Here is a 56538-nt window from a genome sequence, read left to right on the forward strand (position 1 = left end):
CCGCCATCGTTTGGCGAATGAGCTGTGGTTATAATGCTAATGGTGTGCCTGACGCGATCTCCCTCGGAAGAGGCAGCGGAAACCAACGTGGAGCCCGAGACGCCTCCACCAAAGCCCACTACAAGGTCGCAGAGGCTGTTCTGAGAAACGCGGCTCACTCGAATCCTGTTTGTACTAGTCGTGTCTTTCATCTCAGTGCCAGACGCCGCTCCAGGCAAGGGGGTTCCCCCTCACGAAGAAGAGAGCTCCCAGGATCTTCGCGCCCGGATTGATGCCTGTCATGCCAGCAAGGGCGGTGCAATCAACACTTGTCTGGCTGTGGCCAGGCAGTCCGGCATTCGAACCCAGCGTTCCGACCCCGCCGTCAAACTGTTGAAAGATGCATGCGGTCAGCTGGACGTCCTCGCTGCCATCGTTCGACAGGGAGATGCTGCAGCTCCGGGTCGAGACGTCGCAACTCACCGAGGTCACGTTCACCCGAGCGTAGGGGGCCTGGAGCGAAACCACGGTGGACGTCACGACCACTGTCGTAGTCCTGAAGTCTAGGGTTATGTCCCCGTGGTCCACGACTTGAACGTAGACTATCGCGCCCGCCAACACAAGGTCCAGGAGAAACAGGACAGTCACGCCCCTCACTCTCAATCGCTATCTCTACCAGCCTGTGGCCGTCACATCTACGGTTCAAAGCGGGGTTTCCTACGCAACTTGAATCGACGAAGTAAGGTGGTCGCCGAGACCAGCTCTACACATAGAGCCGAAAGAAGGCGGCGTTTTGAACTCGACTCAGCACGTAACGCTGAGGGTGGGACTGGGATCGAGCGTGCACTAATAAAACCCAGACACTACGCATCGCACATTGAACGATAGATGGAAAGGAGTCATAATCTCCGAAAGTCTAGCGGAACCAAGCACAATCAACAATTTCGAGGTCTTCAAAGCTAGAATATCCAAGAAGGACTTGGACCTCGGGGAGGGCAAACGAGGAAGATGGCACCTTTACTACGTGTGTGCGAGGGAACAACAGATCAATGGTTTGCTCAGCCAAGTCAAACATGGATGGTATTGTCACTTCTGGCGGAGAAACTACCTCGTGGTTGTCTTTCGTGGCAAGAAATTCGAAATGCTGGCCAATGACAAATCTACTTGGAAGGATGCTGTTGAGTATGGCCGGTCAATTGGAATCCCCGAGAAAGAATTGGATTTTCCGACAAGATAAGAGGGAAGTGCGGTCGCCGGGATTTAAACCCGGTTCAGTTCCATTGCTTACAGCCACGCAGTGGTGCGGGACGAACATGCTGCATACTTGTGTTCGGCTGGCGTTCAGGTCGAATATTCCCTCGCGCGTTCGCAACTATCGTCCGCGCTACTGGCGTAGAAGCCGACGGCAACTTCGCAACTATTGACTTGGCAGGCTCTGTCACCTAGAATGCTGTCCAGCCGGCATCAGCGACCACGCTCGAGCCGTTCATATAGCTGGAATCGTCAGAAACAAGGAAAACTGCGAGTCTTGCAACCTCTGCTGGGTCCGCGACTCTGGGTAAGGTGGCCATAGTCTTGTTCAGATTCTCCATCCCGAGAGGGTTCGGTGTTGTACTTCCTATGCCAATTGCGGTCTGTACCGCGCCCAAGACCAATGCATTGCATCTGATTCCCTTTGCACCGTACGATGTCGCTATGCTTTTCGTTAGACCAATTAGCCCATGCTTCGAGACAGTGTAGGCAACGCCAGCCCTTGCACCAAAGATACCAGCGATCGAAGCCGTGTTCAGGATTGCACCGCCACCATGTTCAATCATGATGGGAATCACCTTTCTGCTCGCTCTGAAGGGCGCGTTCAAGTTAATTGCCAAGACCCGTTCCCAAACCTCATCTGGCGTATCGGCGACTGGCCTTGCGCCATCCATTATGCCGGCATTGTTGCACAATATGTCAATCTTGCCAAACGAACTCAGCGTGCTCTCAATCATCCTATCGACCTCAGTTCCAATTGAAAGATCGATTACCAAACCTGACGCATTCTTCCCAGCCGCCCGAATTTCGCCCACAACTTGGTCCACTCTCTCTGGGATTACATCGACCACCATCACTGTGCATCCTTTGTCGGCGAGAAGCTGCGCGATGGCTCTACCAATTCCAGACCCGGCGCCGGTCACAACTGCCACCTTTCCCTGCAGAATCGCGGGACGAACCTTCTCTTGCGCACGAGAAATACCCATCTTTCCTTCGGGGTTCAGACACTTCTTGGTATTTAAGGTGGGAAGCGATTCTCAGGTCTGATAAGGAAGTGCGGTCGCCGGGAATTGAACCAGGGCTACTGGGGTCGCAGAAGGCCTCCAATCTTTGGACAGGTAATCATGAACTTGTAATAGCATTCCAAAAGTGCTAGCAGCCATCCAACCGGTTAGGTCTGATTCCCCATACGCAGGCTCTCAATTGATTTCATCCTAGACATTAGGCCAAAGGCTTATAGTCACCGAATACACATTCATGCTACCCTTGTCATCGAGTGAGACTGATGATCGGGTAAAATACGTACGGTTCGAAAAAGATAAGGGATATCTCGAACTCGACAAGACATTTCCCGAAGAGAAGTATCTTTGGAACGAAGACTTTCATCCAACTCCAGTCAAGCTGAGGAGATGGGGCTCGTGGACATTCTTCGCCGTCTGGTTCGGCATGGCGGTCGAAGTGGAGTCCTGGGCGCTCGTATCTATCGGTTATTCCTTTGGTCTTGACTGGTTCTACTCCCTCCTAGCAGTGATAATCGGCAACGTAATCGTCTTAGTGCCGATGATTATCCAAAGCCACGGTGGCGCCAGGTACGGCGTTCCTGAGACCCCCCTCACTAGGAGCAGGTGGGGAATCTACGGCAACTGGATCCCATCGATAATCCGAGGCGTCATCGGCGCAGGTTGGTGGGGAATCGACACCTGGATCATCGCTGAATGCGTTGGGGCGATCTACCTCATCAACACGAACCAGCTCCAGTCCTTGTTCACTTCCGTCTCCAACGGCACAGCTTCCCCATTCACAATCGCAACAGTGGTTCCTATACTCTTCTGGGCTACCTTCCTTGTAACAATCGCCATCAGGCTGATAATCCTGTTTTACTCTCCCCCGAAGACTGGCCAGAGGACTCTGCAGATAATCTCCTGGACGGTCCCATTCATTGGGTTCTTGGGCTTCGGAATACTCTTCTTCAGCATGATGAACCTCTCGGGCTGGCAGTGGACCGCCATCCTCAACACACCTATGACCGTCAGCGGTTCCGCCTTCTGGTACGCGCTCATCGGTCTCATCAACGCGAACGTCGCGTTCTGGGCCACGATGGCAATAAGCATGCCCGACTTCACGAGATACGCGAAGTCTCAATTCTCCCAGACCGTTGGACAGTTGCCCCTTCCCATCCTGATGGGCGGAATCGGCCTCCTCGGACTCGTTACCACAGGGGCATCTCTGGTCTACTACAAGGTACCGATATGGGACCCGGTGTTGCTATCGGCACTCGCGATCTCGAGTCAGCCCTTGGCCTATCTTACGATAATCTTCCTCCTTCTCGGAGTAATAGTCGTCAACATCTATGCAGATACCATTGGCCCAGGCTACGACTTCTCCAATCTCTATCCGAAGAGAATCACCTGGTTCATGGGGGTTGTGATAGTCGTCATCATCGCAGCCATCTTGCAGTCGTGGAGCTATTACTTCAGCGCCCAAACCTACGTTGAGAACTGGCTTCTGACATACGGCGCCATACTAGGCGGCGTCGAAGGGATCATCACCTTCGACTATGCGGTGATACGTAGGTTCAAATTCGAAATCTACGACCTGTTCTATTCCAAGGGCCGCTTCAGGTACTTCCGAGGCTTCAATCCCGCAGCCATGATCGCATTCGCAATTTCCATGGTGCTCGTGTTCCCTCCAAGTACATACATCAATCCATCCATGGCGTTGCTCTATCCGGGTCAGGACTGGGTCTTCCAGAACGCATGGGTCTCGGCAATCGCGATTGCAGGCCTAGTCTACATCATACTGATGGCCCTATGGGTGATACCGAAGTATCAACCAGAACTAAAGGGGAGCCTGACGAAGGGCTACATCGCTGACGACACGGCCACAACTTTCGGAGTTGCTAAGCACGCAAGCGCAGTAGACAAGGAAAAGACCACTCCCGCCCCGTAGAGGAGCGAGTGACCTATAGTGCCGGAAGAATACGACCTAGTAATTCGCGGCGCTCGAGTGCTCGGCAAGCCGGGCGACAAACTCTTCGACGTGGCAGTCGACGAAGGGAGGATCAGGAAGCTATCTGAGCATATCTCGGCAAAAGGAGAAGAAGAGATAGAAGCCCAGGGCAGACTCATCCTCCCCGGTTTCTTCAACATGCACTTCCATCTCGACTCTGTACTCAAAATGGGTGATCCGAGGTACAACATCAGCGGAACTCTGTGGGAAGGAATCCAGATCTGGGCAGAAATCAAGAACAAACTGACGGAAGCGGAAATACTGTCCAGGGTGGAAAGGGCGGTAAAATGGATGGCCGCTTACGGCACCCTCTGGCTCAGAACCCACGCGGACACCACAACAACCAACCTGAACACAGTCAAAGCTCTCGTAACGGGAAGGAAAGAGTTGCAAGACCTCGTAAACATCCAAGTCACCTCGTTCCCTCAGGACGGAATCAGAACAGACCCGGGCAACCTAGAGCTTCTCGAAAAGTCGCTCGAGCTCGGCGCCGACAACGTCGGCATGATTCCTCACAATGAGTGGACTAGAGAGGACGGGGTGAAATCAATCGAGGACGCATTCCGCCTCGCGACCAAGTTCAACAAGGACATCGACGGCCACATAGACGAAACCGACGACCCATCATCCAGGTTCCTTGAGGTCGTCGCAGCCAACACCATCCGGCAAAAGTGGATCGGACGCGTCACCGCTGGACACGTGACCGCGAGCCACAGCTGGGACTCAGCATACAGGTACAGGATCTCAAGTCTCATCTCAAAGGCTGGCATAACCATCATCGCAAACCCGCTAATCAACATGCACCTACAGGGAAGACTCGACGGCTATCCGAAGAGGCGGGGCATGGCACCAATCAAGTTCTTCCTCGCATCGGGCGTCAACGTGAGCCTCGGACACGATTGCATCATGGACCCCTGGTACCCATTGGGTGTGGGCGACATGCTGCAGGTTCTGTTCATGGCCGTCCATGTGGACCAGATGATGGGCCAGCAGGAACTAGCGGACTCTATCAACCTGATAACATACAACGCATCGAAAGCTTGGAGGAACACGGCGATTTACGGCCTCGAAGAGGGCCGGAACGCGAACTTCGTCCTGGCAAACGCGTTCACCGTCCTCGACGCAATCAGGACCCTCGGTCCTCCGCTTTACGTCATAAAAGACGGGCGAATCATCGCAAAGAACCTTTCAAGGATGAGCAGCGAGATACTCCACAACAAGAAGTGGGAAACGCTCGAATTCGTCAAGGCCGACTGAATATCTCTTATCTTCCATTTTTTTCTGTTCTTGTGAATGAAGTGCGGTCGCCGGTTCGCACACGTAATTGCGTTCAAATTCCCCAGTCCACCATCGACATCTGTAAGAGGCTGGGTTTATTTCTCCCCTTCCGACAATGGTGTTTTAGAGGGCTCGGGAGATTCTTTTGGCTAGCAACGAATTCAACATCCGTAATTCTCCGGAGCCAGTTGCCTTGGAGGAAGAAAGAGAGCGACAAGCCGAAGAAGCGGCTGGCAAAATAGCGAAACCAAGACTTCCAATCTTTTCAATCCTTGATTCAATAGATTTTTCTGACCATTTCGTAATTATCGGCGACGTCGGGACAGGAAAGAGCACCGTAACCCCGATTCACGAATTTGAGTTATGCAACAGGAGCAGACAAATCGTCATTCGTGAGCCATCAAGGGCCTCGTGCAATGCGCTATTCTATTCACTTGAAGCGCTTCATCCAGAAATGAAAACCGAACTAGCCGTCATCACAAAGGACACCAAGATTAATGTCGGTGGCAAGATCAAGATAGTCACAGATGGCGTCCTGCTTAGAATGCTAGCCGAGAACTCAATTTTCGATTCTTCAATCTATTTTGATGAAAGTCATCAGATGTCATCCCAGCTAGAACTGTGTCTGTCAATTGCCAAGAAGCAGGAAGGGAAAGCAAGGAACTTGTTTCGAGTCATGAGCGCCACAATTGATCCAAATGAGTTCCTCTCCTTCTTGAGAGTGTCAAAACTCTATTCGCTGAGCGGGCGTAGATATCCGGTCGCGCTCGAGGTAGAGCTTGCAAGGGACCTCGATGAAATGTTCGAAACCCTGTCCCACTATCTTTATTCGCAGCCCCACAATGAATCGTGGCTGGTCTTCCTCCCCACAAGGCGCTTGGTCGAAAGATATGCCAGCAGCTACGGTGGCGTCTACATTCACGGAGGCCTTGAGGGTTCAGAGGTCAACAAGATTCAGCAAAGAGCTGAGCTCGATAAGAATCTGAGGGTCTTTGCGACAAATGTTATCGCTTCCTCCGTAAACATCTATGTTGACAATGTATTGATACTCAATGAGGTGATTGATAGCAAGGACAAGCTAGGTCATAAGACACTCCAATACAAGAAAATAGACAATAACTCTCTCTTGCAAATGATTGGGAGAATCGGTCGATTCAAGCCCGGTCGGGCCGTCATCATCTCTGATACACCCATCCCAAAGAAGATCCACCCGATACCGGTGCGCAAGGCTCTTGAAACCGAGACTCCGTTTGATTTGGTGCTCCTCATGTCAAAGTATGGCCTCAAGCTTTCAGAGCTAGAGTTCATGTCAAAGGTAGATTATCGTGAAGTTAACTTTGCAGAGGACTGGCTTATTGAGATTGGAGCAATCAATCGCCATCCCCATGAAATCACTTGGAAGGGACTCTTGATGAGCGAGACCCCCTACGAGCCCGACTTTTCACACATGATTTCCAGCGCCCTAATTTCAGGTGATTATAATATGGCTAGATTTCTCCTGGCCAGCGGCGCGTTCGGCGATTCACTCAACCACGCCTACAAGTCGGACATGGAAGGCATTGCTCGCGAATTCTTGTACGCCTTCGACAAGTCAAACGAGCTCAATATCAAAGCGCATCTTCTCAAAGGATATTCGGAGGATAGGGAGGGTTCATTCGCCTCAAGACTGGTCGCAAACGGACTCTTTACCGCATTCGTTGAGGAAGCATGGAAGAACTATGAAGCAGCTAGAGAAGCATTGAATGACTTGCTTCTTTCTTCGAGGAAGGAACCGATACCCAAGGAGGTCTTGATAGACCCTGATGTCTCCAAGCTCAAGCCATATCTCGAAGATTGTCTTTCGTTTGAAGAGTTCGATTTATACGAAAAGAACGAACACGACCTGCACGAAATGATCATCGAAGGTCAGTTCTTTGCAAGAACGTTGACGATAAACTTCAGACGCATACTATTCGATGTAGTTGCGATCAATCCAACGAAGAAGAATCGCCATCAAAGCAGGTGATGAGGAATCCACCAGGCTCCGCTTTCCGCGGAAGCCCGAGTAGAACCCATTGCTCCCTCCGGGGAGGCTAGCCGATTCTCTACGTCCGCATGGCAACAGGTGCGGTCGCCGGGACTACAGCTCTACATGTTTAGCTGAAACACTGCGGACTCCAACGTCAGCCTGTAGGATACCCTGCTTGCTCTCCTTGAAAGTCGATAGGAGCAGCAGCAAGGCGACTAGTGAAATTGTTGCCACGCTTGCGAATCCTACGGCAGGCGTGAACAGTGTCCAGAGAATGCCTATCATTGCGCTTGAAATGAAATCGCCCACTCCGTTGACCGTTTGTAGAACTCCATATCCTGTACCTCTCTGGGAGCTGGCTAGCGTTTCAGAGGCCAACGCCCTCTCCACCGTGTCGACTATCGCAGTTTGAAGCCCAGCGAAAACAAAAATCGTGATCAGAATCGGCAAAGTCGGGGTCTCGAAGATTGATGCAATGCAGGCTAGAGCGAAGACCAAGTACCCCAAAGCTAGAAGGTTTCGCTTCGAAACCCTATCGGCGAGGTATCCTGCCGGGAAAGAACCTAGTGCGTAAATCATGTTCAACAGCAAATACAGAAGCACGGCGAGCTGTGAAGCGCCCGATATCCCGAGTGAGGGTTGAAGGACTTGCTCGGCTCTTAGGGTGAAGATCACGTTGGAGAAGTTGGCAATTCCGAACAGGCCAACGCTGACCAACAGCACCTTGAACCGTCTCGGAAGAGTCCTGATCGACAGAAGGAAGGACATCGGGTCTCCACCAGAGCCCGGTTCTGCCCTCCTGGTCCGTGGCCTATCCTTCACCAGTGTGAAAACAACGGCGACACAGACGACTGCAGGAACGGCAGAAACGAAGAAGATTGCAGAGAAATTGAGATAAGGAATCAAGAGAAGTGCGATGGCCGGGCCTATGACCGCCCCTATCGTGTCGAAGGTTCTCTCGAAGCCGAACGCCTTCCCCACCGCTTCCCTCGGAACAGAATCGACCATCAAAGCGTCTCTAGGAGGACCTCTCGCACCTCTTCCTACCCACGCTCCCACTCGGAGAGCGAGAACCTGAACCCAAGAGACTGCAAAGCCGATTGCCGGGATCAGAATCCCGGTCAAAATGTAGCCGAGGTACATTATCGGCGTCCTCTTGCCCAATTTGTCGGAGTAGTAACCTGAATACGACTTTACGAAGCTTGCAGCTCCGTCAGAGGCGCCTTCCACAAGTCCTACAATTGCTGCGCTTCCGCCTAAGGTAAAGACAATGAAGAAAGGAAGTATCGAGGTCGCCATTTCATGGCTCGTGTCAGAGAACAAACTTGTCAGGCTCATCCCCAGCACGTTTCTGTTCAGCCAGGCTCGGGGACTGGACGCAGGTGGACTCTCCTGAGTCATCGACCGAGGGTCTGATTACCACGTCTAATAGCTAATTTAGTCCAACCCGCTGAGCTTGAAGAAAGCTTGAGCCCGGATTGCTGTGCGGTCGCCGGGATTTGAACCCGGGTTACCAGCTTGGAGGGCTGATGTCCTAGACCAGACTGGACGACAACCGCACGATGGGGCGGACAGAGTGAACCGCTTTTAATCATTAGTTCTTTCGATGCGCTTCTCTACCTCGTACAGCACCCTAGAAGCCACGACGTGTGCGTCGAGCGGCTTCTCGTGAACCCTCACCAACTCGTCCAACGCGTCTGTTGTCCCTAGCGCGAAGTGACCATGGGCGAACCCGCCGACCACCAGGCACGGGTTCCTCGCCACCAAGACCATCGAGCACAGCTCCTCCATCGTCACCGTGCGCCCATTCCTCGATAGCCCGACAACGGAGTCGGAGTCGATTCTGCCCACCAGCCTCTCAAACTTGGCTTGGTAAACCCTCAGCAGACCTGTGCTCGGCTTCTCAGACAGCGCCTGCTCCATCAGCCCCCTGAACCTGAAGTAGCTCTTTGGAATTCTAGTCTTCTCCTCGAGCTCCACCACGAGATCCCCATGCATGTGAACGAAAACCTTCACCAGCCCGTCGGTGTACAACGGGCTACCTGTGGTGCTCAACAGCGTCACGTGGACCAGGTCTGGCCTTCCACGCTTGAACCCGTCCTTGAGCTTAAGCATCGCCCTGTGGTGGAAGCTCCTGTCGAGCAAGATGCGCCCCGGTTCGACCTCCCTCCTTCTAGCGTCGTTCACGACAGACGGGTCGCGCCAGAGTTCCTTCGGCACCAGCTCGAGAGCCGCCTCGGCGATTACGAGGTTGAGCTTCATCTGCGTCTGCAGGCATGCGCATGGTTAATTCGCTTTCCTCTCAACCCACGGCCCGTGAGAGCAAGAAAGGGGGCCAAGGCTGACGCCGCTGTTGCGGCCAAGAGTCTGCTGAACGCGTCGATCAAGACCTCGAAGGAAGACATGGCCCTTGCCCGCAGGCAGGCAGAGCTGGCGAGGAAGGTGATGCTCCGCTTCAACGTCAGGCTCGACTACTCTCTGAGGCGCTTCATCTGCCACGGCTGCAAGAAGCTAATTGTGCCAGGGGTGAACGCTAGAGTAAGGCTTGGCCGAGGGAAGCCGCCCGCGATTCGCATCACGTGCCTCGAGTGCGGCCGCGTAAACCGAAAGGTTCTATCACGCACTTGACTGATGGTGGCTAAATAGCTCATTCAACTCATATGTTGTGCTCGTGCGGAAATCGGTCAAGCAGAGCTACATACCCAGTACAGTCGTTCTCCAACTAATCGAGACATTCCGCCAGATGACTAACGACTGCATCAGAGTCGGACTCCGAGAGAACGTCTCAACACTCAAACGACTTTCGTCTCTTTCCTACGGAGAATTGAGACGATATGACGATGTTCCGAGTTACTACAAGCTGTGTGCCATTTCTAGGGCGGCTGGGATTCTCTCTTCTAGGAAGAAGTCGCTCCGGAGGGGGCATCTGACGAGAAGTCCCTACACGTCGAGACCAGTTCTTGTCTCATGCTACGGTTTCAAGATAGCAGCCAGTCGTCTCCTCATCCCAATCGGAGACCGAGAATACGAATCCATACCCCTTAATGCCCGCACAACGCAGACACTTTCGGACTCCACGCTCAGTGTCCGCTCTTTCACCTTGACCGACAGGTCTCTGTCGTTGTGCGTCTCAAGAGAGGTCAAGGAGGTCGAGGTTAGTGAAACGAGAGGCGCCATGGGGATAGACAGAAATCTCAGGAACATCACAGTCGGAAATGCAAGACAAGTGACCTATTACGACATCTCGAAAGCGGTGAGCATTTTCGAGAACACCAGGAGCATCATTAGTTCCTTCAAGCGGAACGACTCACGGATTAGGAAAGGAATCGCATCCAAATACGGGAGGCGTAGACGCGAGCGAACAAGGCGCATTCTCCATTGGGTGTCGAAGGACATTGTTCAGAATGCCAAATCCAATCGTCAAACGATAATCTTTGAGGAGATACGTGGTATCAGGAAGCTCTACAGGAAAGGCAACTGGCAGGGACGAAAACAGAGGGGACGCATGAATTCGTGGACGTTCCACGAGCTCAAGCGCCAAGTGGAATACAAGGCGACTTGGGAAGGGGTACCAGTAATCACCCTGACAAGAAGCGAGACAAAAGGCACCACTATGGACTGTCCGAGATGCGGGGAGAGACTCCAATCGGCTGCCCGAGGCGACATGAAACACTATCGCCAGATGTGGTGCGGAGAATGCAAGAGATGGGAGGATCGTGACCTATGTGCTGTCCTCAACATCTCGCGCAGGGGCTGGGTGAGGTTCGCCCAGTCGAAAGGCGAGGCAGGTGAAGCTGTGAAGGGGAACGCGGAACACGACAGGGAGCCGCCAATCCTCAGAGTCGATGCCTCGAAGCCAGGCAACCGGTGTCAACCGAAAACCTGACGGAACCAAGAGCGCTTATATACGAAGAACAGACGGCGAAGACCCCGCTTTCGTGATAACCAATGGTAAACGTCTACGACGTTCCGTCAGAGAAGCTGCTTGAAGCCCTAGCAGGGCAGCTAAAGGCCGAGTCCACAGTGCAGCCACCTGAGTGGGCCCAGTTCGCAAAGACCGGCTCCCACGCGGAGAGGCCACCCCACCAATCAGACTGGTGGTTTGCGAGGGCAGCATCAATCCTGAGGAAGCTCTACCTACACGCTCCCCTCGGCTTGGGCGACTTCGAGAGAAGCTACGGCGGTTCGAAGGCAGTCTCGTACTACCCGAAGCACCACAGGGACGCAGGCGGCTCCGCGATCAGGACGATACTCAAGCAGCTCGAGAAGGCTGGCCTTGTCGACAAGACGAAGAGTCAGAAGGGAAGGGTGGTGGGCAGGACGCTCACGCCCAAGGGCACGAAGATGCTCGACAAACTGAGCAAGCAGCTCTTCGCCGACCTGAGCAAGGATAACAAGGAACTAGCGAGGTACGCTTAGACGATGTCCGAGCCGACACAGGGGCAGTCCGGCAACGATGCAGCCGAGAAGAAGGCCCTCAGGGAAGGCGTCCTGAGGATGGCCCTCACCTCCGAGGCGAGACAGCGGCTCGCGAACGTCAGGATGGTAAAACCGGAGCTCGCGAACTCAATCGAGGAGTACATAGTCCAGCTGGCATCCAGCGGCAAGCTCAAGCAGGCCGTGGGCGACGAGCAGGTCAAGCAGATGCTCCAGGCGCTCCAAGGGCAGAAGCGCGAGACGAAGATAAGGAGGCTATGACATGGCCAGGGTCAAGGACAAGTCGAAGAAGAACAGGCTGATGAGCGCCACCAAGACCGCGAGGTCCGTCCCGACCTGGGTGGTCGTGCGGACGAACAGGCACGTCAGGTCGAACCCGAAGCGGAGGAACTGGAGGAAGCGCAAGCTGGGGCTGAAGTGATGAGACATGTCTGAGCAGAAGAAGGAGCCGCTCACGAGGGTCTACAACGTACCGCTCGGGGTGGTCTTCGAAGCGGCCCCGTACCGGAGGGCCAAGGTCGCCATTCGTGTAATCAGGGAGTTCACAGTGAGGCACATGAAAGCGGACGAAATCAAGATCAAGGAGGACGTCAACAGGCGGATTTGGGCCAGGGGCATGAAGCATCCCCCGAGACGCATCAGGCTGGAGATGGAGAGGGACGAAGACGGCTTGGTCACAATAGGCCTGGCTCCAGAAGCATCGAAAGTGTAACAGGCGTGGGTCTCCACCTCATAGACGTCTACCGCAGCCCGAACATAGGCGTCTACATGAAGGCCAACGACAGGTTCCTACTCGTTCCGAAGGGGCTCGCACCGACCAAGGTTGAGAGACTCTCGGAAGCTCTCGGCGTCACGCCCGTCCAGACCTCCGTAGGAGAATCCAGATTGCTCGGGCCGCTCGTGGCCCTGAACGGAAGGGGGGCTCTCGTCTCCCACCTCGCCGAGAGTAATGAGATGGCAGAGATAGCCGAGGGGACAGGCCTGGACGTCGAGAGGCTCGAGTCAAGGTTCACAGCCGCGGGCAACCTCGTGGCAGCCAACGACAAGTTTGCCCTCGTCTCACCTGTGCTGGAACCAAAGGCTGTCGCCCAGGTCCGCGACGTGCTCGGGACCGAGGTGGAGCGAGCGGCGATCAACGAGTACTACCAGGTCGGGGCCCTAGTAGTCGCCACGAATGCGGGCGCAGCCATCTACCCAGACCTCGGCGAGAGCGAGGTGGAGAGGATTGGGCGACTATTCGGAGTCGACGCATATCCGACCTCTGTAAACAGGGGAGTCCCCTACGTCGCATCCGGCATCGTGGCCAACTCGAAGAACGCCGTTGTTGGGAACCAGACGACCGGACCGGAGCTTGTCTTTATAACAAGGGCGCTGAAGGTTTGAAAAGTACGCGAGGGCTGCAATTGTCGAGCAAGCAGAAAGAACCGACCGACGAGGAGAAGATGAACTCGGTCGTGATGGAGATTAGAATCCTAGAAGGCACCCTCAACGAACTCTCGGCGAGGCAGAACATGCTCGAGAGGGCGCTAATCGAGAGTCGCGCAGCCTTGGACGCTATCAAAGGCCTTGGCGAGGGTAAGGTGACAGAGGTACTCACCCAGATTGGAGGGGGAGCGATGGTAAGGTCGCCGCCTCCCTCGACGGAAAAGGTCCTCGTAAACGTGGGTGCGAACGTCGTGATAGAGAAACCGCGCGAGGAGGCGGTGGCCATGCTGGAGAGCAGGTCGAGGGACGTCGAGGCCTCCGTACTGTCAATTCAAAGCCAGAGGAACGAAATAGCGGAGAGGCTTGAGGTGGACAGGCAGTACCTCCAGTCGCTGCTCTCTCAGGCCCAGCAGAGCTGATATGTTCGACGGGCTGAAGCGGGCCTTCTCCTCAGTCACGTCTGTGGTCCGCGAGAGGACGCTCTCCGAGGGCGAGCTCGATGACATAGCATTCCAGTTCCAGCTTGCCCTGATAGAGAGTGACGTCGCCCAAGGGGTGGCGGAGAAGCTCACAGACGACGTGAAGAAGGCCCTTTCCGGGGTCAAGATCGAGAGGTCCGACGAGCCTTCCGCTCTCGTCAAGAAGACACTCGCATCGTCTCTCGAGAAGACCTTCGCCTCGGCCAGCTTGCCCGACGTCGTAACCAAGATCAGGGAGAAGAACAGGGAGGGAGAGCCCTACACGATCCTCTTCCTCGGAATCAACGGCACAGGCAAGACCACGACCATAGCAAAGTTCGCTACGCTGCTGAAGAAGAACGGCGTCTCAGTGGTCACTGCAGCAGGCGACACCCACAGGCCGGGGGCCATAGAGCAGCTCACGGAGCACGCGGACAGGATAGCGATGAAGGTAGTCTCGCAGAGGTACGGCGCTGACCCTGCCGCCGTGGGAAGGGACGGCCAGCTCTACGCCAAGGCCCATCACGTCGACTGCCTGCTGATTGACACGGCGGGAAGGATGCAGACGAACCAGAACCTGATGGAAGAGATGGCCAAGATAGTGAGGGTCGTCAACCCGGACTTCAAGATCTTCGTCGGAGACTCGCTCACAGGCAACGACGCTGTGTCGCAGGCAGAGCTATTCAGCAAGTACACCGGATTCGACGGGGTGATACTCACGAAGGCGGACGCAGACGTTCGAGGAGGGGCCGCAGTCTCCATCGTCTACACCACAGGGAAGCCGATTCTCTACCTCGGCGTGGGCCAAGAGTACGGCGACCTCGTCCCCTTCGACTACCACAAGTTCATCGATTCTCTGTTCGCCTAGCGAGATTTAAACGGCCTGACATCTGTACCGGCGTCGTGAAAGGTAAGGATTTCCTCACCCTTGCGGCGCTTACCCCAGCCGACCTCAAGCTCATCCTCGACCTCTCGGAGAGGCTCAAGAGGCGCAGGACAGCCGGGCTCGGCTCCCGCGCACTGAAAGAGAAGTCCATCGCGCTCCTATTCGAGAAGCCGAGCACGAGGACTCGTGTCAGCTTCCAGGTTGGAATCAGCGAGCTGGGAGGGTCAGCAATCAGCCTCGGCTCGAACGAGCTGCAGCTCGGGAGGGGAGAGACGGTAGAGGATACCGCGGGAGTCCTGTCCCGTTATGTCCACGCGATTATGGCCAGGGTCAACAAGCACGCCGACCTTGAGAGGCTCGCGGCTGCTTCGAGCGTACCCGTCATCAATGGCCTCAGCGAACTGCATCACCCGGTCCAGATACTCGCAGACCTTCTTGCGCTCAGGGAACACAAGGGGAGGCTGAAGAGGCTCAAGGTCGCCTGGGTTGGAGACGGGAACAACGTCTGCAACTCCTGGCTCCAGGGCGCAGCGTTGTCGGGAATCGAGTTCGTGGCGGCAACCCCGAAGGGATACGAGCCCTCGACGGAGGTCATGGGTGTTGCAGAAGGTCTTTCGAAGCCGACTGGGGCCAAGCTGAGCGTCGTCGAAGACCCGGAGGTCGCCGCAAGAGGAGCCGACTGCGTGATGACAGACACCTTCGTCTCCATGGGCTTCGACCAAGAGAAGGAGACGAGGCTGAACGCCTTCCTGCCGAGATACCAGGTCAACCTGCGCTTGATGTCGCTCGCGAAGAAGGACGCTGTCTTCGAGCACTGCCTTCCTGCCCACAGAGGCGAAGAGGTCACGGCAGACGTGATAGACGGTCCGCACTCAATCGTCTTCGATGAGGCGGAGAACAGACTTCATACCGAGAAGGCGTTACTCTGCTTCCTAATGCTTGGAAAGAGGGAGCTCTCGTCCCTCGTCAGAGGTCACTGAAGAGGAACCGCGAGAGGTCCACGCGGTCGTCGCTGACCCTCACGCCCTCCTTCCTCAGCAACTCCGCTTTCCTTGCGATTCCCTTCGCGCCTCCGTATCCCGCCAGACCGCCGTCCTGCCTGACGACCCTGTGGCAAGGCACAACGATAGGAGTCGGGTTGGCACGAAGTGCACCCCCGACCGCCCTGCTTGCCTTGGGCTTCCCCATCCTCCTGGCTATCGCGCCGTAGGTCGTGACCTTGCCCGCTGGCACCTTGGAGGTCAGCTCGTAGACTCTCTTCGCGAACCTGGATACAGTCAAACCCTGATTGCCTCGAGCCCGAACTTCTCAACAAGGGCAGATATCCTTTCCTTATGCGGGCCCAGCCCCTTCCAGTCGAGGGCGGCGTAGCGGACCGGCGAGTTCGTCTTCTGGAACATCTCGCCCATCATCTTCTCGTCAATGTTCCCCAGAGCGTACTTGGGGACTACGTAGCTCAGCGCCATGTCCCCTTCCACAAGGAAGCTGCTGAACTTCTCAGGGTAGTGCGTCCCCCCGAACCCGATGGCCACCTTGCCCCAGACCCTGCGCTCGGCAAGGCTTTCCATCAACGCATCCGCCACGACGGAAGCCGCTTTCGCGTCCCCCCAGTTCCTCTCCGCCGCCCCTATCTCCACGAAGAGGACAGGCTTCAGAAGCGAGGTGGGCCCATGGTGAGTCGCTTCGATTGTGATCTCGTAGTCCTTCACCTTCGTCTGCCTTTTCGAGAGCGAGACCATGTAATTCTTCAGAAGACCAGGGTCGACCCTCCCCATCTCCCTCGCCCTCCCGCCGACCTCTGCCTTCTCAGAGAAGTTCCCTGTCGTGTGGGCAGTTAGGGAGGCGATTCCCGACTCGGCGACGTGCCTAGACAGAAAGATGTATGCCTGCGGGTTGAAGTAAGCGTCGAGGTCCGGAGGATTGATGATCAGCCCTTCGAAGAAGAAGAGCAGGTAAGAGTCCCTCTGGAAGACCGGCTTGCCCAGAAGGCTGACCCCCGTCGACTCGAAGCCGTGGCCATTGATCAGAGCCGCCGCCAGCGTCCTCGAAGCGAGGTCGTTCGACGAAGCCACCACTAGCGTGGCTGGCTCCCCCTGGGGCATCATCTCCCGCCCCTCGGCGAGAATCTGATATTAACGATGGCAAACCATATAGACGGGGCGCGGGAGGAGGGAACGCGTTTTCTCTTTGTCCCTCGCACTAGGCTGCTCAGCCTGCGGTTGCGGCCCAACCTCGTGCGCGACCTGCGTAACTCCCAGCGAATGCTCCAACTGCGTCTCATGCTGCTGCGCCCAGTCTCATGCCTCGTGGCGGTTGGGTAGAATCCAGCGAGGCCTCCTGCTGGAGTACGCCGGCTCAGCGTGGATGACAGTCGAGGTGATAGGTTCGATGTGGGCAGGGCTGGTCGCCGGCAGCTTCGCCCTCCTCGCGTTTGGGGGCGACAGTCTAATCGAGCTCGCCTCTGGAATCGCCGTGGCGCTCCACCTAAGGGAGGATTTCGGCGGCTCGAACGTGCTCGGTCACAGGACGGCGATGGCGACGAGCATCTGCTCTTCGCGCTCCTCCCTGTCATCGGATTGGGAGCAGGTTACTCCTACCTCTCAGGTCTCAGACCCGACACATCGCCGCTCGGAATCGTGGTGGCTGCCGGGGCTGTGCTCATCATGCCGTACCTCTGGCTAGAGAAGAGGAGGATAGGAAAGGAGACGAGATGCCTGCCACTGTCTGCAGACGCGGCGGAGTCGGCAACATGCTTCCTCATGTCAGCCGCCCTCCTTGGTAGCTTGCTCGCCGAGTTCTTCCTCGGGCTGTGGTGGATCGATTACGTCGCGACCGCGCTGATTCTCACCTTCGTGGCAAAGGAAGCAGTGGAGGCCGTAGCTAGAGCGAGGGAAGGACGCGGCATTCCCCTGCCACCTGACACGTGAACCGCCTCAGAGCCCGAAGCGACTCAGTATCAATGCGAAGTTGTTGACCACCGGATACCCGAATTCGACGAGGGCGACGGCAGCGAAGAGGAGAACGACGAAACAGAAGGCAATGTTAGCCCTATCCCATCTCGGTCTCTGGTAGACATACACGAGAAGGAAGATCAAGGCAATCCCGGCTTTCTCGGCCGCGAAGCCGGCCACTCCGTAACTGTGGAGGAGCGCGACAGTCATCGGGTCAGACTCGGAGAGTCAGACGCCAAGGCCGACCCTGTTGTGGTGGCATCAAGGACGTTTGCTACAGCTGTCGCTATCAGCAGCACGGAGACGACGAGTGAAAATGGGCGTTTCCTTACAACGTCTTGAAACGCCGACATCAGACCGGCCAATTGCATCCGTTGACCCGTTAAGACATATAAAGCGGTTCGCTCGGTCGAGCCAAGCTCGGGATATGGGGTTCAGAGATTTCCTGAAGTCAGTAGGCGCCATATTCAGGCTGTCCCACAAAAGCGACCGGGAGGAGTACATGCTCTACCTGAAGCTGGTCAGTCTAGGCATAGCAGTAGTCGGCGTCATTGGCTTCCTCATCAAACTCGTCGGCAACCTCTTCTTCGGGTGATTATACAATGAGCGAACAAGAGCAGCAGCGGTCCAACCCAATCTTCCCAATCAAGACCACCGGCGGCCAGGAGAGGACTGTTGCCACCTTCGTCGCCCACAGGGTAGTCCAGAAGAAGATACCCATCTACTCGATCCTCGCCTTGGACACCTGGAAGGGTTACGTACTCTTCGAATCGGCTTCAAGCCAAGCGGTCGATGAGAGCATCCAGGGCTTCAAGCACGTGAGAGGGAAGATCCCAGGCATGATGCAGTACTACGAGGACATCCAGAAGTTCCTGGTGACGAAGTCAATGGTCGCGGAGTTGAACGAGGGAGACACAGTCGAGATAGTCGCCGGGCCGTTCAAGACGATGCGGGCGAAGATATCGCGGCTCGAGAAGGAGAAGCAGGAGGTCACGGTCGTGCTGCTGGACACGCCCTACCAGATGCCGATTACAATAGAAGGTGGGTACTTAAAATTGGTAGAGCGTGCGAAGACGGAACTCCCGAAGTGATGATCGATGGGAGACAAGAAGACCATTAGCGCCCTCGTGACCGGCGGAGAGGCGAACGCGGGACCGCCGCTGGGCCCGGCCCTAGGCCCTCTGGGTGTCAACGTCCTAGGCATCGTCAACGAGATCAACAAGCAGACGGGAGACTTCAAGGGGATGAGGGTGCCAGTCAAGATTGAGGTCGACCAGGAGACAAAGAAGTTCACGATAACCGTCGGCACTCCGACCACGTCTGCCCTTATAGTCAAGGAGGCTGCCATCCCGAAGGGTTCGTCCAAGCCAAACTTGGAGTTCGCTGGCGATCTGACCGTGGACAAGGTCGTCGCCATCGCGAAGAGCAAGATGGCGGGCTCCTACTCTGTGTCTGTCCGTTCGGCCGTGAGGGAGGTCGTCGGAAGCTGCGTCAGCATGGGAGTGAAGGTCGAAGGGAAGGACCCCAGGGAGTTCATGAAGGAGATTGACGCCGGCAAGTGGGACTCGAAGCTACAGTAGCCCAGAGGACGGCAGGTTCTGTCAACTTGACGAGGCATGCGACGGATTGTAAACCATCGGGCCACAAGCCAACTTGCTGGCATCGACTCTGAGGATTACCGGCTTCGTCGGGTTCCCCTTCATTGCTTCACCTGCCAGCCCTTTCTCACCAGCTTGCACAGACACTTGTTGCAAGCGACTGCCCGGCCGGGGAAGGGAACTGGCGAACCATGCCAGCCCCCTCAGTGACAGGACTACCGCCGCGTTGGCGTCCCTATCCACCCATGTCTTACACGGCTGACACCAGAGCATCCTCCGATGCACGATATCGCCCTTCTCGGGTCTGCGGAGCCTCTCCCCGCATGCGTGGTGCACCATTGAGGATCCATAGGTCTCAGCCTTTGTAAGCGGAATCAAGGTCACGCCCTTCCATGTGGCCTTGTACTCCAACATTCGGTGTACCTTTCTGTACGGCCACGAGTTCAACCTGAACCTGTAATCGGGCCTCGGCGCGTTCCCCTTCCGGTACATCCTGCTGATACCGGTGAGGTCTTCCACCGCGAGCGCCGCCCCGCTCTTAGCTGCGAGGTCGATGGTTAAGTTCGCCGCGGCGTGAAGCATCTGGTTCGTCCTGTCGGTAGCTCTCTTCCAGTATTTCGAGGCCAGCTTCCTCCCCACCCTCACGTCGTTTCTCTTGAACGAACCTAGTATCTCCCGTGTCGTTTGCTTAATCCTCACCGTCTCGGACATGTCGATTTGCACGACCCCATCTCGGTTCCCGAATGTCAGGTTCTTCTCGTTCCTGTCGACGCCGTACACAATACGGACTTCGATTGGTTCGACCTTCCCTGAAAAGCAGAGCGAAAGCGAGTCAGGCGTTATCGTGAGGCTCCTGACCTTCGTGCCAGCGAGCTTCTCTTGGAGGTGGTGATTGAGCTGGACGTCTGTATACTTATCTCGCTTCAGGGGTATGAAGAGCCTGCCCTTGGCTGAAATGAAGAAACCAGAGGTGATGCAGATCATCCGCCTGAGAGGTTGATGATGGCTGACTATCACGCGCCTCTTCTCGCTCTTCTCTCTGCTCTTCAGTACTGCGCATGCCCTCGTTATCGCAGCGACCTTGTAGCATGAGGGGAGGTCTGTCTCCCTGAGCGAACGGTAGAACTCCTTCATTCCCTTCCTGTTGGTGATTCTATTCTGCCGTCCGTAATGGACGGCGTTGTAGGTCATGGTCAGGCAGTCACCGAGGAGGGTGTCGAGAGCATCGTTCCGGCTGGGCTGCGTGGCGGACTTGGTCGCTTGCAACACCCAATCAGAGGGAAGCTGAATATAACGCCCACGAAGGTGATGGATACTTTGCGGAGCCTGGCCCAACACTTTACAGCCAATAACGTGGCCCACAGACTTGAAAGAGCGGGCGGCACAACGCTTTTAATCTCTGCAGGATGGCTCGGTTCGGAATCCGTGGATAGAGGTTGCTCTCAAATCAGCAGCTCGCAGAACTGGTCAAGAAGGGAAAGGAACAGTCAAAGGAGAGGAAGTTCCCCCAGTCCATAGAGGTAGTGCTGACTCTCAAGGAAGTCGACCCCAAGAAGACTGACCTGAACATCAACGAGACGGTCCACCTGCCCCATCCTACCTCGAAGCAGGCAACAATCTGCTTCATCGGCACCGGCGACATGGCCATCAGGGCGAAGAACGCAAAGGTAGATGCGGTAATCGACCCGTCCCAGCTGGAGAACTATGCGGGCAGCAAGAAGGACGCGAAGAAGCTCGCCAGGACCTACGACTTCTTCCTCGCGGACACTGCGCTCATGCCGCGAATAGGGAGGATTCTGGGCCAGTCCCTTGGCCCGAAGGGTAAGATACCGACGCCCGTCCCTCCGAACGCACCCGTCGAGGCGATAATCCAGAGGATGAGGACGGCAATCAGGGTCAGGAGCAGGGGTTCGCTTGGCGTCGCCGCGAAGGTGGGCGAGGCCAGCCACTCGGATGCCAACTTGGCGGAGAACATACTTGCTGTCGTGCAGGCGGTAGTGAAGAAGCTTCCGAACGGCGACAGGAACATCAAGACGATTATGGTCAAGACGACAATGGGCAAACCTGCCAAGCAGGCGGCCGAGTGACCATGAGCGAAACCGTTCAAGTCCACAAGCCGAACCCGAAGAAGGAAGCCACGGTGGAGAAGGTAGCAGAGCTCGCCAAGAAGTATCCTGTACTCGCGATCACAAACCTCTCGAAGGTAAGGGCGACCCAGTTGATGGCGATCAGGAAAGCGCTCAGGGGCAACGCGGAGGTCTTCGTCGTGAAGAACAAGCTTGCAGAGAGGGGGCTGAAGAAGGCGGGCATCAAGAACGCCGACCAGCTCATCGGCCACCTGACGGGCCAGAACGCCCTCATCTTCTCGACCTACGACCCGTTCAAGCTCTTCCTCACTCTCGACAAGAACAAGGTCTTCCTCCCAGCTAGGGCAGGGGACGTTGCGCCTGAGAACATCATGGTCCCGGCTGGCAACACCAGCCTGCCTGCCGGTCCAGTGCTGAGCGAGTTCAGGGAGGCTGGGATTCAGACCAAGATCGAGGCAGGCAGCATCTGGGTCAACAAGGACTCGGTCGCAGTGAAGAAGGGCGCAGTGATAACGCCCAAGCTGGCCAGCCTTCTCTCCAAGCTGAACATCAAGCCGATCAAGGCTGGCGTCTCGATAGCCCTGGCGTACGAGAGCGGCCTGATCTACGCCGGCGACCTCGTGGCCATAGACCTGGAGAAGTACAGGCAGAGCCTGGTCCAGGCGTATACCTCTTCAAGGGGCTTGGCAATATTCATCGGATACGTAACAAAGGAGACGGCCCCGGAGATAATCGCGAAGGCCTACAGGGAGGCCATGAGCCTCGCGGTGGAAGCTGGCTTCATGACCCCGGAGACCACTCCGAGGATTCTCGCAAAGGCGGAGGTCGAGGCCTCAGCGCTCGCTGCGAAGGCAAAAGAGAAAGGGTACAAGTAAGGCAAAAGCGCTCGCCTCCCCAACACCCACCCAACCCTAGCGCGGCTTCTTCACCTCGACGACGAGCGGCTGCAGCACTCCCATTGCAGGCTCCGTCGTTCTTGCTTCGAAGCGAGCCTTTGCCCTCGGATAGTACGCGTCAAACCCGAACTGAAGCCCCCACCAGAAGCCGCAGAGAGACATCAAGCCGTAGAGCGGAAGCATCTGGTAGAATCCATACGCGGGGGCAGCGTTGTTTCCGACAGCAGTCAAGATCAAGAGGTTCAATGGCAGGAGCAGTATCAGGTCGAAGAGGACAGCTCCCAGGAATCCGGTCAGTGCGATTATCGCCCATGTGTGGCCGATTATGTCCCGGTCCCAGATGTCGAATCCCAGCATGGCGAAGTGTTTTCCCAACTTGACGTACGTTCTGAACCGACAATAGAAACATGGAGCAACTGCGCGAGCACCGTCACTCTCCCTGCGAGTTCCCTAGGAATGCAGTGTCAATATGACGGACTTGACCTCATAGCCCACGCTGGGCCAACGGAGAAATGCGAGAAAAAGTCGGTCTCTTCTATCCGAAGAGCGACGCGAGGCCCTGCAAGGCCTCCTCTTCCTTCTTCTCCTCTTCCTTTGGCTTCTCTTCTGCCTTCGCAGCAGGAGCTCCTGCTGCCGCCGCAGCTGCCGGCGCGACCGCCATGGCAGCCGCGTTCTTCAGAGCCTCGTCGATGTTGACCTCGCTCAGAGCGGAGGCCAGAGCCTTGATCTTGACCGCGTCGGGGGTCGTCCCGCTGGCCTTCACTACGTTCGTGAGGTTCTCCTCGTTGACTGGCTTACCCAGCTTGTGCAACAGCAGAGCCGCATAGACGTATTCCATCTTGATTCGCAGACAGCCGCCCGAGCCTCAATATTTAAGAGGTTCGCCAGAGAAATCTCTGAATGAAGTTTGAATCAGCCCTCCGGCCTCAAGGGTAAGCGCGTCCTGGTGACCGCGGCGAGCAGGGGAATCGGGTTCGGGGCCGCGAAGGCCTTCCTGCAGGAGGGTTCGAGAGTCGTAATCAACTCCTCAAATGGGGCCAACCTCTCCGCGGCCGAGAAGCAGCTCCGAGGGCTTGGCGAGGTCCACGGCGTCGTCGCAGACCACATGGCCGAATCCGACCTGGACAGGCTCGTCGACGAGACGAAGAAGCTTCTCGGCGGGATCGACGTCCTCGCCTACGTCGCGGGCCCCCCGCCCGCGGGGACCTTCATGGAGAAAGATTACCGGGACTGGAGGGCGGCAGCCGACCTCCTCATGGTCGCTCCCGCGCACCTAGCTCGAAGGGTGGCCGCGTTGATGATCGACTCGGGCACTCGGGGTAACATGGTCTTCGTCTCCTCCTTCACAATCAGGGAGCCTGTCCTCAACCTCGCGACGTCGAACGTGGCCAGGGGCAGCATGCTCGGGCTGGTGAGGAGCCTAGCCAGGGAGCTCGGACCGAAGGGCATACGCGTCAACGGCGTCATCCCGGGCTACATCGACACAGACAGACTAAGGAAGGTTATCGACGACAGCGCGGCAAGGACGAAGGTCTCTCGCGAGCAGGCAACGGCAGAGACTGTGGCGCAGATTCCCTTGGGCAGGCTCGGAACGGCCGAGGAGATGGCCGCTGTCATCACCTTCCTCGCTAGCGACAGGGCCTCCTACGTGTCAGGCGCGACAGTCCCCGTGGACGGGGCTTACCTCCACTCTGTGGGGTGAACCGCTAGCCGCGGTCCGGGGGCAGTGTCTCCGGATGGTAGTCCTGCCTCTCCGGAGTAAAGAAGTCGATTATGACACTCAGTTGCTTCTCGTCTGTCCTCAGCTCGTGCGTGATGCCCGGCGGGATGTAGTAAGAGTCGCCCTTCTTCATCCGCCAGACCGAATCTCCGACCCAGAAGTCTCCCCCTCCTTCGAGGAAGACGCCGAACTGAGCGTGCGGGTGGGAGTGAAGCGGAAAGACGCTCTTGGGCTCGATCCTATAGAGAACCATCATCCCCACAGGCGAGTGTGTCAACACCCTCCTCTTGACGCCCTTCATGATCTCATGCCAAGCCTCTGGCTTGTCCTCCCAGAGCGCTGCCTTTAGGAACTCGTCCTCAGTCTTCTGCCCCTTCTGCATACGTTGTCCCTACCCGCCGAGACCAGCCTTTGATATATGCTGATTGCCGAACAGCCGCAGGGCCGCTCCCAGAGCTTAAATCGAGTCGCGCCGTGAATCGGGGCGTGTTCCTCGACAGGGTGGCCAACTCCCCCACCCTCCAGATGGTCAACCTCGTCCTCCAGAAACAAGCAGCGGGCGAACGCATCGTCTCCCTTGCAATAGGGGAGCCCTCGTTTAACACACCCCGCGAGATCGTGGACGTAGCGTACGAGGCGATGAAGGCTGGCGAAGTGCACTACACATCTTCTTACGGAACTGCGGAGGTGAGGGGAGCCATAGCGAAGAAAGTCAGAAAGAAGAACGGGATAAACGCCGAGCCCGCGAACACCATCTTCCTCACAACCAAGTTCGCGGTCTACGCCTCGCTCATGGCGGTTGTGAGGAGCGGCTGCGAGATCCTCATGCCCGACCCTGGCTACTTCTACAGCGAACCTGTCATCTTGGCGGGAGCGAAGCCCAGGTATTATAGACTCGGCGCAGACTTTTCCCTGAACGTCGACCTGATCAGAAAGCAGATCAACGCGCGCACGCGTGCGGTCATCATCAACACTCCGTCCAACCCGACCGCGAGGGTCTTCGGGAGGAGCGAGCTCAAGGAGCTCTATGACCTCTGCAGGGAGAAGGACGTCGTGATAATCAGCGACGAGGCGTATGAAGACCTGGTCTACAAAGGAAGCCACTTCTCTGTCGGCTCACTCGAGAGGAAGCCTAGCCAGGTCATCTCGCTCTTCAGCCTCTCCAAGAGCTACGCGATGACAGGGTGGAGGGCAGGCTATGTTGTCGGGAGCACCAGGAACGTTTCGCGGATCTGCAAGTTCCTCGAGAACACCTACACTTCCTACCCACCATTCATCCAGAAAGCATCCGCCTACGCCCTGACCAACGGCGACCGCTTCATCTCCGGGTTCCACGCGGAGCTGGCGAAGAGAAAGAAGCTGGTGGAGGAGGGGCTCGAAAAGATCAAGGGAGTCGAGCACTACACGGCGGACGGCGCGTCCTACCTCTTCCCTAGCTACACTGCGCGGCAGAAGTCGATTGCGCTCTCCAAGAGGATACTTCAGGAGCAGGCCCTGGCCGTCCTCCCAGGGGCTGCCTTCGGACCGCACGGGGAGCGCCGGCTGAGAATCTCCTTCGCCGGTGCCCCAGAGACGCTGGAGGAAGGCATCGACAGGTTGGCACGCTTCTTCTCTGGCTTGAACCCCTAGGCTGGCGCGCAGAACCGAAAGAGCCGTTCATCAAAACCACTCCGAACGGAAACTCACGCCGTTCACTGGTGGGGGGAGCGAGGTCTTGGCGCTTAAATGGTTCTCTGTGCTCTTCCTTCGTCGGTTGGGAGAATGCAGCGCGTCATCCTTCTTCAAACAGAAGCCACCTCCGCCAAGCAGAAGATCCTCTCCACGTTCGAGGAGGCTGCCACAGCCGAAGCCAATCGCCTCCTCTCCGAGCGGCTGAAGCATCGGAGATTCAAAGACTTCTGGCATGGTGTCGGTTCCGAGTCCAAGAGGCTCACCGGGTTCGGCAGCCAGGTCGTCTGCGACCTTGCCAGGGGCACCTGGAAGAAGCAGATAGAATGCGAAAGAATGGATGGCGTGACAGTGAAGTTCAACGTCCCCCGCAACTGCAAGACGTTCAAGACCAGAGGGTTCACCTTCGTCGAACTCGGTCTCTACCCCAAGAAGAGGATTGCTGTCCCGATCAGGAAGAACCGCAACTGGCAGCGTTTCTCCGGGCTGCTCGGTTCTGGCTGGGCGTGCAAGACCTTCGGGCTGACTCCTGACCTGCAGGTCGCGGCGCACCTCTACAAGGCCGACGCTGTGGCGCCCAGAAGGAAGAACGTCCTCGGAGTAGATGTCAACAGCAAGTGCTTTGCAGTGAGTGTGCTCTCTCCTGAAGGCAGGGTCTTGAGGCAGCTATATCTCGGCAAGGACATCTGGGAGAGGCGGAGGAAAATGTTCGAGCGCAAGAGCACACTCCAATCTTACGCCGACCTTGGCAGCCGTTCTGCCACGAAGAAACTCAGAGCGGCAAAGGCCAGGGAGCACAACTTCGTCAAGAACAGGATCGGCGAGGTTGTGAGAGACGTTACGACCCTCGCGCTCAGGCATGATGCTGAGGTCGCAATCGAGAGCCTCAGACGCTTCAGTCCCAAGGGGAAGCGGTTCAACCGCCAAGTGATGCGAATCCCCTTCTACGCTTTCAGACGGAACCTCGAACAGAGATGCTTCGACAAAGGTATCACGCTGAACACGGTCGATAGCTGGCACACGTCCAAGTGGTGTCCCCACTGCGGTGCAGTCGGGAGAGGGCATGCAAGTGACAACTATTCCCTGTTCAGATGCAAGTGCGGCCTCGTCGTCAACAGCGACAGGAAGGCCAGTCTGGCCATAGCCGCGAAATCCCTGCTGGAGCGAGGGAGTTCTCCCAACCAGATAACGACCTTCAGTCTTTCCGGCAGGAGAGTGCCCGTAAACGCGCTCCTCCGTCCGTCTCCGATGGCCCAGAGCCAAATGGCTGTGCCTCTGTTGACTCTGGAGAGGGGAAAGCCCGCGAGCTTCAGCCGTGGGTAGTTTACAGTTTATCTACTCGGGAGGTCGGAGCAACCTCGAAAAGTGAATCCACCGTTTGAATGAAAAGAAGGAGGTTCTGAGGGCAAAGTTCTCAGCCGACTACAAGCGCTACTACATGGTCGACCTCTTCAAGAGGGAGGGCTTCATCAGGAAGCGGTGCGAGAACTGCGGCAAGTTCTTCTGGACTCTCGACGAAAACAGGAAGAGGTGCGACGACCAGCCGTGCTCTCCCTACTCGTTCATCGGGGACCCGCCCACCAAAAAGAAGTTCGACGCGGTCGGCGCGTGGAAGACGATGGAGCGCTTCTTCGTCAGGAACGGGCACGCCAGCGTGAAGCGCTACCCAGTGGTTAGCAGGTGGAGGCCTGACCTCTATTTCACAGTGGCCTCGATCATAGACTTCCAGAGGGTCGAGGGAGGGAAGGTCGTCTTCCAGCTCCCAGCGAATCCCCTAGTCGTCCCGCAGATGAGCCTCCGCTTCAACGACATCCCGAACGTCGGAGTCAGCGGGAAGCATTTCACGTCCTTCGTCATGGTCGGACAGACTGCCATAGCGGACAAGGAAGGGTACTGGAAGGACAAGTGCATCGACCTTGACTTCAGGCTGATGACGAAAGAATTCGGAATCGACGGCGAAGAGATAACTTTCAACGAGGACGTTTGGCTTGGATACGGCGCCTTCGGCTACTCCCTCGAGTATTTCGTGCGCGGGCTCGAGCTAGGCAACGCCGTCTTCACAGCCTTCGAGGGCACTCCGACGGACTACAAGCCGCTGAAGCACGGCGTCGTGGACATGGGCGCCGGGCTGAACAGGTTCACCTGGCTCACCCAAGGTACACCCACTGCGTACGACGCAAACTTTGCCTACATCCTCAACAAGATGAACAAGGTCTGCAAGGCCGAGGTCGACAGGAACCTGTTCCTGAAGTATTCCAGACTCGCAGGCACGATGAACGCAGACGAATTCGGCTCGCTGTCAGAGCAGCGCGAAGTCATAGGGAAGCGGCTCGGGGTCGACGCGAGAAGTCTCGAAGAGCAATTCGCACCGCTCGAGGCGATGTACGCGATAGCGGACCACGCTCGAACGCTTCTCTTCGGCGTTGCTGATGGCATGCTCCCGAGCAACTCGGGCGGCGGCTACAACCTGAGAATCCTCTACAGGAGAGCGATGAACTTCATCGAGCACTACAGGTTCCCCCTGACGATAACCGATGTAGTCAACTGGCACGTCGATTATCTCAGGAGCATGTACCCCGAGCTGGAGGAGCACCGCGCGGATGTGGCCGAAGTCCTCGGGGTCGAGGAGTCCAGGTACTCATCCTCTTCGGAGAGGGTGTCCAAGCTCGTCTCGACCATCTCCTCCCAGACCAAGTCTGTCTCCACAGAGGACCTGATCCGGCTCTACGACTCGGACGGCGTCACGCCGGAGCAGCTCATCGAAGCGGGTGCCGAGGTAACTATGCCGGAGGACTTCTACGAGAAGGTTCAGGCTAGGCACCTCACGCGCAAGTTCGAGGAGCCGAAACCCCAATTCGAAGTGGGGAATGTGAGGCCGACGAGGCTGCTCTACTACGAGGAAGAGACGCCGATGGACTTCCGAGCGAAGGTGCTGAAGGTCTTCCAAGGACAATATGTCGTCCTCAACAGGACGTCCTTCTACCCAAGGGGTGGCGGCCAGGAGCCGGACAAAGGCACGATAGGGAACGCCAGGGTTGTCGACGCCGAGAAGTACGGCGACATCGTGATTCACAAGGTCGAGGGGAAGGCGCCGCGAGCAGGCGCGCTGGTGGCTTGCCACGTCGACTCGAGGCGCAGGAGAAGGATAATGCAAATCCACACGGCCACACACATCCTCAACGGCTCGGCCAGACAGACCCTCGGCCCCTGGGTCTGGCAGCACTCTGCTTTCAAGGAAGAAGACTACGGGAGGATAGACATCACGCACTTCTCCCACCTGAAGCCGCAGGAGGTGCAGAAGATTGAGGACCTCGCCAACGACGTTGTGAGGAAGAACATGTCTGTCAAGACGACCTCCATGCCGAGGGGGGATGCGGAACAGAAGTACGGCTTCAGGCTCTATCAGGGCGGGGTCGTCCCTACCAAGCTGCTGAGGGTCGTCGACATCGGCGGCTGGGACATCGAGGCGTGTGGAGGGACGCACACGCGGACGACAGGCGAGGTAGGTCTGGTCAAGATAACGAAGGTTGAGAGGATTCAGGACGGTGTCGAGAGGCTGAACTTCGTGGCGGGCGAGGCGGCGATAGAGTACATGCACGCCATGGACTCGAGCCTCGAAGAGCTCTCCACCGTCCTGGGGACGCAGAGGGAGAACCTGTCCAAGGTCGCCCGCTCCACCGTCCAAGAGTTGGAGGCAGCGAGGTCGAGGGAGAAGGCCCTTAGCGAGGCGCTCGTGGAGTCTTCGACGTCTCAGGTAATCGCCTCGGCGAAGAACCTGGGCTCAGCAAAGCTTTATGTCGCCGAGCAGCCATCGTTTGGCGAGGATCAGATTATTGCTCAGGGAGAGAAGTGCGTCTCCGCGGAACCTTCCCTGATCTACGTTACAGTCTTCTCCACGCAAAAGACGGCGCGCGTAATCTGCTTCGTCGGCTCTTCGGCAAGGAAGGCAGGCTTCTCCGCCAGCGACATAGTGAAGAGACTGGCTCCGATTCTTGGAGGCTCGGGCGGAGGCTCCGCTTCGTTCGCCCAGGGAGGGGGCCCGCTGCTTGAGAAGGTCCACGAAGCCGCGTCCTCTGCCGAAGGTCTAATCGCCAAGGCAGGGAGCTGAGAACCATGGGGAGGACGGAGGAGTACTGGCTCAAGGTATGGACAGACAAGCGTGTCTTCGAGCCGGACCCTGTCGCGGGCAAGAAGAAGTCGTTCGTCACCGTCCCTTTTCCCTACATGAACGGGCCCGTCCACGTTGGGACGGCTTTCACCGCTGCCAGGGTCGAATTCTACGCCCGCTTCAAGAGGATGCAGGGATACAACGTTCTCTTCCCTTATGCTTGGCACTGGACGGGGCAGAGCATCGTCGGCCTCAGCCACAGGCTCCAGGGCGGAGACAAGAACGCCAGGAAAGCGTTCGTGGATGTGGACGGCGTGCCGGAGAAGGAGGTTGCCAAGTTCGTTGACCCCGAGTACCTTGCATCCTACTACACCAAAGTAAGCCGCCAGGTGATCAGGGACACAGGTTTCTCAATAGACTGGAGGAGGGAGTTCAGGACGGTCGACCCCACCTACAAGAAGTTCGTCGAGTGGCAATACCTGCGCCTGCGCGAACTAGGCTACGTCGTGCAGGGCACCCATCCGGTCGTCTGGTGCTCCTTCGACAAGAGCCCTACGGGCGACCACGACAGGATGGAGGGAGAGGGCGTCTCTCCGGACGAGTTCAACCTGATCAAGTTCCACCTGGGAGAGTTCGCTCTCGTAGCAGCGACGCTTAGGCCTGAGACGATCTACGGCGCGACGAACCTATGGGTCAACCCGGATGAAGAGTACTCCGAGGCGAGGGTAGATGGGGAGCTGTGGGTGGTCAGCTCCTCAGCTCTGACAAGGCTGGCCGAGCAGAAGCACGACGTCACACCGGTCCGTTCCTTCAAGGGCTCCGAGATGGTCGGGAAGTACGCCATGGCGCCGCTGACAGGCAAGTCCCTTCCAATCTTGCCTGCCAGGTTCGTCGATGCCGCCCTTGCCACAGGCGTGGTCTACAGCGTTCCCTCGGACGCGCCGTACGACCTCGCCGCCCTCAGGGACATCCAGCAAGGAAGGTATCAGGTCGCGAGACAGGTGAAGGAGCTGGCCGACTCAGTCAAGCCACTCTCCATCATCGCTCTGAAGGGACACTCCGCGCTCCCCGCAGAGGACGCTGTCGCGAAGTCAGGCGCCGTGGACTCGACCGACGCCAAGCTGGACCACGCAACAGCAGAGCTCTACAAAGAGGAGTTCCACAGGGGAGTGATGAAGGAGGGGTCCGGCCCGCTCTCCGGCCTGAGTGTGAGCGAGGCCAAGGAGAAGGCCGTTGAGCTGCTCTCCAAGACGGGGCGACTCACGAAGATATTCGAGCTGCCCGAGAAGGTTGTCTGCAGGTGCGGCACAAGGTGCTACGTCAAGATACTCGAAAACCAATGGTTCCTGAACTACTCCAACCCTGAGTGGAAGGCGAAGACAAGGGAGCTGATCGAGAAGGCGAAGGTCCTGCCCCCAGAGTCCCGCGAGTGGTACTACTCCACCATCGAGTGGCTGAAAGACTGGCCCTCCACGAGAAGGTCCGGGATGGGGACAAAGCTCCCTTGGGACAAGGACTGGATAGTGGAGACACTCAGCGACTCGACCATCTACATGGCGTACTACACGCTGAGCAAGTTCGTGAACAAGGAGAAGGTGGCACCAGAGAACCTGACTCCAGAGGTCTGCGACTACGTCTTCCTGGGCAAGGGGAGCCCGGCGAACGTCGCGAAGGCTGTCAAGCTGACTGAGAAACTGCTGAAGGAGATGCGCACGGAGTTCACCTACTGGTACCCAGTCGACCTCCGCAACTCGGCCAAGGAACTCATTCCAAATCACCTCACCTTCTTCGCCTTCCACCACGCTGCCCTCTTCCCTGAGAAGCTGTGGCCCAAGGGCTTCAGCGTCAACGGCATGATCCTGATCGAGGGGAAGAAGATGAGCAAGACCAGGGGCAACTTCGTCACCTGGAAGACCGCTCTCCAGAAATACGGCCCTGACGCCTACAGGCTGGCCCTCGCGCTCACCGCGGACGGGATGGACGACGCAGACTGGCGGGCGAGGAACGCAGAGGACGCAAAGGTCAGGGTAGAGGCGATCATCCCGTTCGTGAAGAAGAGCCTTAAGGCCTCGGTGAAGAGGGAGAAGAACCAGCTCGACTCGTGGCTGCTCTCCACCATGAACAGGAGGATCGACGCCATCACGCAGGCGATGGAGGAGGTCAAGATGCGCAGGGCAGCGGCCCTAGCACTGCAGGAAGTGTGGAACGACGTACGCTGGTACATCCACAGGAGCGACAAGTCGAGAAAGCAGACCCTGACTGACGTCTTCATCGCCTGGGTCAGGTTGATTGCCCCGTTCACTCCCTTCGTCGCGGAGCAGCTGAACCACGAGCTGGGCGGCAAGGGCCTGGTCTGTCAAGCCGACTGGCCCTCTCTGAAGGACTTCCCAATCGACGAGGAGGCTGAGCTCTCCGAGATAGTCGTCAACAGGGTTTTGGACGACGCCAGGAACGTCCTCAAGGTGGTCAAGGGCCCGAGGTCGAAGTTGAACGTCTACGTCGCGTCCAATCCCGCCCGCAGCTACTTCGTGGAACTTGTGAAAGCGAAGGCGAAGAACGGGGGCGTCGGACCTGTGGTCAAGAAGTTCGTGGGGCTGAAGATTCAGCCAGACCGTGTCTTCAAGCTGCAGTACGAGCTCGGCGAGGAGCTGCTGGGGAGGTTCCTCTCGCAGAACAAGTTCGACGAGCACAAGACGCTCGCTGCGGCCGCTGGTTTCATGTCGGAGGAGCTTGGCATCGAGGTTTTTGTCCAGAAGGCAGACGACCCGAAGCTGCATGACCCGGGAAAGAGGGCAAAGGACGCTCTGCCGATGAAGCCCGCCTTCTACATCGAGTGACTCTGTACTCGAAAAAAGATCAGGACGGCTGGCACGTGCGGAGGATGTCCGCTAGCCGCCAATCCTGAACATCTTCGTTCCGCAGACCGGGCAGGTGCCAGTGGTCGCAGGCTTACCATTCTTCATGGTAATCTTCTGCGGGCCCTTGATTTCCCGCGAAGCCTTGCATTTGACGCAATATCCCATGGTCATTTGAGATGCCTGTCCTCGAGGCGCGCTTCAGGGGTATAAATAACTGAGGCCAAACTATTCTGTCTCTTTGTCTCACTTGAATAGACTCGAAGTGGGGGACAACCGCCTAAACAATAGCTCAAAATTGCATCTTTCAATCACATTTCTGCATCGTTCTCATCGATTGTGTGAACGAAATTACTCGGCAACGACGCAAGATAGGTAGAAAAGAACAAGGTTCCGCCCCTACCTCCCATGGCAGACCCGAAGGAACCTCTGCTCACTACCGTGGCCAAGGTGGGAATCTCAGACGAGTTCGCTGACTTCACGCTTTACGACAGACTGGCGAAGAGGGTCGCCAACAACTCGTCATTCGCCGAGGTCCTCCGCGAGCTTTCTGCAACCGAGAAGAGGCACTACGAATTCTGGAAGAAGTACATCCCAGAGGAGAAGCCCAAGTTCAGCCGAGCCAAGCTCTACTTGGTCCTACTCTTCCAGACAATCTTCGGGCTCACCTTTGCAGTCAGATACCTTGAGAGACACGAATCCACGGTCATCAAGCAGTACAAGTCCGTCGCCGACATTATCCCAGCGGAGGACAAGGAGGCTTTCAGGGAGATCATAAGAGAGGAGGAGCAACACGAGAAGGAGTTCAGGGGGAGGGTTGAGAGCTCCTCCATCCGATACATCTCGTTCGTGGTGCTTGGGCTCGCTGACGCGCTTGTCGAGATTACCGGCATCCACGCTGGCTCGCTCGGGATCTACAACTCGACAGTGATTGCAGGCCTGGCGGGTGTAATCGCTGGCGGTGCAGCGTCGTTGGCGATGGCCTCGGCTGCGTTCGCCCAAGCAAAGCAGGGATTCCAGGGCTCGGCAAGACTCTCGGCTGTCTACACAGGAATCTCGTACTTCGTCACTGCAGTCATCCTGGCAGCGCCGTACTTCCTGACCAGGGTGATGCTGAACGCGCTCTCCGCGTCGCTCTTCTTCGCAGTCGTGATTCTGGCGCTTGCCACCTACTACAGTTCTGTGATTTCGTACAAACCATTCACGAGGGACTTCGTCGAGATTCTGCTGATAATGTTCGGTGTCACCGCCGCCCTGTACTTCTTCGGCTACTTCATCAGGGACCTGACCGGGATAACAATCTGAGCGACCAACCCAGTCCCGCAGGCTTGAAGCGCAGACGGACACTGGTTCGACGCGTTGCGTCCCCACGACCAGGGTTTCGTTGAGGTCCTCGGCTACAGGCTGTTCTTCAGGAGCTTCGGCAGGGACGAGAGGGGGACTGTGCTCTGTCTCCACGGCGGTCCGGGCGCGACCCACGATTACCTGCTCCCCATGGCCGACCTCTCGAACCATGGTTACAGGGTGGTCTTCTATGATCAGCTCGAGTGCGGCAGGTCCTAGGTCCCGAAGGACCACGCGCTCTTCGTCCCGGAGCGCTACGTCGAGGAGGTCGAGCATTTCAGGAGGAGGATGAGACTCGGCAGAGTCCACGTCATAGGTTCGAGCTGGGGCGGAATGCTCGCAATAGCCTACGCGCTGAAGTACCAGCGGAACCTGCTAAGCATAACCACCGTAGGAGGGCTCCATGATGTCCCGCTCACGGTCAGGGAGATGCAGAGGATGAAGGGCCGACTTCCCGAGAGAGTTGTGCAGACCCTTGAGAAGTACGAGGCGAAGGGGGACTACGACAACCCGGCCTACCAGAAGGCTGCGATGGTCTTCTACAGGAAGCACATCTGCAGGCTGAAGAAATGGCCAAGGGAGCTAGCCTATTCGCTTAACCACATCAGCCGGCCAGTTTACCACACGATGAACGGCCCCAACGAGTTCACAATCACAGGCAACATCAGGTACTGGGACGTTACGGAGCAGTTGCGAACAATCCGCGTCCCGACACTCGTAGTCACCGGCGAATACGACGAGGTGTCGCCCAAGGTTGGGAGAGCAATCCACGAGGGCATCCGAGGTTCGAAACTTGTGATATTCCCAGGTTGTTCCCACACGCCCTTCTGGGAGAACCGCGAGGAGTTCATCTCAACAGTCTCGAGGTTTCTTCAGGCAACCTGAAAGTAACCATGGGCAGACATTGACTCGCGTCTGGTCTAGTTACTCGAGAGCGCCCTTCTTGACTCCGACCAGGAGTCCCCTTTTGCCTGTCAAGGACTCGGCCAGATACTCTGCGTCGAACCCGCTCTGCCGCATCATGGCCAGCATCTCCTGCTTTTCGAAGAACCTCATCACATGGTTCGTCTTCAGATACGAGACGCCTTTGTTCCTCTCAGCGATTAGATACCTTTCGTCAAGGAACGAGAATGCTCCCCTCGCCCGGCCGTAGTCCACCCTAACTATCTTGAGTTCTGGACCTACATACATCTTGACATCGGCCGTTTTGTCTCTCCACTTGGATTTCATTATCCATGGCTCGATAATCAACACGCCGCCAGTGTTGGTGTGCTTCGCGAAGTTGTCGATCGCCTTTCGGACTCTCTTCCTCGTCTTCAGGTAACCAATGGCGCTAAACAGGCAAGTCACAACATCGAAGCGCCTCCCGAGGGCGAAGTCTACCATGTCACCCTGCTCGAACCTCCTCCCAGGCACTTCTCTTCGTGCTACCGCTAGCATCTCCCTGCTGTTGTCGATGCCGACGCACTCGAAGTTCCGTCTCAGGTACCTGATGTGCATCCCAGTGCCGCAACCGACATCTAGCAGTGTGCGACAGCGAATTCTGCCACGACTGCGGACAAGCCGATTGACTTTGATTGCCTCCTTACGATAGTCCTTCCAGTGGTAGATTCGGTCATAGTACTTGGCCAATGGGCCATACAGTCCACTCTCTGTTTTCAGGCTGTCCGACGTTAGGTGGAGGCGACGGAATAAGAGTTGTGTGTGGCCCTCACAACGCCCCAACACGGAGGAGGCGGGTCCGGTGGGATTCGAACTCTAATAGGCGTCAAAGCCTCGCTCTGGTAATCATTTTGGAGATAGCCAAGGCGTGGCTTGCTAGCAATTGGGTTGACTTCTACTTGCGATTCCTCGGGTCGTCATTCTCGTCCAAGTAATGGATGTCGAAAGGTTCGTACCCGTAGGCAAGAAAGACGCATTCCTCTGGACAATCGACAATGTATTGCATCTTCCTAGGTAGGAAGAAGAAGCCACCTCGTCCGATTCTGACCTCCTGCCATCCTGTCCGACGAATTATCATCGACCCTTCGATTATTGCTACCCAGACGTCATTCGTATGCCAATGCATTGGCACAGCGTACTTTGCAGGGAATTTCCCGAAGAAGGCGTAGTTGCCCTCTGGAGGATTCCCGAAGACGTTGAAGGAATGGGCACCTGGAGGAAGAGTCTCCTTAGGTTTCCAATGGAAATCTCTTGGGTTGGAAGCCCGCAATGGGTCGCTTTGTGCCATTATCTCGGGTCCGAAGTTTCGGGAAGATTCCCTTTATTCCTTACGATACCCATTCAAAGGCGGGCCCGGTGGGAATCGCATGGAAAACCGTGGCAAGTTCGGACCTGAACTCTCCTAGATCGACCTTCTCATCAGAACGTTGCTTCTTCCGAAGGGGGCGACTTTCTTGAAGCCCTCGCGTTCGAACATCGATACGGTCCCAAACCATACAGCAAGAGCCCCCGACCGGACCGCAGGGTAGCCTTCGACAAGTCCTCCTCCCTTCTTCTCCATGCTGCGCAAGGCTGCCTTCAGCCCGGCAGTCGCTACTCCTTTTCTCCTGAACTTCCTGTCGACGACGAAGCATGTTATTCTCCAAAGTTTCTTACTATCATCTCCAAGGGCGAGCTTCTTGTATTTTCGACCGGCGTCAACCCTAGGCAACTCCTCTTTCGGTCCGTATTGACACCACCCGACAGGTTCTCCCTTTGCGTAGACAAGAATCCCATGTGAACATCTCTCTTTCACGAGTTCCAACTTATCTTCTCGATTCTTTGCGATTCTCTCCTCTCTAGTCAAGCCCATCTTGTCGGCCCAACTTTTCAGAGAGTGCGGTCTCTGATAGTACATGCACCAGCATCCACCCCACTCGCCGGGCTTTTCGAAGAGCCGCTCGAAGTCCGGCCATGTCTCCAGAGATAGCTCCCTGGTGACCAATTTCACTTCCATGTGACTCTCAACTCCTGTGAACCACTGGCTTAAGGTTGACTTGGTGCTGAAGCGGGCCCGGTGGGATTTGAACCCACGACCTCTGCGAGCTTAGCTCTCTACAGCTTAGAAGGCTGCCACGCTATCCGTACTGCGCTCCTAAGATCTGCGCTACGGGCCCAAGAACCTCGGCCGCCTCGATTCGAGATAAGCTTTTGCGGTTTCCAGAACCCGATTAATCCGAAGGGTTTTAACAGAACTGCGCCGGAACGGGCAGCCTTGGCTGTATCACAGCAGAGGCTCTTTGGTACAAACGGGGTCAGGTTCGTTCCTGGCGTCTCGCACGACCTCGACTTCGTGATAGCTCTCAGTGAGGCACTGGGAACGTACTTCGGAGAGGGGGAGGTCCTTCTCGGTCAGGACGGCAGGAACTCGAGTCCGGCCGTAGCCAACGCAACAGTGGCGGGCCTGATGAGTTCGGGTCGTGACGTGGCAGAGGCTGGTGTGGTCCCAACCCCGGCGCTGCAGTACGCGGTGAAGACTCTGGGCTTCAAGGGGGGCGTAATGGTGACGGCCTCCCACAATCCACCGGAGTACAACGGCCTGAAGGTGATGGGGCCAGAGGGGGTCGAGATACCAAGGCTGGACGAGCAGCGTATAGAGAAGGTCTTCTTCGACGGCGCACAGACGAGGGCTGACTGGAAGAGTGTGGGGGTGGCGCGCCAAGAGCCATCAGTTGTGAGAAATTACCTCAAGGGGGTGCTCTCGAAGGTGAACGCGAAGTCGATATCAGAAAGGAAGTTCACGGTCGTCATGGACCTGGGCAACGGGGCCCAGTGCGCGGCCGCTCCATACCTCGTGGAGGCGCTCGGCTGCAAGCTGATCACGCTCAACTCGATTCTGGATGGGAACTTCCTCGGAAGGGGCCCAGAGCCCACGCCGGATGCCCTGAAGGACCTCTCCCTCGCCGTTAGGTCTGTCGGGGCCGACCTCGGCGTTGCGTACGACGGAGACGGCGACAGGTCGATCTTCTGCGACGAGGACGGCAGAATCCTGTGGGGCGACCAAAGTGGTTGCCTCATCGCCGACTACCTCCTCGAGAAGAACCCAGACAGCACCGTTGTCACCCCCGTGAGCTCCGGTCAGGCGATAGATGTCGTGGCGAAGAAGAGGGGCGGGAAGGTGATCAGGACCAAGGTCGGCAGCGTGGAGGTCTCCAGGACGATGCTGGAGAGGAAGGCTCTCTTCGGCTTCGAAGAGAACGGGGGGTGCATCTACTCGCCGCACATACCCGTCAGAGACGGCGCGATGACAACCGCGCTGATGTTAGAGTGCCTGGCGGCCAGGGGCGTCGCTTTCTCGCGGGCAGTGTCTTTCTCCGTCTCGAAGTTCTTCCAAGCAAAAATGAAGATTGAGATTGAGAAGAAGAAGGTCGGTGCAGTCATGAGGGCAGTGGAGAGGCAGGCGAAGGGAGAGGTCGAGCGCATCGATGGGCTCAAGATATTGACGGACGAGCACTCTTGGGTTCTGGTCAGGCCGAGCGGGACGGAGCCGATAATCAGAATCTTCACCGAGTCCCAGAGTCAGGAGAAGGCTGACGCTCTCACGAAGAGGTTCGCCAAAGTGATCAAGGCAGCCTCAGCGTAAGTGGACCCATCCTGCGTCTTCGATTGGTTTCGTCCCGTTTCGCGAGCGCAGCGTGACCCGTCCGCTGCGGCCTGTCACCCTGCCGATTTCGAAGATCCTCCCCCCGTTTCTCTCCGCGACCCTGCTCGCCCCCGAGAACCTTCTTGCCTTCATCGTCCCGACGATCAGGTACTCTTCCCCTCCCTCAAGGACCAAGCGCCTTGCCGAGAGTTTGTTAGCCTTCGCGAACTCCTCCACGCCATCGGCTGTCGGGAGTGTGTGAATCTCCATCCCGACCCCGCTCGCCCTGGCCAGCGCGTGAAGGCTCCTCGCCAGACCGTCGCTCGAGTCCATCGATGACGTCCAGAAGCCGGCAAGAGCGAGCCCAAGTCGCAAGTTCGGCGTGGGTGAAAGGACGCTCTTCACGGCTGCCCTGCGGAAGCCCGCGGCAGCCTTCGCTCCTCTGATGAGAATCTGTAGTCCGGCGGGTGGACAGCCGAAGAGCCCCGTGGTCGCGACGATGTCTCCTTGCTTGGCTCCCCCTCTCCCGACGACGTGTCCGCCGAAGCCGACCATCGTGCAATCCACCACAAGTTCCTTTGCCTCATTGGTGTCGCCGCCTACGAGTCTCACGGCCCATTCTCTCGATGCGTCCCTGAACCCGAGGGCCAGGTCGTCGATGTCGCGGCTGCCCATCTTTTTGGGGACGCCCAACGAGACCATGTACGAATCAGGTTTGACGCCTTTGGCGGCGAAGTCGCTCACGCACATCGCGACAGCCTTCCGGCCAGCCTGCCTGAACGTCATACCCCTCGGGACGTCGGTGCTCTCCACAAGCATGTCCACCTTCAGGACGAGCTTCTTCCCTGCGACAGGCACGATCGCCACGTCGTCTCCTATCTTCCCGTAGCCCCTCGGAAGCCTTCCAGTGAACCTGAGGACCGACCCGATTATCTCCAATTCGTCTGGCGTGCTACCTGCTCATCTCCCTGACCCTGTTCGAGTACACTTTGACTATCTTGGCCGCCTCCTGCGCTGTCTTTGCCTCGACCGACACCCTCATGACGTCCTCTGTGTTAGAGGGACGGACGAGGACCCACGACCCACGCGAGAGGCGAATCTTCACTCCATCAGTCGTGTCTGCACCTTGGTGTTCGGCAGCGAGCCTCTTGATCGCTTTCATCGCCTTCTGGCGTGGCATCGGAAAGGCGTCCCTTGCCTGCTGGTAGCTCCTCACCTCGTTGTAGAACCCCGGACCTTTCTCCTTCAGACCCTCGATGATCAGGAGCGCCGCGAGCATAGAGTCCCTGCAGTAGTTGAACGAGGCATCAATCAAGCCGCCGCTGCTTCCCTCACCCCCAATCTCGACCATCTCCTCGTGCATCATCTCTACTACGTTCGCCTCGCCGACCTTCGACCTGAACACCTTCCCTCCGTGCTTGCCCACCACTTCGTCCACAGCGGAAGTGGTGTCCACAGAGACGACCACGTCCTTCCGCTCCGACTCGAGCAGAGCGCGAGAGATAGCAAGACTCAGCATGTAGTCTCCCGTCCTCTTCCTTCCGTCGCCGTCCACGATGACCAGCCTATCGCCGTCGCAGTCGAACCCAAGTCCGATGGCGCACCCACCCGCCTTGGTCATCTTCTGGAGGGCGGTCAGCTCGTCCTTTGTGGGGTCAATCTTCCTGTTGAATATCCCGTAGCTGTCGTTGATTGAGACCACATCGCACCCGAGCCTCCTCAGCACGGGGACAGCGTGGGAGATGGCGGCCCCGCCTCCCAGGTCGAGCGCCACCCTGACGCCGTCGAACGAATCTTCACCGAACCTGCGCACCAGGTCGTCGTTGTAGCTGGCCTTCGGCTGGTGCTTCAGCCTCCCTCGCGCGAAACCCCCTATCTGACCTTCCGCCTTCCCGACGACCTTGTCGACGACTTCGGACCCTACGCCCATACCGTCGACGATGAACTTCAACCCGTTGAACTCTGGCTCGTTATGCGACGCCGTGACCATGATGGCTGGCCTCTTCCGGGTGAGGCTCTCCCTGAACAGCGCAGGCGTGGATATCACCCCGTAGTCAACGACCTCGGCCCCGCTGGCCAAGAGTGCGCCTACGACAGCCCTCTTGATGACCTCCCCAGTGCTCCTCGTGTCCCTGGCGATGAGGAACCCATCAGACCCCGTGATCCGAGCGAAGTTCGACGCGAACCTGGCGAAGTCTGCAAGCGAGATGTCTGCGTTGAGTATCCCCCTGATGCCGCTGACCGAGGCGATCATAGGTCCACGCCTCTTGTGATATGCGGGGCGTCATAAAGAATCCTCGACGAGTGACGGCTGGTGGCTCAGCCGCCCACGGGTGCCCCGCAGGAGGAACCGAGCGCGGCATAGTAGATGGCCCTCCCGAACCCGTCGAAGACGAACAGGACTATCTTCTCCACTCCGTCTGTGTCAACTCCATCAAAGACATCGGACGGCAGCCTCCTCGTACCGCCGACCCCGAGAAGCTCCAGCACACTATCGTGAATGTTGGAAAGACGGCATGAGTCATACTTCGATGGGAGTGTGCCCTTCTCCAGATCGAGACGGAACATCTGCGATTGGCCTATCCCACCGGGACATTCTCCGGTTCTGAAACTTCAGCCAGCAATGATACTTGTATGCACTTGGCTATTTCGCCAGCCTGCTTCTTCTCCAGATGACATACGTGAACCCTGCCACGACGAAGACAACAGCGACAGCACCGCCCGCGATGACGTACAACAATCCGGCGGAAGTTGGTGGAGGCTGCGTCGACTGCTGACTTGAAGACGATGAGGTGGACGAGGGCGGCGACTGCTGAACAAAATTAGCAGGCTCTATCAATGCCTGCAAGGGAGCTTGGTTGAAGTCAAACATGGAGAACATGTCGTTTGTACCGACGTAGGCATCTCGCGTTCCAAGACTAGACAGATGGAAATTGGTCTCTGCGAACTTGAGTAAGGACCCAAATTCATACTGCGTGTGGTCAATGTAGTGGGGCTTTACCCATGGAGAGATCACTAGCGTCGGAACCCTGAACCCAAGGCCGAAGTAATCCACCTGCGGTGGAACGACATGGTCATAGAAACCTCCCCAATCATCCCAGGTCAGGACTATGGCTGTTGAATTCCAGTAGGGGCTCTTCATCACGGTGTTCACGAGATACGCGACGTAGTCCATCCCGGCATCACTTCTTGCTGGGGGGTGTTCGCTCGTGTCCATCCCGATGAAGCTGGAAGGGAGTGTGGGAGGGTTCCAAGACCCTGGTATTACCCAGGAGACAGCCGCCAGTTTCCCCGATAGTATGTCAGAGCTGAAGTACTGGGTGCTCTTGATGTGCTCACCGATCAACTGAGGATTCTTTTGGAAGTAACTGAATTCGGGAAGGACGTTCCAGGCGCTGGGCGCGGTGGGTACTGGGTCGCCGTCGTACCAGTTCCAGGATGTGTTGGTCATGGTCAGCTCTTGGGCCAGGGTCCCCCAAGCCAAAGTCAGGTTGTCATAGGGATAGGAGCCTGCCAGGTTATCTACGATTCCACCATTCGAGACAAAGCTGTAGTTGAGTCCGGTCACAGGCCCGCTTGAGCCTGACGCGATGTAAAGGTGGTTGGGGAAGCTGCCACCCATCAGAGAAGAGAAGAAGTTGTCGCAAAGAACGTAGTGATCGGCGTAGTCCCAGTAATACGGAATATCTGTCCGGCCATAGTAGCCCATCGTCTCGGCGTTTCCACCCTGTGCGTTTATGAAACCATCCATCTTCCCGTTGTCATAGGCTACGTGCGCCGCGGACCATGCATTGGTCAGGAGGCCGGCGCTTTCGCTAGTTAGATGATGCGGCAAGTACTTGGAGGTGTCGAGCGTCAGTTGGCTCGGATCGGATACCCCCGGGGGGAGCTCGTCCCCGACTAGGTAAATTGGCTGGCTGTCCGCCAAGAGATACGGGCTGTAGCGAGTGGAGTTCTGCACAGCTGGATTGGCGGGGATGGAGAGACCGGCCGGAAATCCGTTGGCCCCAGGATAGGTCCCGAAGTAGTTGTCGAAAGAGTGGTTCTCCTGCACTATGAAGATTATGTGCTGAATCTTATTCGTCGACGAGCCGGCTGCCATGGGTGTCAAGGAACTCGTGACGAAAAGGGCAGAAATCAAGACAGCCGACAGGGTCATGCGTCTCTTCAAAGAACCCCACGCTTTGTCCCCGTCGGGAATTTAGCTCTATTGCAATCACGCGACCGCCTGCCGCGTCCAGTTCTTGCTAATGGCATCATTGCATTGCGGGTTCCTCGACACCCTTTGGCGCAATAGGTTGAAAGTTCTCCTGCACTTGGACCTTTCCCTGAGCCACGAGTTCGAGATTGTGACACGCAACCAGGTGAATGCCCGACGCCTTGGAGAGTCTTGGTTCTTCTTCGAAGCAGATGGAGGTGGCATAGGGGCACCTTGTGTTGAATCGACATCCTCTTGGCGGGTTTCTCGGGCTCGGGAGTTCCCCCCTAAGCCTGAATCCGAGGAAGCCGGAAGACTTGGTGGGAGTTGTTGAGATGAGGGCTTGAGTGTAGGGATGCTTCGGGGTGGCGAAGAGTTCCAATGCGTCTCCGACCTCGACGATCTTGCCCATGTACATCACAGCGATCTTGTCACAGACGCGTCCCACAACGTTCAGATCATGGGAAATGTAGAAGTAGGTGAGCCCGAACTTCTCTTGGAGGTCAATCAGGAGGTTCAGGAGTTGAGCCTGGATCGAGACGTCCAGCGCTGACGTAGGCTCGTCTAGAACCATGAATTTTGGCTTCCGCACAAGAGCCCTCGCTATTGCGACCCTCTGGCTCTGCCCACCGCTCAGCTCGTGGGGGAACCTATCGATGAAGTAATCAGGGAGCCCCACCGCGGCTAAGGACTGCAATACGAGCGCCCTCCTTTCGGACCAGGGGACGTGGCCGGCAGCCAGGGGCTCTGATATTGACTGCTCCACGGTCCAAGTGGGGTCAAGGGACGAGATGGGGTTCTGATAGACGTAGGAGACTTGGCTGCTCCATTTCGCGCGTTCCTTGCCCTTCAGCGAGGCAATGTCTATGCCTTCCATGTAGACCTTGCCGGCGGTGGGCTCGAGCAGCCTTAGTATGCTCATCCCAAGCGTGCTCTTCCCGCAGCCCGACTCGCCAACCAGCCCGAAGATGGTGTTCTGCTCTATTTCGAAGCTCACGTCGTCAACCGCCCGGACGTACTGCTTCCGAGTGAACGGGAGTCGGCTCACGGGGAAGTACTTCTTGAGTGACTGAATCGAGACAAGAACAGTCGTCTTCAATCACACCTAGTAGAGGTGGCAGGCGACCTCGTGCCGAGGAGCAACAGCCCTGAAAGCGGGGTCCTCCACTTTGCATCGATCAAATGCAAAGGGACACCTCGGATGGAACTTGCAGCCACTTGGGATGGAGCGCAAGTCAGGGACGTTTCCTTTGATTGATTGAAGCTGTTTCGGTTCGGAGGTGCTCCTTCGCGGCCTTGGGATTGCTGAAAAGAGTGCCTGGGTGTACGGGTGCTTCGGATTTGAGAAAATGTCAGAAACCTTACCCGTCTCCACCACGCTCCCTGCGTACATGACAGCAACGCTGTCGCAGACAACAGACACCACATCCAAGCTGTGTGTGATGAAGAGCATGGAAAAGGCGTGTTCACGCTTCAGCCGAGAGAGGAGCTCTAGGATCTGCACCTGAATGGTTGCGTCTACCGCTGATGTTGGCTCGTCGGCCATGATTAGGTCCGGCTGGGTCGAAAGTGCCATGGCTATCATGACTCTCTGCTGCATTCCGCCGCTGAGCTGGAATGGGTAGGATTCGAGCACCTGCTCCGGGTCGGGAAGCTCCACCGATTTCAGACACTCCAGTGCCAGGCGCCGCGCTTCTACTTTGCTCACGCCCCTGTGCAGCTCAAGCACTCTCCCGAGCTGGTCCTTTACGCGGAAGAGGGGGTTCAACGAAGTCATTGGGTCCTGGAAGACCATCGAGATTTTCTTGCCACGGATTCCCTTCAGTCTGTTCTCAGGGAGGTCCAAGATCGAGGTTCCGTCGAAGATAACCTTGCCTGAGCGGTAGACAGCATTGGGGGGTAATAACCGGATTATTGCATAGGCGAGCGTCGACTTCCCCGAACCAGACTCCCCGACGATTCCAAGCATCTGTGAAGGCTGGAGAGAAAGGCTCACCTTGTTCAAAGCATGCACCGCGCCCTGGCGGGAGAGGTAGTCCAGGGAAAGGTCCCTGACCTGCAAGAGCTCGCCGCTGTCGGAGCCCAATCTCAGAGGTGCCTCCTGAGCCTCGGGTCAACCATGTCCCTGACACTGTCGCCGACGAGGTTGAATCCGATGACCAGAATGGTAAGGAAAATGCCGGGGAACAGGGCATACCACCACGCCGTGGTGATCTGGTTGGCGGATTCGGCTATCATCACGCCCAAGTCTGCGGTGGGAGGCCTAATGCCCAGTCCCAAGAAGCTAAGCCCTGCCTCGGCCAAGACCACCGCCCCAAGGTCCACAGATATCAGCACAAGTAGCGGCGAGATGGCGTTCGGCAGAATATGCCCTCCGATTATGCTTCTGCTGCCAACACCACTAGCCTTTGCGACGATAACGTATGGTCTACTGCGTATCTCCAAGGCTTGTGCCCTGGCGAGCCGGGCAAATGAAGGCCACCAGGTCAACCCGAGAGCAATCAGGACGTCGATGAATCCGGGGCCCAGGACGGCCACGATCACGAGAGCAAGAATGAGGTGAGGGAACGAGAGGAAGATGTCCGTGACTCGCATCAATCCCTCATCCACCAGCCCCCCGAAGTAGCCCGCAGTGAGCCCCACGGCGAGGCCTATCGCTGTTGCCAGGAGGACGACAAGGACGGATATCGTTATTGACGTTCGAATGCCGAAGAATACTCTGCTCATTATGTCTCGGCCCGTCTGCTCGGTCCCGAACCAGTGCTCGGGGGAGGGGGGACATATTCCCGCAGCAGAGGAGGGGCAAGATGTTAGGGCGGTCTGCCCCATCCCTTGGGCTGGGTATGGCGATACCCAGGCGGCGAAGACGCCGATGAAGACCATCGCGCCCACCATGATAATCCCAGCCACGAACATCTTCTCACGGAAGAGTGACCGGAGGCTCTGCAGGAACCTCCTGACCAATCTGCCTGTCCCCCGGAAGGACTGCGATGGGTGAGGGGTGGGCTCTGTCATCAGACTGTGATTCTCCTGTCAACCACGAGCTGAATCATGTCAACGGCAAAGTTAGTCACAACGTACACGATACACGTGACTATGGCCACCCCAAGTATCAGGGGAACGTCAGGCGTACTGATAGAGGTAGACGTGGTCCCCACCCCGAGCCCGGTCCTGATCAGGGAGCCAAGACCAGGCTGTAGCACGAAGATGTCTTCGACAAAGACCACGCCTATCAGAGAACCCGCGAAGATAAGGCCGAGGGAAACGAGCACAGGAGCAAGCGCATTCTTGAGTGCGAATTTCGTCTCAACCTCCAGTCTCGGTAGGCCATACGCTCTGGCCGTCCGGATGTAGTCCTGGTTCAAGACACCTATCATTGACGCTCTCGTTTGTCTGATTATGACACCGATGGGGTAGGCCGAAAGCGTTACGAGGGGCAGCACGAGGCTCCAGAGGATCTGTCCCTCCGCCGCAAAATTGCCCGACAGAAGGGCGTCGACGAAGTAGGAACCGGTTATCCTTGGTATTGGGTGTTGAGAGAGGAAGAAGAGGGAGCCACCATACGCGCCTAGAGGAAAAAGGTGCAAGCTTGAAAAGAAGACCAGCTGCAGTATCAGTCCCGACCAGAATTGGGGAAGCGCCACGGCGCTCATGGAGAAGATTCGAAGAAAATTGTCGAGCTTGCTGTTGCGACTTCTTGCTGCCAGTATTCCTAGCGGGATTCCCACGATTGCGGCTATCGTGGCTGCCATCGCAGCGAGAACGAGCGAGTTTGGGAGTGCCTGTGCCACCAGGCTGGCGACAGGCTGTCTCACTACGACCGAGGTTCCGAGGTCTCCCCTGAATATGCTCGACAGGTAGATCCAGAATTGCGTCAACGGCGGCTTGTTGAAACCATACTGTTCGGTTATTCTTTGGATCTCTTCAGGGCCGGGGTTGCTTCCGGCGTATAGGACAGCTGGGTTCCCGGGCAGCAGGTGCGACAGATAGAAGGTAACGACGATTGTGCCTATGACCACAAAGAAAGAGAGTGCGGCCCTTCGAGTCACGTACCAGCCTACGTTCAAGCCATAGTCAACCGTAGTACATTTGGTACCAGAACGGGTAGGCGAACCCATAGTTCGGGTTGGCCTGGTAGCCCATCGTGTGAGGTCCAAGGGCGATGACGGTCTGCTCTGCGAAGAGGGGCCAGCCCGGCGCGGCCTGGTACAACATCACGTTCAGGGCGTTGTACTCTTGCTGTGCAAGTGGCGGGTTGATCGCCTCGTCCACGTGCGCCTTCTGTAGCAGGTCCGTGAATGTTGCATTGGTCCAGTAGCACCAATTGTAGAGAATGTCATGCTGGTAGGGAGGAGGCTGAATGGCGAAGAGCTCGTTCATTACAAGCCACGGGTCATTTGTCGTGCCCACCCAGTTCAGCAGAAGAATATCCTGTGCGCCCGTCGTATTGGCGTAACTCAGCGAACCTGGGGCGAAGACTGTCCGCGTCGTGGAGTTGTAGTAGCCTGCTTTCTGAGATAGCGAACCCCAGTCAGTCCCCTGAATGCTCAGCGTCACCCCCAAAGGAGCCCAGTTCGTCTGAAGTACCTGCGCAGCAACGCCCAGGAAGGGACTGCCCGTGGAGTACGTTATCACCCAAGACGCGTTCAGGCCTCCGGTTATGCCTATCGAGGCAAGGAGCTTCTTTGCCTGCGCAATGTCTCCCTTGGCAGGAAACGTGGGTGTCGAACTGCTGTAGGCAAACTTTCCGGGATTTATCCCACCTCCAAAGAGCAGCCCGTAACCATAGAATGACTGGTTCAAGACCTGGTTGTAGTTGACAGCAGTAAGAAGCGCCCTCCTAACCACAGGGTTGTTCAATAGAGGATGACGCGTATTGAATAGCATCCAAATTGCAGCGAAAGACTTCGAGGGAATCACGTTGATGCCCGCAGACTTTAGCTGGGGGAGATACTGGAATTGGCCGTTAAGGCCGGTCATGTTCACTTGGCCCGACAGGAGATACTGGACAGCCGTGCCCGTTTGCGTAACCCACTTGATGAACACACTCTTGAATTGGTTCGGTTGCCAGCCTCCCCAGTACTTGGAGTACGCCTGAAGGGTTATGCCCGTCGCGAAAGCAGACTGATTGGTCTGAATCACGTAAGGCCCACTTCCATCATCGTGGTACGTAGAGAACCACGTGGCGAGTCCCGAGTCGTTCCCAGGAGATACTCCAGAATAAGTCCAGATATTCGGGCTGAAGATAAACGCCGAGTAACCGGCTCCGACGATAGCAGGCAGTTGCGCGGGGAAGTCCCACGTGATTCTCACAGTATAGGGGTCGAGTGCAGTTACGCTCTTCAGGCCCGCCCACGTGTCGGGGGCGTCTCCCTGTCCCAGCTTGACGGTGTCGAGTATGGAGAAGACGACCGCCGTGGAGTTGAACGGGGCCCCATCGTGGAAAGTAACGCCCTGTCTGAGCTTGAAGTCCCAGACCGTGTAGTTGGCATTGGAGGTCCAGCTCGTCGCGAGATCGGGAACGGCGGTCTGGTTCGGCAGCACAACCGTCAGCCTGTTGTAGACGTTCTGCACTATGTCTATGCTCGGAGTCTCCCTCGGATCCATGTCACTCGTCTGGGAGTTCCTTACGGCGACCAGCACCTTTCCCGTGCTTGGATGCGTACCGCCGCGGGAAGGAGCCAAGAGGACGTAGCCACCCGCTGCTATCAGGACGATGGCCACAACCGCAACTACGATAATCATTCTTGAGATTCCCGGTCTGCGACAAGAGTAGGAAGTTCGCATCGGTTTGAAAATTCAGGGACGGGCGATATAAGTATTGGCGAATCGCCGTTTCTCCTTCTTCGAGTAATCTTGCCGAGAGCGGTGGTCGAGACGCGGACTTTTGGGAAGCGGTCCATGTCTCCGACTGGTAGACGCAAGAAAAAGGAGGGGAAGGTAAGCCTTACCTCGGAGCCGCTGCTTGGGGCTTCGGCTTCCTTCTCATGACGTAGGCCGCGGCTGCTGCGACGATGATTATGATGACTGCTGCTGCACCTATGATGAGTGGCCAGTTGAGGCTCGATGGGACTGCTTCAGATGTCGTACCCCACTTTATTGCGTTCAGGATGAAGGTTAGCCCTTGGAAGGTGATGTTATACGAGAATTCTGTGTCTGCGTTTATCACATAGTTGCCGTAGAACCCAGCGCCAGCGACGATGACCTTGCTGTACGTGCTGCCCTCTGGAATCTTCTCAGCCGCCGCCAGGACGTACTGGCCAGCTGACTGAACTGCCGACACGTACGGTTTGGCAGCACCGTAAAGGCCGACCGTCCCCTGCGGGCTTGTCCTGTAGAGCCAAGTCACCGTGTCACTGGATGGGATTGAGCCAAAGTCGACGTACTTGCCGCTCGACCAGCCTATGACGTTTGTTGTGCCGTGGAACCTGACCTTCTGCGTATTCGCAGTCATGTTGTTAGCCCAGCCCTGGCTGTTGACCCCGCCCTGAGCGGAATTCGCGTAGACCCTGAAGCCCGCCCCAGAGGCACCAACTCCCGGCTGGTCTGTGACTTCGCCAATCTCCAGTCGAAGTTGAGAGCCAATGGCGGTGAGGATGTGATTGGTTGCGCCTACGTGCCAACCCATGTCCGCTGTGTCATTTGACGTGTAGTCGCTGTCACCGCTCACCATCAGCAATTTGTCGCCAGTCTGGAACCAACTTTTGATTGCTTGGACCTCAGAGGTGGTGTAGTTCAATGAAAGGTCGCTCAGCTTGCCGAGAAAGAGCACGTTTACATTCTGCAGGGCGCTGGAACTCAGACTGCCGTTGATCAGACTTATTGTGTAACCGGCTTTTGTCAGGTTGCCGAACAGATGTGCTCGGTCGACCTGCTCATAGGACGGGCCAGGAACGCCGTAAGCTCTGTAGACTGTCTGATTACCCACTTGGACGTGATAGTAGTCGAAGGCCACTACCAGGCCGCTGCTTGCTCTCGCTGGCAAGGGAATGAAGATGAGATAGGAGGCAGAAAGAAAGAGTGCGACGAATGCGATAGCTAGTATCTTGGATTTTTCCATGTCCGACGTGAATCGGAACAAGAAATGGCCTTAAAAGTCTTAGGGGGCGCTCGTCATGCGCGGTTTCCAGCATAGTGCGGTGTCGGTCTCCAACAGGGATTCGACAGGGATGAGTGGAACAAGCTCTTTGAGAATCTCGACTACAACCAATTTGGATTTCTGAAGGAGCGTTGCCAATTTGGAGACACGCTAGTGCCCTCGAGACAAGATGGCTGCAAGAAGCCACGACTGTCTTAGCGTCCTGATGTCAGCGGCGGGCCCGACAGTTCGCTAGGAACCGAAGAACTCCATCATGCTCGGAGCGTTGACGTCATTGGAAGTGAATGGATGGAGGCCCCAGTTCTGTTCGATTGTGCTCAAGAACGAATAGTGGGTGTAGTGAGTGAAAGACTGGTATCCTCTCTTGGCCACCGGACCCGCCCAAACAGCATAGACCCAGTCCGATGGGTACTGAACATTCCCTTCGTCGAAGACGATGAATAGAGCGGCCTTCTGGGTATTGAAGACATTGCTACTCAGGATCGCCGGAACGATGTTGGAAAGGTACTTGTCGCCGAAAGTCATGTTCGAATCATGCATATCGTCCAGGACATTCGGAGTTAGCCACATGAAGTTCGAAGCCGTAGCAACCGACCCCAGGTCCTTCAAAAGTACGTCGTCAGTCTCTTGCGACGTGCCCACAATAGAGTTGGCCTCGACGATGCGTGCGCAACGTGAAGGATTGTCTATGATGTCGTTGAAATAGAGGAACGGGACGTGTCTGGCTAGATAGTTCGTCGGTTGCTCCTCGCCCAGGTAGCACCCTCCGGAGGAGTACAGCTTCCCTGTGCCCTTGGCAGGGTAGTCCTCGACGTAAGCCTTCCATGTCAGACGTGCTGCTTCGAGTCTGTCAACAAGATTAGTCGCATTCTTTGCGGTGCAGGAGCCCGTGTCGCCGGTCGGCCCGCAGTCCGCGGCGCTCCACGGATTGAACTGCTGTCCAGAGAACATAGCGAGATAGTTGGGAAGGCTCGGATGGGCGATCGCTGTGTATTGCATGGCCAGAGAGTAGTTCTTTGCGAACGCTTGCATGAAAGGAGTCGATGTGCCATTGACGACGGCACGAAGTGGTATGTTCTCTAGGAGAATCACCACAACATAGTCAAACTTGTGCGAACTCGGAGCGAACCCCACGACGTTTGCGGTATTCGTTATCACCAAAGTTGTCGACGAAGCAGCGAAGACGCTGCTGAGAAGTAGCGCGATGACAAAAACTGAAGAGAGAATCGCCTTTATCAACTCTCACCACCTATCGTTATCGTGAAAGAGGATATTGGACCGGTCTGCACGCTCGACGACAACCACAGGTCCAACTCCATCAATTCGGCGCCCTTCCCGTTCAGAACAGTTCCTGCCTCGGGCGAGGTGACCCTTCCGATAGCAGTCGAAAGAGTGGAGGTGACGGTCAGGTTCACGCGAATCGTTCCCGTGTTCTCTATGCAGAGGAACTGAATGCCTTCCGTGCCCGGGGCAAGGTTCCCCCAGTTAATAGTAAGAGATGTGTTTCCATAGGCCCCCGCAGGCTGAACGCACGACGACGAAGGAAGCTGTCCTGTCACGGCGACCAGGTTCCCCGCCGTGCTCACGACGGTGGTGGTGTGCTGCGTGCTCGGGACCGATTCGTAGGCAACATACGCAACAAAGACAACGACAACAAGAGCGAACGCAAGAATGATTAGTCCGAGTCTACGCACGTCAAGTACGATAAATTACAAACTGATAATTTAAGGATTCAGAGCGCCTGCAGTAACCACGGGGTCGCTGCTATCATCCGGCCCTAGAACCTGTTAACCAAACTTCACCGTATTCGTATGTCTTTTTGAGCTTGGGCCTTTTGATTTGCAGAAGCCGCTTCCGTCCTCGCATTGCACGTGACGTGGTTCAGGGTGAAGAGGAGCGCTGGCGTCGGAGAGTACAGGCTTGCCGACGTGTTCAGGGGGCTCGAGGCATCTGTCGCCCTGCAGAAGGTCTTCGGCTCGAAGGAAGAGATGTCGAAGATACTGCGGCACCTCAAGCTTAGGGTCGAGGCCACAGATTCGGGGCTCTGGCTCGATAGGGACACGGGCACAATCTGCGTTGGACACAAGCACCTTTCTTCCGCGAAATCGGACTTCATCTACCTGGACATCATACACGTCCTTGTGCACGTCCGCCAGTTCCTAGAGGGGAGGGAACTCTACGACCAAGCGTTCGAATACGTCGAGCGCCCAACAGAGCTCGAGGCCTACAGAAACACGGTAGCGGAGGCCAGGAGGGTCGGGATGAAGGAGGACGAGATTCTAAAGTATCTCAGGATGGACGCGGCCGACGACTCCGAGCTCGGGAAGCTGATGGAGAAGATAGGCGTCAAAGCAAGACGCTGAGAAGAACTCCTCTCGCTTGCGGCTGGCGTCAGAGCTTCCTGGCGGGTATTCCTGGCCTTACTAGACTCTTGAGGTCAAGGATCGAGTCTATCTCCTTCTGATTGAATCCGAGTTCCTTCAGCGCAGTCCTAATCGACGCGCCTTTGGCCAGCCGCTTGCCCAAAACCGTTGCCTTGTCATAACCTATCTTTGGAGAGATCACAGTGATCAGCGCTGGACTGCTCTCGGCATACCCCCTGCTCCTGTCCTTGAGAGGCACTATGTGGTCGATTGCAAGCGAAGCAACCTTGTTCAGGGCCTCCGAGAGCAGGCTGGCCTGAAGAACGACGTTGTAACCAATCAAGGGCACTCCCATCGAGAGCTCGAACTCGCCGAGGGAAGCGGCAGCGTGGTTCGCGCCGTCGAGACCAACCACCTCTGCGCACGCAAGCAGGGCGCTCTCGACAGTGACGGGATTCGTCTTCCCCGGCATGATACTGCTGCCTGCTACCTCCTCTTGGGTGGGCAGGTCAATCTCTCCAAGCCCCGTCATTGGGCCCGAGAACATCAGCCTCAGGTCCTGGCAGAGTCTGTAAAGGTCGAGCGAGACTGTTCTGAGGGCTGAGCTGAGCGAAGCGACGTCCGTAAGAAGCCTCGTGGCCCTGAACTTGTTCTTCGCCGAAGAGAATCCAACCCCAGTCTCTCTGGCAATCTCTCTCGCAACCATTGCACCAAACCTCGGATCTGCGTTCAGGCCCGTACCCACAGCTGTCCCGCCGATCGGCAGCTCCAGAAGGTACCGTGTGCATTCAGTGATTAGCCTCGAATCCCTTCTGAAGGCGTCGGCATAGGCTCCAAACTCCTGGCCCATGGTCACAGGGAGGGCGTCACGGAGATGGGTCCTTCCCGACTTGTAGACAGTTGCAGTCTTCCTCGAGACGGCTCCGAGGCTCTTCGACATCTTTCCCATAGCCGGAAGCAACTTCTCGCGAACGGCGTGCACGGCCGCGACCCTAACAGCGGTGGGGCCGACGTCGTTGGACGACTGGCTCATGTTGACGTGGTCGTTCGGATGAACCTTCTTGCCGAGCTCAGAGGACGCCAGTTCCGCTATCAATTCGTTTGCGTTCATGTTCAGCCCGGTCCCCGAGCCAGTTTGGAAGACGTCCACAGTGACCTTGTCGTCGTGGGATCCCTTCATCAACTGCCTCGCCTTGGACTGGATAACCTGACCCGTCTTCCTGTCGAGCAGGCCGAGAGAGACGTTCGATTTCGCTGCTGAGAGCTTAATCAGGCCCATCGCCCAGATTAATTCGCGAGGGAATCTAGTCCCCGTGTTCAGAAAGACCCTCTTGGAACCTTCGGTGTACTTCAACGCAACACGCTGTCGGCGTCTTGCGCTCTTAAGGATTAGTCAGCAGCGACCCATCCATCCTCTTAAATCGCCTCGCCGCGAAATCATGGGAGTGCCCACTACCAAGCTGGAAGCGATTGCGAGCGAAATCGAGGTCCAGCCCCGAGCCCTCGACGAGTTGATGAGACGAAGGATGAGGATGGCCAGGCCAGGGTCGCTATTCGTCGGCGCTGGAGACTCGTATGCTTGCTCGATCGCAGCCCAGTATCTCTCCCGTGGGCGGTCGCTCGCGCTGGACCCTTACGCGCTCCTCGCGTCTCCGGACTTCGCAAGGGGCAAGGAAGTCTACTTCATCTCAACCTCCGGAAGGACGAAGTCGAACATAGCAGCAGCGAAGGCTGTGAAGGGGATTGCCTTTGGCAGTACTGCGATAACCGCGAACCCAGCAAGCCCCCTCTCGAAAGCAACTCGAGAGACCATCGAGATACCGTACTCGTATGTGCCTAGGACGCCTGGCACGCTCTCCTTTACGCTATCGCTCCTCGCAGCAGTCAAGCTTGCCTGCGAACCCTTCACATGTGGCTTCGCCCGGTTGCTCTCCCTTGCCAAGGCGTCGTCAAATGTGGTTTTCTCCAAAGGGGGGACGACCTACTTCCTCGGGAACGGGCCTGCGCACGCCATCGCGCTCTACTCAGCACTGAAGACATTCGAGCTGTTCGGCGACAAAGCGGACGCAGAGCTGCTGGAGGAATTCGGCCACGCTAACCTGTTCTCGCTGCGGCCAAGGGACACAGTAAACATCTTCACAGCCTTCGACCCCGCTGGCATCGGCAGGAAGCTCGCCTCTGCACTTGGACGGGAGGGGTTCGGTCAGAATCTCATGCCCGTCAAGGGCGGGAACGAGTTCGAGTCGGTCTTCCACGCTGCCTTCTTCGTCCAGACAAGTATTCTCAAGGAGGCTCGGTCGAGGGGAGTAGCCACTCCGTACATCATGAGGTCGAAGAAAAAGCTGAAGCTGAGCGACTCTATGATCTACTGAAGTCCGTATCAGTGGCCGCCGCAGCCACAGGCCTCGGCGTGCACGTTCGGGTTCTCGATTTTGAACCCAGACCTCTGCAGGCTCTCGAAGTAGTCTATCTTCGATCCTCTAATCAGGGTCTCGTTGGTCTTCTCGACCATGACCTTCAGAGCGCCCACCTCTTCAACCACGTCCGCCGGTCCTGGCTGCTTCTCAAGGCTGAGCGAGTACCTGTATCCTCCACTGCAAGCGCAACCAGCGCCCTCGTAGACCTCAATCTTCAGGTAAGAGTCAGCCGCCTTCTCCGACTCGAGCACCTGGTTCAGCTTCTCGGCTGCAACGGGGGTTATGTTCACGAGTGGTTGCAACTTTTGCATTCTTTTCTATAACGTATGTTGTGCGTATTTATACATTTCTTCAGTCAGACCGACTTCGAGCGTAGAATCTCCACGCCCAGAGGGTCACGAATGCAACCATGACGATTCCGAGGAGAACTGACAGGAAGACAAGCTGGGGCCGTTGCTTCCGCCACAAAAATGTCCACTCCAACAAGAGTGAGGACAATCCCCGCGCTAATGAGGTCTACCATCGGTCGAAAGAGCGGCCGTTCACGACAAGACTTTTGTTCGGGCAGCTTCACAATCCAGCCTGCCAATGGTTGAGTACAGGTGGTGCGAGAGGTGCATGGCCCGCACAGAACACGAACTTGTGGTCGACACGCGGACGTACAACCCACGCGGGAGGGGCATGTACAAGTGCAAGAAGTGCGGCAGAATCAAGTCTATGCGCCACCTCCGGCCGAGTTCCGAGATAGGCTACTAGAATTCTCACCTACCGTCGACTTTAACAAGATAGTGTTAATGCACGATTATATAGACTAGGAGTTTTGACATTCATCTTGGCGAAGTCTGAGCAGACCCAGACAGCACCCCCGAAGGTCTTCGTGAGGGAGAGCACTGGGCTCGTCAAGAACGTATCCTTCTTCGACAGCATCGCAATGAACATGAGCAACATGTCGGTGGGCGCCCTCCTCGGCGTCATCGGCATCGCCGGCTTGGTCCCCATGTTCTTCTCTGGCGCTGACATGGCAGGCGTGAACCTCGTCCTCCTCTCGGTAATCGCGTTCGTTGTCTCCTTCCCCCAGATTGCTGTCTATACGATAATGACGCGGAGACTTCCTCGAACCGGCGGCGACTATGTGTGGGTCTCGAGGGTGTTCGGAGGCGCTGCGGGTAGCATCTTTTCCTTCATGGGTTACACGATGGAGACGACAGCGTATCTAGCGCTCATCGTCCTCTCAACAGTCTTCGCGGTAGGTTCTGTTGGCCTCTTCTTCACGTTCGACCCGACGCTCCTTGGCCTTGCAGTCCCGAGCAACGTGCCTGGCGCGCTGCCCGTTGGCCAGTTCCTGGTGGGGGCCCTGATCTTCGCTGCGTTGATAGGGATCAACATCGTGAAGCCGAAGGGCGGGTACAGGCTAGTCTCCATTCTCACGATTTTCGGGTTCTTCGCTCTCATCCTTGCCATGGCGGTCCTTCTGGGCGCAGGCACGACGGGCGTCCAGAACTTCATCAACAACGGGTACATGGCGATAAACGGGACGAAGACCTTCAGTGTCATCTCGAGCCAGTATCCGGGAGGCTCCTTCAGCTTCGGCAACACGCTCTTCCTGCTCCCCCTGATGGCAGCTTTCGTCTACCCGTGGCTCAATGCCTCTCCTGCTGTCGCGAGCGAGATCAAAGGTAAGTCAGCGCTCAGGTGGAACGTCCCGATCTCCTCCATACTCGTCTTCGTCTTCTTGACAAGTTCCATCGGAGTGATGTACTACGTGGCGGGACAGGCGTTCACCAACGCGGCCTACGCCAACCCTACGCTCGTCTTCAACTACTCCTTCAACTTCTGGACGCTCGCGATGGGTGTCTCCAACAACAACATCGTCGCCGGCCTGATAGGGCTCGGGTGGATACTCTCGAACGTCAGCGTCCTCGCCTACGGAGTGATAGTG

Annotated in this window: 63 protein-coding genes and 2 tRNA genes (1 of these 65 only partly in view); 34 read left to right on the forward strand and 31 right to left on the reverse strand. The window is 56.9% G+C overall.

Going from position 1 to position 56538, the window contains the following annotated elements; all coding sequences use genetic code 11:
- Positions 1–192: 192 nt before the first annotated feature.
- Positions 193–642 carry a hypothetical protein gene (locus LYZ69_06240; GenBank protein ID MDV3278050.1) on the reverse strand — a complete coding sequence of 150 codons (450 nt, stop codon included), beginning with the start codon at positions 640–642 and terminating at the stop codon, positions 193–195.
- Between the two features lie 214 nt (positions 643–856).
- Between LYZ69_06240 and LYZ69_06245 the strand changes: the two genes are divergently transcribed.
- Positions 857–1216 (forward strand): hypothetical protein, encoded by a 360-nt coding sequence (locus LYZ69_06245; protein MDV3278051.1) that lies wholly within the window; start codon positions 857–859, stop codon positions 1214–1216.
- 205 nt (positions 1217–1421) lie between these two features.
- Here LYZ69_06245 and LYZ69_06250 read toward each other — a convergent pair whose 3' ends face one another.
- Positions 1422–2216, reverse strand: a complete 795-nt coding sequence (locus LYZ69_06250; protein ID MDV3278052.1) for an SDR family oxidoreductase — start codon at positions 2214–2216, stop codon at positions 1422–1424.
- 280 nt (positions 2217–2496) lie between these two features.
- On the opposite strand from LYZ69_06250, the gene LYZ69_06255 reads away from it, so the two are divergent.
- The 3 genes from LYZ69_06255 (at position 2497) to LYZ69_06265 (ending at position 7522) form a co-directional block, all read left to right on the forward strand.
- Entirely contained in the window at positions 2497–4179 is a 1683-nt protein-coding gene (locus tag LYZ69_06255; GenBank protein ID MDV3278053.1) for a cytosine permease, read from the forward strand.
- 18 nt (positions 4180–4197) lie between these two features.
- Entirely contained in the window at positions 4198–5496 is a 1299-nt protein-coding gene (locus LYZ69_06260; protein ID MDV3278054.1) for an amidohydrolase family protein, read from the forward strand.
- Positions 5497–5662: 166 nt separating this feature from the next.
- Complete coding sequence (locus tag LYZ69_06265; protein ID MDV3278055.1) at positions 5663–7522, forward strand: hypothetical protein; 1860 nt, start codon at positions 5663–5665, stop codon at positions 7520–7522.
- Positions 7523–7636: 114 nt separating this feature from the next.
- On the opposite strand, the gene LYZ69_06270 is transcribed toward LYZ69_06265, so the two are convergent.
- The 3 genes from LYZ69_06270 to LYZ69_06280 all read right to left on the reverse strand — a co-directional run bounded on the left by LYZ69_06270 (position 7637) and on the right by LYZ69_06280 (position 9787).
- On the reverse strand, positions 7637–8926 hold the full coding sequence (locus LYZ69_06270) for an MFS transporter (GenBank protein MDV3278056.1): 1290 nt from the start codon (positions 8924–8926) through the stop codon (positions 7637–7639).
- Between the two features lie 83 nt (positions 8927–9009).
- Positions 9010–9084: transfer RNA gene (locus tag LYZ69_06275), tRNA-Gly, on the reverse strand.
- 28 nt (positions 9085–9112) lie between these two features.
- Positions 9113–9787: a ribosome biogenesis protein gene (locus LYZ69_06280; protein MDV3278057.1), complete on the reverse strand. Its 675-nt coding sequence runs from the start codon at positions 9785–9787 to the stop codon at positions 9113–9115.
- 54 nt (positions 9788–9841) lie between these two features.
- Here LYZ69_06280 and LYZ69_06285 point away from each other — a divergent pair, with 54 nt between their 5' ends.
- The 10 genes from LYZ69_06285 (at position 9842) to argF (ending at position 15711) form a co-directional block, all read left to right on the forward strand.
- Positions 9842–10153 carry an RNase P subunit gene (locus LYZ69_06285; protein MDV3278058.1) on the forward strand — a complete coding sequence of 104 codons (312 nt, stop codon included), beginning with the start codon at positions 9842–9844 and terminating at the stop codon, positions 10151–10153.
- 43 nt (positions 10154–10196) lie between these two features.
- On the forward strand, positions 10197–11411 hold the full coding sequence (locus LYZ69_06290) for a transposase (GenBank protein MDV3278059.1): 1215 nt from the start codon (positions 10197–10199) through the stop codon (positions 11409–11411).
- Between the two features lie 62 nt (positions 11412–11473).
- A complete protein-coding gene (locus tag LYZ69_06295; protein ID MDV3278060.1) occupies positions 11474–11944 on the forward strand; it encodes a 30S ribosomal protein S19e in 471 nt (156 codons plus the stop codon).
- 3 nt (positions 11945–11947) lie between these two features.
- Complete coding sequence (locus LYZ69_06300; protein MDV3278061.1) at positions 11948–12223, forward strand: DNA-binding protein; 276 nt, start codon at positions 11948–11950, stop codon at positions 12221–12223.
- Position 12224: 1 nt separating this feature from the next.
- Positions 12225–12383, forward strand: a complete 159-nt coding sequence (locus LYZ69_06305) for a 50S ribosomal protein L39e (protein MDV3278062.1) — start codon at positions 12225–12227, stop codon at positions 12381–12383.
- A 6-nt stretch (positions 12384–12389) separates the two neighbouring features.
- Positions 12390–12674, forward strand: coding sequence for a 60S ribosomal protein L31 (locus LYZ69_06310; protein ID MDV3278063.1), 285 nt, complete (start codon positions 12390–12392; stop codon positions 12672–12674).
- Between the two features lie 5 nt (positions 12675–12679).
- Positions 12680–13345: a translation initiation factor IF-6 gene (locus LYZ69_06315; GenBank protein MDV3278064.1), complete on the forward strand. Its 666-nt coding sequence runs from the start codon at positions 12680–12682 to the stop codon at positions 13343–13345.
- Positions 13342–13806, forward strand: a complete 465-nt coding sequence (pfdA, locus tag LYZ69_06320; GenBank protein ID MDV3278065.1) for a prefoldin subunit alpha — start codon at positions 13342–13344, stop codon at positions 13804–13806. The genes LYZ69_06315 and pfdA overlap by 4 nt, the downstream gene beginning before the upstream one ends.
- A gap of 1 nt (position 13807) precedes the next feature.
- Positions 13808–14713: a signal recognition particle-docking protein FtsY gene (ftsY, locus tag LYZ69_06325; protein ID MDV3278066.1), complete on the forward strand. Its 906-nt coding sequence runs from the start codon at positions 13808–13810 to the stop codon at positions 14711–14713.
- Positions 14714–14748: 35 nt separating this feature from the next.
- The gene (gene argF / locus LYZ69_06330) at positions 14749–15711 is read left to right on the forward strand and encodes an ornithine carbamoyltransferase (GenBank protein ID MDV3278067.1); all 963 of its coding nucleotides are present in this window, start codon (positions 14749–14751) and stop codon (positions 15709–15711) included.
- On the opposite strand, the gene LYZ69_06335 is transcribed toward argF, so the two are convergent.
- Both LYZ69_06335 and LYZ69_06340 read right to left on the reverse strand, forming a co-directional pair.
- The gene (locus tag LYZ69_06335) at positions 15698–16012 is read right to left on the reverse strand and encodes an MGMT family protein (protein ID MDV3278068.1); all 315 of its coding nucleotides are present in this window, start codon (positions 16010–16012) and stop codon (positions 15698–15700) included. The two genes, argF and LYZ69_06335, sit on opposite strands and share 14 nt — an antisense overlap.
- The gene (locus tag LYZ69_06340; protein ID MDV3278069.1) at positions 16009–16836 is read right to left on the reverse strand and encodes a hypothetical protein; all 828 of its coding nucleotides are present in this window, start codon (positions 16834–16836) and stop codon (positions 16009–16011) included. The genes LYZ69_06335 and LYZ69_06340 overlap by 4 nt, the downstream gene beginning before the upstream one ends.
- 208 nt (positions 16837–17044) lie before the next feature.
- Here LYZ69_06340 and LYZ69_06345 point away from each other — a divergent pair, with 208 nt between their 5' ends.
- Together LYZ69_06345 and LYZ69_06350 are read left to right on the forward strand one after the other, a co-directional pair.
- Entirely contained in the window at positions 17045–17413 is a 369-nt protein-coding gene (locus LYZ69_06345) for a hypothetical protein (GenBank protein ID MDV3278070.1), read from the forward strand.
- On the forward strand, positions 17308–17658 hold the full coding sequence (locus tag LYZ69_06350) for a cation transporter (GenBank protein MDV3278071.1): 351 nt from the start codon (positions 17308–17310) through the stop codon (positions 17656–17658). The genes LYZ69_06345 and LYZ69_06350 overlap by 106 nt, the downstream gene beginning before the upstream one ends.
- A 6-nt stretch (positions 17659–17664) precedes the next feature.
- On the opposite strand, the gene LYZ69_06355 is transcribed toward LYZ69_06350, so the two are convergent.
- Positions 17665–17892 carry a hypothetical protein gene (locus LYZ69_06355; protein MDV3278072.1) on the reverse strand — a complete coding sequence of 76 codons (228 nt, stop codon included), beginning with the start codon at positions 17890–17892 and terminating at the stop codon, positions 17665–17667.
- Between the two features lie 217 nt (positions 17893–18109).
- Here LYZ69_06355 and LYZ69_06360 point away from each other — a divergent pair, with 217 nt between their 5' ends.
- From LYZ69_06360 to LYZ69_06370, 3 genes are read left to right on the forward strand one after another with little or no spacing between them, the layout of a single operon-like run.
- Positions 18110–18277 carry a protein translocase SEC61 complex subunit gamma gene (locus LYZ69_06360; protein ID MDV3278073.1) on the forward strand — a complete coding sequence of 56 codons (168 nt, stop codon included), beginning with the start codon at positions 18110–18112 and terminating at the stop codon, positions 18275–18277.
- 7 nt (positions 18278–18284) lie between these two features.
- Positions 18285–18773, forward strand: coding sequence for a transcription elongation factor Spt5 (locus LYZ69_06365; GenBank protein MDV3278074.1), 489 nt, complete (start codon positions 18285–18287; stop codon positions 18771–18773).
- 6 nt (positions 18774–18779) lie between these two features.
- Positions 18780–19262 (forward strand): 50S ribosomal protein L11, encoded by a 483-nt coding sequence (locus tag LYZ69_06370; GenBank protein ID MDV3278075.1) that lies wholly within the window; start codon positions 18780–18782, stop codon positions 19260–19262.
- A gap of 21 nt (positions 19263–19283) precedes the next feature.
- Here the strand turns inward: LYZ69_06370 and LYZ69_06375 are convergent, their stop codons facing one another.
- A complete protein-coding gene (locus tag LYZ69_06375) occupies positions 19284–20546 on the reverse strand; it encodes a transposase (protein MDV3278076.1) in 1263 nt (420 codons plus the stop codon).
- Between the two features lie 170 nt (positions 20547–20716).
- Here LYZ69_06375 and LYZ69_06380 point away from each other — a divergent pair, with 170 nt between their 5' ends.
- On the forward strand, positions 20717–21367 hold the full coding sequence (locus tag LYZ69_06380; protein ID MDV3278077.1) for a 50S ribosomal protein L1: 651 nt from the start codon (positions 20717–20719) through the stop codon (positions 21365–21367).
- A gap of 2 nt (positions 21368–21369) precedes the next feature.
- Complete coding sequence (locus LYZ69_06385) at positions 21370–22242, forward strand: 50S ribosomal protein L10 (protein MDV3278078.1); 873 nt, start codon at positions 21370–21372, stop codon at positions 22240–22242.
- A gap of 36 nt (positions 22243–22278) precedes the next feature.
- On the opposite strand, the gene LYZ69_06390 is transcribed toward LYZ69_06385, so the two are convergent.
- Both LYZ69_06390 and rpl12p read right to left on the reverse strand, forming a co-directional pair.
- Positions 22279–22638: a hypothetical protein gene (locus tag LYZ69_06390; GenBank protein ID MDV3278079.1), complete on the reverse strand. Its 360-nt coding sequence runs from the start codon at positions 22636–22638 to the stop codon at positions 22279–22281.
- Positions 22639–22798: 160 nt separating this feature from the next.
- On the reverse strand, positions 22799–23101 hold the full coding sequence (gene rpl12p, locus LYZ69_06395; protein ID MDV3278080.1) for a 50S ribosomal protein P1: 303 nt from the start codon (positions 23099–23101) through the stop codon (positions 22799–22801).
- Between the two features lie 69 nt (positions 23102–23170).
- Between rpl12p and LYZ69_06400 the strand changes: the two genes are divergently transcribed.
- Positions 23171–23965: an SDR family oxidoreductase gene (locus tag LYZ69_06400; GenBank protein ID MDV3278081.1), complete on the forward strand. Its 795-nt coding sequence runs from the start codon at positions 23171–23173 to the stop codon at positions 23963–23965.
- A gap of 4 nt (positions 23966–23969) precedes the next feature.
- On the opposite strand, the gene LYZ69_06405 is transcribed toward LYZ69_06400, so the two are convergent.
- Positions 23970–24365 carry a cupin domain-containing protein gene (locus LYZ69_06405; protein MDV3278082.1) on the reverse strand — a complete coding sequence of 132 codons (396 nt, stop codon included), beginning with the start codon at positions 24363–24365 and terminating at the stop codon, positions 23970–23972.
- A gap of 104 nt (positions 24366–24469) precedes the next feature.
- Here LYZ69_06405 and LYZ69_06410 point away from each other — a divergent pair, with 104 nt between their 5' ends.
- The 4 genes from LYZ69_06410 to leuS all read left to right on the forward strand — a co-directional run bounded on the left by LYZ69_06410 (position 24470) and on the right by leuS (position 32596).
- Positions 24470–25612, forward strand: coding sequence for an aminotransferase class I/II-fold pyridoxal phosphate-dependent enzyme (locus LYZ69_06410; GenBank protein ID MDV3278083.1), 1143 nt, complete (start codon positions 24470–24472; stop codon positions 25610–25612).
- Positions 25613–25744: 132 nt separating this feature from the next.
- Complete coding sequence (locus LYZ69_06415) at positions 25745–26974, forward strand: zinc ribbon domain-containing protein (protein ID MDV3278084.1); 1230 nt, start codon at positions 25745–25747, stop codon at positions 26972–26974.
- Positions 26975–27029: 55 nt separating this feature from the next.
- Positions 27030–29759, forward strand: a complete 2730-nt coding sequence (alaS, locus tag LYZ69_06420; protein ID MDV3278085.1) for an alanine--tRNA ligase — start codon at positions 27030–27032, stop codon at positions 29757–29759.
- Positions 29760–29764: 5 nt separating this feature from the next.
- Complete coding sequence (gene leuS / locus LYZ69_06425; protein ID MDV3278086.1) at positions 29765–32596, forward strand: leucine--tRNA ligase; 2832 nt, start codon at positions 29765–29767, stop codon at positions 32594–32596.
- Positions 32597–32647: 51 nt separating this feature from the next.
- On the opposite strand, the gene LYZ69_06430 is transcribed toward leuS, so the two are convergent.
- Positions 32648–32788, reverse strand: coding sequence for a DUF5679 domain-containing protein (locus LYZ69_06430; protein MDV3278087.1), 141 nt, complete (start codon positions 32786–32788; stop codon positions 32648–32650).
- A 234-nt stretch (positions 32789–33022) separates the two neighbouring features.
- Here LYZ69_06430 and LYZ69_06435 point away from each other — a divergent pair, with 234 nt between their 5' ends.
- The 3 genes from LYZ69_06435 to LYZ69_06445 all read left to right on the forward strand — a co-directional run bounded on the left by LYZ69_06435 (position 33023) and on the right by LYZ69_06445 (position 34843).
- Complete coding sequence (locus tag LYZ69_06435) at positions 33023–33919, forward strand: VIT1/CCC1 family protein (protein ID MDV3278088.1); 897 nt, start codon at positions 33023–33025, stop codon at positions 33917–33919.
- A 54-nt stretch (positions 33920–33973) separates the two neighbouring features.
- The gene (locus LYZ69_06440) at positions 33974–34177 is read left to right on the forward strand and encodes a hypothetical protein (GenBank protein MDV3278089.1); all 204 of its coding nucleotides are present in this window, start codon (positions 33974–33976) and stop codon (positions 34175–34177) included.
- A 69-nt stretch (positions 34178–34246) separates the two neighbouring features.
- A complete protein-coding gene (locus LYZ69_06445) occupies positions 34247–34843 on the forward strand; it encodes a proline iminopeptidase-family hydrolase (GenBank protein ID MDV3278090.1) in 597 nt (198 codons plus the stop codon).
- 39 nt (positions 34844–34882) lie between these two features.
- Here LYZ69_06445 and LYZ69_06450 read toward each other — a convergent pair whose 3' ends face one another.
- The 4 genes from LYZ69_06450 to LYZ69_06465 all read right to left on the reverse strand — a co-directional run bounded on the left by LYZ69_06450 (position 34883) and on the right by LYZ69_06465 (position 37056).
- Positions 34883–35590, reverse strand: coding sequence for a class I SAM-dependent methyltransferase (locus tag LYZ69_06450; protein MDV3278091.1), 708 nt, complete (start codon positions 35588–35590; stop codon positions 34883–34885).
- A 205-nt stretch (positions 35591–35795) separates the two neighbouring features.
- A complete protein-coding gene (locus LYZ69_06455; GenBank protein ID MDV3278092.1) occupies positions 35796–36188 on the reverse strand; it encodes a hypothetical protein in 393 nt (130 codons plus the stop codon).
- Between the two features lie 114 nt (positions 36189–36302).
- On the reverse strand, positions 36303–36896 hold the full coding sequence (locus LYZ69_06460) for a GNAT family N-acetyltransferase (protein ID MDV3278093.1): 594 nt from the start codon (positions 36894–36896) through the stop codon (positions 36303–36305).
- A 52-nt stretch (positions 36897–36948) separates the two neighbouring features.
- Positions 36949–37056, reverse strand: a tRNA-Arg gene (locus tag LYZ69_06465).
- Between the two features lie 98 nt (positions 37057–37154).
- On the opposite strand from LYZ69_06465, the gene glmM reads away from it, so the two are divergent.
- On the forward strand, positions 37155–38522 hold the full coding sequence (gene glmM, locus LYZ69_06470; protein MDV3278094.1) for a phosphoglucosamine mutase: 1368 nt from the start codon (positions 37155–37157) through the stop codon (positions 38520–38522).
- Here glmM and thiL read toward each other — a convergent pair.
- The 12 genes from thiL to LYZ69_06530 all read right to left on the reverse strand — a co-directional run bounded on the left by thiL (position 38514) and on the right by LYZ69_06530 (position 51513).
- Positions 38514–39461: a thiamine-phosphate kinase gene (gene thiL, locus LYZ69_06475; GenBank protein MDV3278095.1), complete on the reverse strand. Its 948-nt coding sequence runs from the start codon at positions 39459–39461 to the stop codon at positions 38514–38516. The two genes, glmM and thiL, sit on opposite strands and share 9 nt — an antisense overlap.
- Before the next feature lie 13 nt (positions 39462–39474).
- Positions 39475–40776: a hypothetical protein gene (locus LYZ69_06480; GenBank protein MDV3278096.1), complete on the reverse strand. Its 1302-nt coding sequence runs from the start codon at positions 40774–40776 to the stop codon at positions 39475–39477.
- 65 nt (positions 40777–40841) lie between these two features.
- A complete protein-coding gene (locus tag LYZ69_06485; GenBank protein ID MDV3278097.1) occupies positions 40842–41090 on the reverse strand; it encodes a hypothetical protein in 249 nt (82 codons plus the stop codon).
- Between the two features lie 76 nt (positions 41091–41166).
- Entirely contained in the window at positions 41167–42693 is a 1527-nt protein-coding gene (locus LYZ69_06490) for an alkaline phosphatase family protein (protein ID MDV3278098.1), read from the reverse strand.
- Between the two features lie 85 nt (positions 42694–42778).
- Complete coding sequence (locus LYZ69_06495) at positions 42779–43819, reverse strand: ABC transporter ATP-binding protein (protein ID MDV3278099.1); 1041 nt, start codon at positions 43817–43819, stop codon at positions 42779–42781.
- 6 nt (positions 43820–43825) lie between these two features.
- Entirely contained in the window at positions 43826–44806 is a 981-nt protein-coding gene (locus tag LYZ69_06500; GenBank protein ID MDV3278100.1) for an ABC transporter ATP-binding protein, read from the reverse strand.
- A 2-nt stretch (positions 44807–44808) separates the two neighbouring features.
- On the reverse strand, positions 44809–45735 hold the full coding sequence (locus tag LYZ69_06505; protein MDV3278101.1) for an ABC transporter permease: 927 nt from the start codon (positions 45733–45735) through the stop codon (positions 44809–44811).
- Positions 45735–46787 carry an ABC transporter permease gene (locus tag LYZ69_06510; GenBank protein MDV3278102.1) on the reverse strand — a complete coding sequence of 351 codons (1053 nt, stop codon included), beginning with the start codon at positions 46785–46787 and terminating at the stop codon, positions 45735–45737. Before LYZ69_06510 ends, LYZ69_06505 begins: the two co-directional genes overlap by 1 nt.
- A gap of 7 nt (positions 46788–46794) precedes the next feature.
- Positions 46795–48507, reverse strand: coding sequence for an ABC transporter substrate-binding protein (locus LYZ69_06515; GenBank protein MDV3278103.1), 1713 nt, complete (start codon positions 48505–48507; stop codon positions 46795–46797).
- A gap of 160 nt (positions 48508–48667) precedes the next feature.
- Complete coding sequence (locus LYZ69_06520) at positions 48668–49780, reverse strand: hypothetical protein (protein MDV3278104.1); 1113 nt, start codon at positions 49778–49780, stop codon at positions 48668–48670.
- 270 nt (positions 49781–50050) lie between these two features.
- Positions 50051–51058, reverse strand: a complete 1008-nt coding sequence (locus LYZ69_06525; protein ID MDV3278105.1) for an alkaline phosphatase family protein — start codon at positions 51056–51058, stop codon at positions 50051–50053.
- The gene (locus LYZ69_06530) at positions 51055–51513 is read right to left on the reverse strand and encodes a hypothetical protein (GenBank protein ID MDV3278106.1); all 459 of its coding nucleotides are present in this window, start codon (positions 51511–51513) and stop codon (positions 51055–51057) included. The genes LYZ69_06525 and LYZ69_06530 overlap by 4 nt, the downstream gene beginning before the upstream one ends.
- A gap of 171 nt (positions 51514–51684) precedes the next feature.
- On the opposite strand from LYZ69_06530, the gene LYZ69_06535 reads away from it, so the two are divergent.
- Entirely contained in the window at positions 51685–52182 is a 498-nt protein-coding gene (locus LYZ69_06535; GenBank protein ID MDV3278107.1) for a hypothetical protein, read from the forward strand.
- A 28-nt stretch (positions 52183–52210) separates the two neighbouring features.
- Here LYZ69_06535 and LYZ69_06540 read toward each other — a convergent pair whose 3' ends face one another.
- Positions 52211–53536, reverse strand: a complete 1326-nt coding sequence (locus LYZ69_06540; GenBank protein ID MDV3278108.1) for a hypothetical protein — start codon at positions 53534–53536, stop codon at positions 52211–52213.
- A 91-nt stretch (positions 53537–53627) separates the two neighbouring features.
- Between LYZ69_06540 and LYZ69_06545 the strand changes: the two genes are divergently transcribed.
- Positions 53628–54554 (forward strand): hypothetical protein, encoded by a 927-nt coding sequence (locus tag LYZ69_06545; GenBank protein MDV3278109.1) that lies wholly within the window; start codon positions 53628–53630, stop codon positions 54552–54554.
- An 8-nt stretch (positions 54555–54562) separates the two neighbouring features.
- Here LYZ69_06545 and LYZ69_06550 read toward each other — a convergent pair whose 3' ends face one another.
- On the reverse strand, positions 54563–54910 hold the full coding sequence (locus LYZ69_06550; protein ID MDV3278110.1) for an iron-sulfur cluster assembly accessory protein: 348 nt from the start codon (positions 54908–54910) through the stop codon (positions 54563–54565).
- Positions 54911–55217: 307 nt separating this feature from the next.
- Between LYZ69_06550 and LYZ69_06555 the strand changes: the two genes are divergently transcribed.
- Together LYZ69_06555 and LYZ69_06560 are read left to right on the forward strand one after the other, a co-directional pair.
- Positions 55218–55355: a hypothetical protein gene (locus LYZ69_06555; GenBank protein ID MDV3278111.1), complete on the forward strand. Its 138-nt coding sequence runs from the start codon at positions 55218–55220 to the stop codon at positions 55353–55355.
- A 76-nt stretch (positions 55356–55431) separates the two neighbouring features.
- Positions 55432–56538, forward strand: the 5' portion of a protein-coding gene (locus LYZ69_06560; protein MDV3278112.1) for an amino acid permease. It continues 483 nt past the right edge of the window; the window shows 1107 of its 1590 coding nt (coding positions 1–1107); its start codon is at positions 55432–55434; its stop codon lies off the right edge, out of view.

The organism is Nitrososphaerales archaeon (genome assembly GCA_032906765.1).
Classification (GTDB): domain Archaea; phylum Thermoproteota; class Nitrososphaeria; order Nitrososphaerales; family Gagatemarchaeaceae; genus DASPPF01.

Excerpts from the sequence above, each read along its gene's own strand:
- LYZ69_06485 (MDV3278097.1), bottom strand. The coding sequence starts at position 41,090 with ATGTTCCGTCTCGATCTGGAGAAGGGCACACTCCCATCGAAGTATGAC.
- ftsY (MDV3278066.1), top strand. The coding sequence starts at position 13,808 with ATGTTCGACGGGCTGAAGCGGGCCTTCTCCTCAGTCACGTCTGTGGTC.
- LYZ69_06370 (MDV3278075.1), top strand. The coding sequence starts at position 18,780 with ATGGGAGACAAGAAGACCATTAGCGCCCTCGTGACCGGCGGAGAGGCG.
- LYZ69_06480 (MDV3278096.1), bottom strand. The coding sequence starts at position 40,776 with ATGATCGCCTCGGTCAGCGGCATCAGGGGGATACTCAACGCAGACATC.
- LYZ69_06310 (MDV3278063.1), top strand. The coding sequence starts at position 12,390 with ATGTCTGAGCAGAAGAAGGAGCCGCTCACGAGGGTCTACAACGTACCG.
- LYZ69_06505 (MDV3278101.1), bottom strand. The coding sequence starts at position 45,735 with ATGACAGAGCCCACCCCTCACCCATCGCAGTCCTTCCGGGGGACAGGC.
- LYZ69_06355 (MDV3278072.1), bottom strand. The coding sequence starts at position 17,892 with ATGACTGTCGCGCTCCTCCACAGTTACGGAGTGGCCGGCTTCGCGGCC.
- LYZ69_06430 (MDV3278087.1), bottom strand. The coding sequence starts at position 32,788 with ATGACCATGGGATATTGCGTCAAATGCAAGGCTTCGCGGGAAATCAAG.
- LYZ69_06515 (MDV3278103.1), bottom strand. The coding sequence starts at position 48,507 with ATGCGAACTTCCTACTCTTGTCGCAGACCGGGAATCTCAAGAATGATT.
- LYZ69_06295 (MDV3278060.1), top strand. The coding sequence starts at position 11,474 with ATGGTAAACGTCTACGACGTTCCGTCAGAGAAGCTGCTTGAAGCCCTA.
- LYZ69_06385 (MDV3278078.1), top strand. The coding sequence starts at position 21,370 with ATGAGCGAAACCGTTCAAGTCCACAAGCCGAACCCGAAGAAGGAAGCC.
- rpl12p (MDV3278080.1), bottom strand. The coding sequence starts at position 23,101 with ATGGAATACGTCTATGCGGCTCTGCTGTTGCACAAGCTGGGTAAGCCA.
- LYZ69_06250 (MDV3278052.1), bottom strand. The coding sequence starts at position 2,216 with ATGGGTATTTCTCGTGCGCAAGAGAAGGTTCGTCCCGCGATTCTGCAG.
- LYZ69_06415 (MDV3278084.1), top strand. The coding sequence starts at position 25,745 with ATGCAGCGCGTCATCCTTCTTCAAACAGAAGCCACCTCCGCCAAGCAG.
- LYZ69_06550 (MDV3278110.1), bottom strand. The coding sequence starts at position 54,910 with ATGCAAAAGTTGCAACCACTCGTGAACATAACCCCCGTTGCAGCCGAG.
- LYZ69_06445 (MDV3278090.1), top strand. The coding sequence starts at position 34,247 with ATGAGACTCGGCAGAGTCCACGTCATAGGTTCGAGCTGGGGCGGAATG.
- LYZ69_06280 (MDV3278057.1), bottom strand. The coding sequence starts at position 9,787 with ATGAAGCTCAACCTCGTAATCGCCGAGGCGGCTCTCGAGCTGGTGCCG.
- LYZ69_06455 (MDV3278092.1), bottom strand. The coding sequence starts at position 36,188 with ATGGCACAAAGCGACCCATTGCGGGCTTCCAACCCAAGAGATTTCCAT.
- LYZ69_06520 (MDV3278104.1), bottom strand. The coding sequence starts at position 49,780 with ATGGAAAAATCCAAGATACTAGCTATCGCATTCGTCGCACTCTTTCTT.
- LYZ69_06365 (MDV3278074.1), top strand. The coding sequence starts at position 18,285 with ATGAGCGAACAAGAGCAGCAGCGGTCCAACCCAATCTTCCCAATCAAG.
- LYZ69_06340 (MDV3278069.1), bottom strand. The coding sequence starts at position 16,836 with ATGATGCCCCAGGGGGAGCCAGCCACGCTAGTGGTGGCTTCGTCGAAC.
- LYZ69_06270 (MDV3278056.1), bottom strand. The coding sequence starts at position 8,926 with ATGACTCAGGAGAGTCCACCTGCGTCCAGTCCCCGAGCCTGGCTGAAC.
- LYZ69_06460 (MDV3278093.1), bottom strand. The coding sequence starts at position 36,896 with ATGGAAGTGAAATTGGTCACCAGGGAGCTATCTCTGGAGACATGGCCG.
- LYZ69_06405 (MDV3278082.1), bottom strand. The coding sequence starts at position 24,365 with ATGCAGAAGGGGCAGAAGACTGAGGACGAGTTCCTAAAGGCAGCGCTC.
- LYZ69_06360 (MDV3278073.1), top strand. The coding sequence starts at position 18,110 with ATGGGGTTCAGAGATTTCCTGAAGTCAGTAGGCGCCATATTCAGGCTG.
- LYZ69_06435 (MDV3278088.1), top strand. The coding sequence starts at position 33,023 with ATGGCAGACCCGAAGGAACCTCTGCTCACTACCGTGGCCAAGGTGGGA.
- leuS (MDV3278086.1), top strand. The coding sequence starts at position 29,765 with ATGGGGAGGACGGAGGAGTACTGGCTCAAGGTATGGACAGACAAGCGT.
- LYZ69_06555 (MDV3278111.1), top strand. The coding sequence starts at position 55,218 with ATGGCCCGCACAGAACACGAACTTGTGGTCGACACGCGGACGTACAAC.
- LYZ69_06305 (MDV3278062.1), top strand. The coding sequence starts at position 12,225 with ATGGCCAGGGTCAAGGACAAGTCGAAGAAGAACAGGCTGATGAGCGCC.
- LYZ69_06300 (MDV3278061.1), top strand. The coding sequence starts at position 11,948 with ATGTCCGAGCCGACACAGGGGCAGTCCGGCAACGATGCAGCCGAGAAG.